Genomic DNA, 48,112 nt, shown 5'->3' with positions numbered 1-48,112 from the left:
CGACACTGCGCCTCCCGCCCCGCCACACACGCCTCCTTGATTTCCAACCCCGCCACGCCCACGTCCAGTGCCAACCCCACATACGCGCCCTTGCCCAACCATTTCGACGTTTGCGCAATATCCCGCATCCGCTGCGCATACCCGGCGATCTCGCCCTTTTGCAGATAGCTTTTGGTAGAAATCCCCAACACCTTCTTCAGAGCCTGATTGCCCTGCAATCCGGTGCCAAATCGCGCCGCACCTTGCAGCTGGGTGTCCAGCAGCCCGAACAACGCCTTACGCTGGCGAAGAAACGCCTCACGGTCCAAACCAGTGTTTTTCAGGCGCTGATGCAGCTGTTCAATCGCCTCCAGGGTCTGCGCCACTTCATCCAGATGCCGGGCCCACGCTGACGTCGCGCTGCCCACGCCCAACGAGCCGTACCCCAAAAAACTCTGTAGCAGGTCATAGTTATTGACCACTTGGGGTCCGGCGCCAGCGTCCAACTCACGACGAATTGCCTCGGCCCGGCGTACCAGCCAGGCCTCTTCCATCGAACAGGTCACGCTGTAGGGATCGGGAACGATCACCAACTGCCCAGGCATCACCAGCCCAGGCCGCAGGTGCCTGTTTAGCACATCGAAATGGTCGGAACGCTGCCGACTCGGGGCACTGCCCATCAACCGGGATTTCAAGCCGCTGTAGTCCGTGGTGCGGTCGTTGATATAGCCCTGCGCCATGCCTCACATCCCTGGATGCAATGAAGTTGGCGTCGGAATATAAGCAAGCGGATACGCCCCGCACACAAGCCTGGGTAGGCTGAGTGATATTTCAGAAGCTGCCTACGTCGCAGGGGAAAAGCACCTACAAAAAGCCATTCACCACCACCGTTGATGGGCGGGTTAGTGGCATTCAGTCATGGTTTTTGAAGGGCCAGCAGGGCGTGTCTCTTTAAATTGCAGGACGTTTCCTAGACAATTCCTACCGCCTTGTGCCTGCCCGAATCGATGGCTAGTCTGCGGTCCGTCACTGCTTATCAGTGATCGGGTTTAGTCGCTCGGATTTAGGAGTAGGCGCATCGTCCCATAAAGTTTAATGGTGGCTGTGCGCAGGGCGCCCTCGGGCGCGCCGGATGCTCCTGACCGGTCGACTAACCTGCGTACAGCCGCCACCCTACGTTTAGTCGCGAAATGTGTCGGCTCCTTGATCACCCAGGAGCTGCAAAATGAAAAAAGTCGTCCCCGATCCACCCCATAACGCCACTAAAGACCGCGCCGCCTTCAACCGCGCCATCGACCATTACCAGCCTACCCAAGGTATTCAAATCGAAGACCTGAGCTTCGAAGACGCCCTGCTCTACACTTCCAGCTTGCTCGACAGCGCTTCGGCCACAACACTCAATTGCAGTGAGCGACTGCCCAGCCCCGAGCGGGCGAAAATTCTGGCGGTGTGGCATTTGCTGGAAATGGCCAAGACCACCGTAGACCGCTCCATCGAGTGCCTGAACCCCACAAAGTCGCCTGCCTGAATACAGTAAAACCGGTGGGCGCTGGCTTGCCAGCTCCCACGTGAGTCCAGCTTAAACTTCACTCGGGTATTGGCCGCCCACACACCCGCTAGGATTTAAACCTATCAGGCAAATATTCCTGCCTCTGCATCGCCTTCAGCACATCCGTCCCCCCTGAAAGAAAACAAGAAAGCTCTTCCTTCGATTCGCACACCGTCATGTCGGCAATCTGGGAATCGGTGCAGTGCTCCATCACAATTCTCATGCAATCGGCAAACACCATCAGCTCGCTCTCTGAGACCTTCAAATCAAACAGCGTGACGCTCGCAATACATTCTTTACGCAAAATATCCATAACACCCTTTCGCATGAATCAGCGGGCCAACCACCCCTCGGTCGGCCAGGCGCTGATTAAAGGCATGGCCATGTACCTGCCGCTACGGTGCGCTCGCTTTTTTGCGGGTGGATATTGCCCAACAGAATTATAAGTCCATAATGGACAAATCAGTTTATCCGCGGAGATAGCCATGCCCAGCACGCCTCACGTGATCAACCAGGCCCAGGCCCACGAATTACTTGCGCAAATCGATGTGCCTCACATCCTGCGCAAGTTGTTCCGCGACCTGGCCGCAGGGCTTGCGGTACAGCCGGCGCAACAGTGGGTGGAGTTCCCTCAGGGTGCCGGCGACTTTATCAACTACCTGGGCGTGCTGGCCGAAGACGGGGTGTACGGGGTCAAGACCTCGCCCTACATCGTGCGCGAGCGAGGGCCGCTGGTGAGCGCATGGACGCTGTTGATGTCGATGCGCACCGGCCAGCCTCTGTTGCTTTGCGATGCCGCCGAACTGACCACCGCGCGCACCGCGGCTACCACCGCGCTGGCGGTGGACGCGCTGGCACCGGCAACCGCGCGGCGCCTGGCGATTATCGGCAGCGGCAAGGTTGCGCAGGCGCACGTGCGCTATGTGCAGAACCTGCGCGACTGGCAGCACATCAGCCTGTATTCGCCGCGCCTTGGCCGCGCGAATGCCGAGACCCTCGCCCACCTCAAGGGCCTGGACCCGCGCCTGACCCTCGCCACGAGCTGTGACGCCGCCCTGGAAGACGCCGACGTCATCCTGCTCTGCACCTCCTCGGCAACACCTGTGATCGACCCGACACGCTTGCGCAAACCCGCGCTGATCACCTCCATCAGCACCAACGCGCCGCGCGCCCATGAAGTGCCGGCCGAATGCCTCGAGCACATGCACGTGTTCTGCGACTATCGCCAGACCACCCCAGGCGCGGCCGGCGAAATGCTGATCGCCGGCGAACGGCACGGTTGGGACAAGCGCACCATCGTCGGCGACTTGCCTGAGTTGCTCAGCGACATGGCGCAGCGCCCGGACTACGACCGCCCTGTGTTTTTCCGCTCCATCGGCCTGGGCCTGGAAGACATTGCACTGGCCAATGCCCTGTATCAGATACAGCGCTAACCGCCTTTTGAGGAGACGTTCATGAACTCTGCAGACTTCATCATTATCGGCGGCGGCATTGCTGGCGCCTCTACCGGTTTCTGGCTGTCGCAGCACGGCAAAGTGCTGGTACTGGAGCGCGAAAACCACCCGGCCTATCACTCCACCGGGCGCTCGGCAGCCCTCTACACCGCCGCCTATGGCACCCCGCAAGTGCGCGCGCTGACCCTGGCGAGCCGTGAATTTTTCGACAACCCGCCGCCTGGCTTTTGCGAACATCCACTGCTGACGCCCCGCGGAGAAATGACCGTGGATTTCAATGGCGACCCGGTGGAACTCAACAGCCAATACCTGAGCGCCAAGGCCACCGTGCCGCAAGTCGAGCAGCTGAGTGCCGACGAGGCTTGCGCACGCTTGCCAATCCTGCGGCGGGAAAAAGTCCACGGCGCAATCTTTGACCCTACCGCCAGCGACATCGACACCGACGCCCTGCACCAAGGCTATTTGCGCGGCATCCGTCGCCACCATGGCGACGTGCGCACCGACAGCCACGTACTGGGCTTGAGCCGTGACGCCGACGGCCTGTGGCATGTGCGCACCCAGGACGCGACCTACACCGCCCCAGTCATCATCAACGCCGCCGGCGCCTGGGCTGATCATATCGGCGGGCTGGCCGGCGCGGCGTCCATCGGCCTGCAACCCAAGCGCCGCTCGGCGTTTATCTTCGCCGGGCCCGAGGGTGTGGACACCCACCACTGGCCGATGCTGGTGGCGCTGGACGAAGCCTTCTACATGAAACCCGACGCCGGGATGTTCCTGGGTTCACCGGCCAACGCCGACCCGGTCGAGCCACAGGATGTGCAGCCTGAGGAGCTGGACATCGCCATGGGCATTTACCAGATCGAAGAAGCCACCACCCTGACCATCCGCCGCCCGACCCGCACCTGGGCCGGGCTGCGCAGCTTTGTCCACGACGGTGATTTGCTCTCGGGGTTCGATCCGCAGGTTCCGGGGTTGTTCTGGGTGGCGGCGCAAGGCGGCTATGGTATCCAGACCTCACCGGCCATGGGCCAGGCGAGCGCGGCCCTGGTGCGCGGTAACCCGTTGCCGGAGGCACTGACGCGGTTCGGCCTGGACGCTGGTATGCTCTCGCCCGTCCGCCTGGAGCCGCATTGATGAACACCGCCGAGCAAGAAAAGGTCATGCAGAATTTTCGCGCGATCGCCGATGCGATCGCCACGCTGTTCTTCCCTCATGCCGAAGTGGTGCTGCATGACTTGCGCACGCAAAAGGTCGATTACATCGCCAACAACCTGTCCAAACGCGCTGTCGGTGACGACTCGTCGCTGGAGGACATGCTCAGCGATGACGTCAGCGAAGTGAACATCGGTCCGTACGAAAAGCTCAACTGGGACGGTCAGAAAATCCGCAGCCTGAGCACCGTGCTGCACGACCACACCGGGCGCCGGCTTGCCGTGCTGTGCATCAACCTGAATATCTCGCTGTTCGAAAACGCGAAGGCGGCGCTGGACCTGTTTCTGTCGCCGAGCAAGCTGATCCCGCAGCCGGACTCGCTGTTTCGCGATGACTGGCAGGAACGGATCAACACCTTCCTGCATGCGTGGATGCGCGAACGCCAGTTGAGCCTGAATCTGCTGACGCGCGACCACAAGCGCGAGCTGGTGTTGGCGCTGCATGCCGAAGGCGCGTTCAAGGGCAAGAGCGCGTCGAACTATGTGGCGAATGTGCTGGGGATGGGACGGGCGACGGTTTACAAACACCTCAAGGAATTGAAGGGCTGAGCCGGCGCAGGAGCCGGTGTGCCGGCCCCTGCGAGGAGTCGGTACGCCGGCTTGAGGCGTCAGTCGCCGTAGATGTCGGACTTGAAATACTGCTGTGAAATCTTCTGGTACTCGCCATTGGCGCGGATTCCGTCGATGGCCGCGTTCAACTCGCCGACCAGCTCGGTATTGCCTTTGCGTACCGCAATCCCGGCGCCCTCGCCCACGTATTTCGGGTCCTTGAGTTCAGGGCCGACAAAGGCATAGCCCTTGCCACGTGGCATCGACAGAAAGTCGCTCAGCGGGATGGTGTCGGCAAAGATCGCATCGAGGCGCCCCGACGCCAGGTCCATGTAGATTTCTTCGTTGTTGCTGTAACGCTTGACGTTGATGCCCTTGGGCTCGAAGACCTCGGTGGCATAACGGTCGGTGGTCGTGGCGCGCTGCACCCCGACGGTCTTGCCCTTGAGGCTGGCGTACTGGTCATCCACGGTTGCGCCGTCCTTCATCACCAGGCGTGAGGAGGTGAAATAGTACTTGTGGGTGAAGTCCACCGACTTCTTGCGGTCTTCATTGATGGTCATGGACGACAGGGCCATGTCGATTTTCTTCACTTTGAGGGAAGGAATCAGGCCGTCGAATTCACCCTCGACCCACACGCATTTGACGTTCATCTGCGCGCACAGGGCGTTGCCGATGTCGTAGTCGAACCCGACGATCTTGCCATCCTGGGTCTTGGAAGCGAACGGTGGGTAGGCCGCCTCAATGCCAATGCGCAAGGTTTTTTCGGCCGCCAGCACATGGCTGGAAGCGAGCAGGCTGAAGGCCAGGGCGGTGATAAGCGTGTGTTTCTTCATGATTGGGTCTCGCAAGTTATTGTTGGTTTGGCAAGCGTGAAGAAATAAAGCCAGCGTTTACGCACGTTTTTGTACTTATAATTCCATACTGGACTTTTAAGTATAATTCGTCAATCCGCCTTCCCTTCAGGCAATAAAACGCCCGCCTCCAACGTTCCTAAACAAAACCTCCCATGAAAAATGCACCTGGGTCGCGCACAATAACGCGGCGCGCTGCCACTGCATCTGGACCTCAAGCCCGACCTGTAATTGCTGGATGTGCTGATGCGACACGTGGGTGGCTGGCAGGTACTGGCTGGTAAACGCATCGCTGATCAGTGGGCTGATCGTGGCGCAAATCATCATCGACCAGAGGCCTAAGACCCTGCTGTTGCGTGTGGATCACACGCACGAACTGCTCCGCGAGGCACGGCAGAGCTGTCTGCAACCAGACGGTGACACAGGGCAAGAACCCAGCGTCTCAGGCCCGTCCCGCTCACACCACAAGCAGCGCCTCATGCAATTGAATGCACGGTGTAGCGCCCTCGCAGCGCCGGCTGTCCAACCAGCCGCGCGTTTTGGCGATATCGAAGATCTGGCCGTTGTCCATCAATGCCAGGATCAGTTCGTCTGCCACCCGGTAACGTCCGCAGTCCGGGCAGTCGCGTTCTTCCCAGGGGCCGTCGCAGGCAACCCGTACCGCCGCCCTCACACAAATGAGGCAATTCATCGCGATCACCGTTTTTGTCGTTGTAAGCGGTGCAGTCCAGGCTGCTCGCGACAGCCCGGACCCTCCCAGGCTCTACTGGCTTTCCTGTGACTTGCCTTCCTGCATCTGCACCGAGGATTTGCTACCGCTGGTGTTGTCCTTGGTGGTGTTATTGGCGCTGTCAAAACAGCCGTGAAGCATCAACACACTGCACAGCCCCAAGCATCTGTATAACGTCTTCATCATCGTCTACCTGTTAGTGAGGTGGGTGAAAGCGCAAGGCCTTGGCAGGCGTCAGACCGGCGTACCTGGCTTGATGTCATAGGCTTTCTGCACCAGCTGCGCGCGCTTGCCCAGGCCTTCGTTGCTTTTGCGCGTCCAGGCCGATTCCATCTGCTTGCGCTGCTGGTCAATGATTGCCTTGGGCTCAACGTTTCGATAGGTGTCGATAGCCCCGGTAATCACCCCGATAGTGGTCTCGAAGACCGGCTCCGGGTCGTATTGCTCGTGGGGAAAGGCCAGTTTGCTGTAGTCGAAAAGGCGCTCGGAAGGTTCGTCTTGCCAGGTCTTCCAGGTTTCGAACATGCGGTCATTGAAGCCTGTGAGAAACGGCCCCGGGTTGACGGTGGCCACCTCGATGCCAAACTCCTTGAGCTCAAGGCTCATCGACTCGGCGATGGCCTCCACGGCGTGCTTGGACGACGCGTAGGCGCCGGCGAAAGGGTCGGCGGTCAGGCCGGCAACGGATGACATGAAGACGACCTTGCCCTTTTTCTTCAAGACCATTTTTTTCACAATCAGCTGAGTCAGCATCAATGGGCCAATCACGTTGACCTCATATTGACGGCGCAAATGCTCAGCAGGAATGTCCACGGTCGCGCCGCCTTCAGAAATACCGGCGTTGTTGAGCAGCACGTCGACGTCCCACTCAGCAGCCCTCAACCGGTCGCCCTCGTGCGTGACATCGAGCTTCTCGATACGCAGGTTGACACCCCGGCGGCGGGCTTCCTGTTCCAGCGCATGCACCTGGGCCACGATCTCGACGCCGGCAATCACGTCGAGGCCTTTTTTGGCCAGCCTGAGGGCTACCTCATAGCCGAAACCCGTACCTGCGCCGGTCACTAGAATTGTCATGATTTGCTCCTGGGAATGATGGGGTAGCGGTGGCCGGACGAAGCCTGCTATTCGTCCACACATGATTTATCTGGCCGGAGCGCAGCCGCGCTCGTTCAACTATTAGGCTCAATAGCTGACGAGTGGTTAGGACGTTACGCGAGTTAAAAAAAACTGAATCATTCATCTCAACCGCCCTCTTCCTAGTTAAAGGTCTGGCAATTAAGGAAGCGGATTTGAGTGATCTGGATTGGGTGCAGTGGCCAGCAATGCTGGTCACGGTTCTGGCGGCGTGGCTGATCGGCTCTCAGCGCCCCTCGCGCAGAATGGCGGGGTTCGTGTGCTTTTGTTTAAGCAATGTTCTGTGGGTTGTCTGGGGCGCTTACGCTGACGCCTATGCGCTGATCGTGCTGCAGATCTGCCTGGGCTTGATGAACCTGCGCGGGTTTAAAAAGAACTTTCAGAATCAGTAAAGTGGGTCATTCAGAAGCCCGGTGGGTGCGCAGATTTTTCCGGAAACCGCGCGCGTTCATGCCCAGCAGCGTGCATTCGAGCACGATCAGCGCGTAGGCATTCGCGTGCCATCCCCAAGCCACCCATAAGGCGTTGCTGAGGATGAAGCCCCAGAACGCGAACATGCGCCGGCGAGGCCGTTGAGACCCGATGAACCAGGCCGAGATCACCGTCACGACCATCGCAGGCCATTGCACCCAGTCGATAAACACCCGAGGTCACCCGGCCCCGAGCGTGACGTTTGCACTCGCACTGGGCTCGCTGACCACGTGGCCCGTGCCAGGCATGAGCGAAGCCAGGTATTCGCCGAACCCGCCCCGACATTTGTAATCACGGCGCGCACTGGTGATCACCGGGTTGGTGGCCGTCCACGCAATCCGCGCACCGGTCCTTTCCAGGTCAGCCACCAGGCGCACGTCCTCGTGAGCAACCAAATGCTGAAACCCACCGGCGTTGCGATAGGCGTCTGCACTCAGGCCCAGGTTGGCGCCATGGATATGCCGATGGTTTTCGACAAACTGGTAGAGGGCAAGATATCGAGAACGTGCGACCTCGTCGTACTCGCTCCAGCTGTCCACTTCGACGGTGCCACACACCGCGTCGGCGCCGAACGCGAGCTGACGCACCAGCCAATCCTGCGGCACGAGGGTATCGGCATCGGTGAAGGCCAGCCATTGGGCACCGGCCTCCAGTAGCTGCTCTGCGCCGACAGCCCTGGCCTGGCCGACGTTTCTATAGCAGACATCAAGCGTTGCCACGCCCAGTGCGGTTGCCCGCTCACCCGTTTGGTCCAAGCAGTCGTCCAGCACTACGAGGACCTCGACGCGCTGGTTTTGCAACGCCGGGTGCGCTATGGCAAGCAGCACGGAAGCCAGGCAATCACTGATGTGCCTTTGCTCGTTATGGGCAGGTATCACAATCCCTATCATTGACGTTCCCTCTACCTGGCGAAGTGTCTCCAGCTATCGACACCTCGCTTATCACGAAGGTTTAAAGTTTCTGGAACGCCCCTTGGGCCTGGCCGCTCAGATTGTTTATCGGCGCGCCACACTGGCGCTCTGGGGGCTTTGCATCGTTATTAAGCGCAGGAGAACACGGCATGAAGAACGCGCATCCATCGGCAGGTACGTTCAAGACCTTGCTGCTCGACCGCAACGGCTGGGTGCCGAACAACCCGCGCTTGCCGGTGATCATTTACCCGAACGCCATCCGCGTAACCGGAAGTGATCCGGCTGCGCTGTTTGAGCAGACGTTTTTGGCACACGGCTGGCCGCCCCAATGGCGGGACGGGGTCTACGACTACCACCACTACCATTGCGAAGGGCATGAGGTGTTGGGCATCGCCTGTGGTGATGCACGCTTGATGCTCGGCGGGCCCAATGGCCACGTGGTGTCGGTGACGCAAGGCGATGTGTTGTTGCTTCCCGCCGGTACCGGTCACTGCAATCTCGGTTGCAGTAAAGACTTTCTGGTGGTTGGCGCCTACCCGCCCGGTCAGCACGCAGATATAGGCCGCGAGGCACCGAGCGACGCGCAACTGCAGCGCATTGCTGGCCTGGCGTTTCCACAGCAAGACCCGGTTCAGGGTGACGCAGGCGCGGTCTGCACACATTGGTCTGCCCAGCGCGCAACTATCGAATGAACAGCAGGGTCAAAAATCGACACTGTTGAATTCGCAGTCACTACAGAAGGTAGCCCGTTATGTCCTACGATTATCAAGGTATTGCCAGCGTCATTACTGCATCACGTCACCTGGGCACACGCTCAGACGAACACCTGAATGAGTCGGTGAACATCCAATTGACCAGCAGCGGCAAGCCGACGATTGCGCGCCTGAGCTTTGACAAGCCCCTGCAATGGCCCGGTCACCCCAACTTTGTCGCGGTCAACCTGCCGGATGGCGCCTCGATTGGCGGCGTCATTATGGAAATCGAAAGGGCGAATGACGGCCCAGGTTGGGTGACGTTTACCGTGGACGACTGACTCGCGCGAGGGTCGCCGGCACGGCCATCGAATTGTCGGACAATTTTTTGAATCTTTTTTGACGCCAAATATCTGTACTTCATGAGCAACAGGAGGCCTCATGAAAGCGAGCGATCTATTTACCATCGAGTATCAGCTGCACGGCGTGCCGAAGTCTTTCATCGTTCGCGCGCCGCAGATGGACAACGCCCAGGCCTGGCACTGGGCCAGCTGCGACGCCGGCGTCGCAGTGATACCCAAATTTGGCCAGAACACGCTCAAGCGCGTTTCCAGGCCGATGGCCGAGCAATATGGAATTACTCACGTGCGCTGGAACAGCGCCGCAGAGATTCAATGGATGGAGGAACTTACGCAATGACTAGTCAAACCCTTCAATATTCCACGAGACAGGCGTGGGATGACCAAATCGCGCACACCACCGAGATGTTTTTCGAGGCCGATCGACTCGAAGCGGCGGCCTACAACATCATCGAGTCCTACAGCGGTGACACGGCGACCTGGGCACGCTTCAGCCAGGCCAAGCAGATCGCCGACAGACAACGCGCCGCCGCGCATCAAGAATGGATGCGAATACAGCAGGCGATGCGCAACTAGTCAGCCGCCAGCCCTGTCACGGCAGGGCTGGCTTGCTGGCCTCATGCACCCGACTCGGGATCCTTCGACGGTCCGCCGGGGGCAACCGCGCCCTGATTGACATCAGGCTTCCAGGGCCGGACGACATTCGGATCTTCTGACGTGTCACTTCGTTTCGCCGTCTCGGGGCGTACTTTCTGCCCGGCAGGTGCGCTTTCAGGTGGCTTCAAATGATCGCTCATGCAGCCGCCTCAATCGCTCACGTGCAGGACAACCTTGCCGTGCACATGCCCGTTGGCCAAAAAGTCCAATGCCTCTACTGCCGCCGCCAGCTCGAACTGCCTGGCGATATAGACCTGCACATTGCCAGCCTCGATCAACCCGGCAATCTCGGTCAACTCTTCGCCACGTGGCGCAGCCGTAAACCGCGTACCGGTCTTGCCCGTGGCCTGCGGATGATGGGCATCGGGCTGGGTCAGGGTCGACACCAGCCGCCCGCCCTCGCCCAGCACCTGCCATGAGCGCGCTTGCGTATCGCCGCCAATCAAGTCGATGACCAGGTCAAAGTTCTTGCAGATGTCTTCGAAACGCTCGGTCTTGTAGTCAATCGCACGGTCCACGCCCAGCTCACGCAAAAACGCCAGGCTGTCGGTGGAGGCCGTGGCGTAGACCTGGGCGCCCTTAACCTTGGCAAATTGAACGGCGAAGTGCCCCACACCGCCGGTGCCACCGTGGATCAAGACCTTTTGCCCCTGCTCGATGTGACCATGCTCCACCAACGCCTGCCAGGCGGTATGGCCTGCCAGCGGCACACCGGCGGCGACCGGCCAATCGAGCGCGGCCGGAATGCGCGCCAGATGCGCGGCAGGCACGCGGGCGTATTCGGCGTAGCCGCCATCGGCGCCGATCATTGCAAAGACCCGGTCGCCCGGTTTGAAATCACTGACACCCTGCCCGACCTTCTCGACCACACCGGCCACTTCACGGCCCAGGGTCAACGGCAGTTTGTCCTGCTTGACCTCGGGGTATTGACCCTGGCGAATCTTGTAGTCCACCGGGTTGATACCCACAAAAAAGTTCTTTACGAGCACTTCGCCCGTTTTCGGTTCCGGCACGTCGACATCGCGTAGCTGCATGACCTCGGGGCCGCCGAACTGCTCAATCCTGATTGCTTTCATGCCAAACACCTCATTGTCTTTTCAGAACATACAGGGGTGTGGAGGACTGTCGGCAACCTGGGGTTCAGTGGGTGTTGGGTTATGCAGACCAACGGTTCGGGCTGCCCTGCGAAAGCGCCTACGCGTTTTGCTCTGCATAGGCGCTTCGTGTGGGGGTTATTTACAACCGATACGGCCCGGCAACTGGCCTTGCTTCGCCTTCAGCGCAGCTTGCACCGGCTGCGGCAAATTGCTCCAGAAGGTCAGCCCTGAACGCTCTTCGATCTGGTTTACGGTCACCTGGTAGTCACAGAAGTTGGCGCCTTTGGGCGTCTCCTGGTTCATCACAAACGATGCGTACATACCGTTTTCGGGCGAGCTGCCGACAAAGATGATTTTCCAGTAACCACTGGGAATGGTGTGCACCTTGTTTGTGCCCGGCAGCGTGCCGACAAAATGCTCATACAGCGGCCCGGTGCTGACATACACCTGGTCGACGCCCGCCTGTTTGCTGAGGTTGCGCTCCTGATCTTCAAGATGCGCCCAGGGCCCCTGGTTAAGGTCGGACTTCTGCGGGGTGATGTTGGACAAATAATTGAGCGTCTGCCAGTCAGGCACGCCCGCCATGGAGGCGAGGTTGGCCTGATGGCCACGGTCGACTTTAAGCGCGATGTTCGCGCCGTTGTAATCCACCGGGTCGAGCGTTTCCCCGGCCGGAATGTCCGGATCCGTCTTCCAGTCGCGCGGGCGTCCGCTCGCCGGGGTGTCCTTGGTGATTTTGTACGAGACCCAGTTGGCAAACTTGGTCGAGCCGTTGTTGTTCAGCGTGTAGGCCTGACGGTTCAAAGTCAGAGGGCTTCCGCCGGCCGGACAGCCCACCGCGCAGTTGTCGAACGGCAATGCCTGCTGTGGTTGCGGCTGGGCAATGGCTGCCGATTCGCGGGTTCTATCCGGTGTGGTACAGGCGGCAACGAGCGGGATCAACAGAAACGCGAGGTGCTTGAACTTCATACTTCCTTGCATGGTGTAGCTCCTTGGGTGAATCAATGACAGAGGTCAATGGAAAGCCGACCGTTGCGATTCCATCGCGGGTCGACATAAACATTAAACCACTTTAAACATTTCAATATGAGGAAGGCTTTCAGGTTTCCAGCAAAAACGGATTCGACATTGCGCCGTACCAGGCGTTGACGTCATTCAACGCTGCCAAGCAAAAAAACAAGGAGGTCATCAAAGCAATGGGCTCAGCGGTGAATAGAGCTGCAGGCGGGAATTGTCGGCTCGTCGTCACGTTACCGACTGCCGTGGATAGGTTGATGGCGGTCATGGAAACCGACGCTGCAACCGCAGGCCGTTTATTTGCAGGGAGCCCTGCGTGATGGGATGGCAACTCGGTGTTGGCGAGCGGCTTTTTGAGCCGCCGCCGTGCAGCCTCGCGGCCCAAAGCGCTAGCGCCCAAGCCTTTATCGAAGACAAACCCGTGTGAAGAAGCTAGGGCATAAAGCCCTAGCAGGTCTCACTTCTTCTTTTTCGACGACTTCTCTGACTTCTCAGATTTTTCTGACGTCTTCGCTTTTTCTGGCTTGCTGTCCGCTTTTTTCACAGATTTCTTTGGTTCGGCTTTTACAGACTTCTTTGGTTCGGCCTCTTTTTTCTTGTCTTTCTTCTCGGAAGACTTTGAAAGAGCCGATGCTGCTGCGGATTTCTTTGCGGGTGAGGACTTTTTGTCTTTCAATTCCTTGCTGGCTTTCGAAGCGTCACCTTTGCTTTTCTTCTCGTCTTTAGCCACGTTGCCCACCTCTCGGAGTATGCCGATATTGGCAAATCGCCTGTGCAATTCGTCACAAGCTAATCGTTAGGTAAGCGTGTTCAACGGCGGTTCAAATTTTTGCTGCGTCGAAATCGACTGAGCGATTTTGGTTTCGTCTTTCTCATCCAGGTTTTCAGCAGCCTCGTATCGGGACCGCACAGTACAACGGCGAGCAATCCCTGCTGGTTGACAGCAGGTGTGGTGTGAACACACCCCGCTGTGGACGAAATAATGAACGCGTGGCGGCCTCACGTTTCAGAACGGTATGCGCCAAGATTTGACTGAAGGGAGACAGCCAATGAGCACCGCGTTACACCGGGCCCGGCTGATAATGAAATACCCGTCACGAACATTACAGTTATCAACCTGGAGACTCTCCATGCGACCTCAAACATCATTTATATTCGACCTCGACGGCACGCTCACCGACAGCGTTTACCAAAACGTAGCGGCGTGGAAAGAGGCACTTGATTCCGAGGGCATTCCGCTGGCTATGTGGCGCATTCACCGCAAGATCGGTATGAGCGGAGGGCTCATGTTAAAGACCCTGTCGCGTGAAACCGGTGTAACCATTACTGAAGCGCAAGGCGCGGCATTAAGTAAGAAACATGCTGCTGCGTATGAGGCGCTCAAAGGCCAGATAACGGCACTTCCAGGGTCAGTCGAGTTATTAAAAACCCTGACTGAAGACAATATAAAGTGGTGTATTGCTACCAGCGGCGGCTTGTCTACTGCCAGGATCAACTTAGAAGCGCTTGGCTTGGATATTAACGCGATCAATATAATCACCCGCGACGATGTTAAATACGGCAAGCCGGATCCAGATCTTTTCCTTGCCGCCGCGCGCAAGCTCGATGTACCGATCGAGGATTGTGTCGTAGTGGGCGATGCCATATGGGACATGCTTGCGGCAAGGCGTTGCAAAGCGACAGGCGTCGGCTTGCTTTCAGGCGGCTACGACATCAGCGAGCTTGAAAGAGCGGGAGCGCTGAGGGTGTACGAGGACCCGCAAGATCTTTTGCAGCATTTAGAGGAAGTCGCATCCAGGCCTTGATTTCCCACAATCCATCCAGGTTTTTAACAGCGGTCTGACGCTCTTTCGCCCTTGAGCGCTGATGCGTCGCTGATGCGCCGTCACCGGCCACCGCCTACGTCGGTATCGGCTGCGCAAATAGAATTTTCGCTGCTCGGTGGATATCCAAATCGCTGTAATCGAATGGTGTGCCGAACAGCTGTTCAAGCCGCACGGCAGGCACTTAATCAAATCGACTGAAGGGACTCTCCAATGAGCGCAATCTGCAAACCCTATAGGATCAAAACGCTGTGCGCGGCGGTGTTGGCGCCATTGCTCGCCGCCTGTGCGAGCAATAACTCGCCCTCTAACGTCGTCGCGCCGGGGGATACCCAATCGCCCACTACCCAGTCCCTGGACGCCGGCGCGGCACTGCTTCAATCACGCCCGCCGATAGACGCATTGAACGCGTACCTGGATGGCTTTCATTTTTATAACGGCCACATGAATGCACAGATGGAGGCCCACCATTACTGCGCCATCCTTAACGAGGAAGTCATCCAGTGTGTGATCTACGATGGCAATCGCAAGGACGCCAAGCTGATGGGTGTCGAGTACATCATCAGCGAACACTTATTTGCCGGCCTGCCCAAAGCCGAGCAAGCGCTTTGGCACAGTCATGTTCACGAAGTGAAATCAGGTCAGCTGATAGCGCCCGGTATTCCTGAAGTAGCTGAGCACGCATTGATGGAAAAGCTCGTCCATACCTACGGCAAGACGTGGCATACCTGGCATACCGACCTCAATAAAGACCTGCCTCTGGGCGTGCCTCAGCTCATGATGGGTTTCACCGCAGATGGGCAGGCAGATCCTCAGATGGTTGCAGATCGGGATCGTCGATTCGGCGTCGATAGCGCGCAAAAGCACAAAGCGCGAGCGGACATACCGGCCCCCGCCGTTGCGCCAGGCGCGGATGCGTGGCGTCAGGGTAAGGTGTTCCAGATAGCGGATCCGACAAACACGCCGCATCAGCACTGACGTCATCGCCCATTAAATGCTGATAAGAAAAAGGCGCTCCGAAGAGCGCCTTAAATCGAATTATTGCAGGCTTACTTGACGCTGTTCTGGCTTGCTGGCCGTACCGATCTGGATGCGTTTTGGCTTGGCTTCTTCGGGAATCACTCGAAGCAGCTCGATTGCCAGCAGACCATGGGTGAGCGATGCACCTTGCACTTCGATATGGTCAGCCAGCCGGAAGGACAAGCGGAAGGCCCGTTGCGCGATGCCCTGGTGAAGGTAAGTCACCTTCTCGTCGCTTTCACGTTTTCCACCGGAAACGTTCAGTACGCCGTTTTCAACCTGAATGTCTATGTCCTCCTCAGTAAGACCCGCCACTGCAATCACGATGCGGTATTGATCATCACCGTGTTTCTCGACGTTATGAGGTGGATAGGTATTACCAGCCTCGCTACGAAGCGCCGATTCAAACAGGTCGTTGAAGCGATCAAAACCCACAGACTGACGAAACAGAGGGGCCAAAGAAAGAGTAGTAGCCATAGTAAAATCTCCTGAGTTTTCTCCAAGTGATTTAAGACGCGACCCGTTTGCGGCATCGCGTAAAACCGAAATAGGTACGCCCAAAACATTTTCAAGGGCATCCCGAAAAAAATTTTTCCATTTCAAATTCTCGGGTTAAGCCTTGCGCGCACCGCTCCAGGCAGGCGCAGGTCTGAACCGATTTTCTCTCGGCAGAACGCGCCTGCAGCGAGCGAATTCGTCAGCGGTTCAGGGACAGTAGCTTGCTACTCAGACAGGTCGCGGTGCCGCAAAAGCCAGCAAAGCAGGCCCAGTACCAATGTCGCGAAACCTAGTGCCGCAATGGTCGAAGCCGGAGTGACGGCCGAATCCAGGATGACAAATTTTCGGCTCAGGGCCAGCAATGCAATCATCAGTACCGTTCTCACCTGCACGACGCTGTTTCGCCTGAGGGCGGGCCGTACTATCGAATGCTTGAACTCCAAGGCAATCAGTACCGTGAAAATGGAGCCGAATAGTGCTTGGAATGCGTTGTGATCCAGCGGATCAATGGCTCCCCCTATCAGAAGGGGTACTACATTCCTGCAAAGCTGCAACACGGCGATAACGATCACCAGCGCTATGATCAGACTCAGCGCGAGCACCACCAGTTGCTCGAAGCGTTCATAGGCGCTCATCAAAGCCCACTGGATTTTAAAGTTTTTGAATGTCGAATTATTCTCACGATTTTCTGGATGAAGCTTAGACACGACCTCTCTCCTCTTGTCTTGGAGGACTTATGTAAGACGCTCGAAGTCAGTTTGTGAAAAGATAGCGATTGCCTTGAGTTTCAGGCCTGTTGATCTGCACTTGATATGCCTCTGGGTGCAATGAGCCGAATCCAATTTACCTGCTGGGTAGACAAACAACGGCGGGTTAAGATGCCCACCGTTGCACGGTTTGACCAAGTAGGGGCACACGAACTTAATATCAAGGACGCCTGTTGAAAAAGTCAGAGCTTCCCGTCAAAACCTGCGCTACCTGTGGGCTTCCTTTCACATGGCGAAAGAAATGGGCCCGTTGCTGGGACGAAGTTCGCTATTGCTCGGAGCGCTGCAGACGCAGCAAATCACCAAAAACTGAATAAAAAAAAGGGCTCTTTAAGCCCTTTTTGTGTTCACGCGGGGTTTACTTGGTCAGCCAAGACTCAACTGTGTCAGCGCCGTGCTTGCTCTTCCACTCTTTCAAGCCTTTGTGATTACCACCTTTGGTTTCAATGGTTTCTCCAGTGTGCGGGTTTTTATAAACCTTCACCTGGCGAGCTTTGCGAGTGCCCGTTTTTGGCGCCGGTGCAGTAGCGCGGCCCTTGGATTGTGGATCAAGCAGGTTGATCACGTCTTTGAGGCTATAGCCATACTTTGCGAGCAAATCGCGAAGTTTGGTTTCGAATTCAATTTCTTTCTTGAGGCCGGCGTCGCCTTTCAGCGCTTCGAGCGCCTGGAGTTGCTCAGCAAGGTGTTTTTCGAGTTGACGAAATTCTGCGAGTTTAGACATTGGAAACCTCTTCTAGATGTGTTGTTACGTTACACCAAAAAAGACACCAGCATGAATGGGTAAACCTGTCGACACACGTCCGGGGTCATGAACTCAATCCCATAGAAAGAGTGAGTTCAGTTACTGAGAGAATAGACTCCCGTGCCTAAAGCGTACTTACCGACAGTAAACAGTCCAAAGCTGATCGACACGGGTCGTGAAGCTTTGGCTCATCATCTCTCTTCGCATGCCCCAATCTGGGTCGATAGGCACGCCGGCCAAGCGCATCGTCCCCCTGCCCCACCGGCCGTTGATCGCATCCAGAACGCCCATGACCTTCTGCGTAGCCTCAGGTTGGGAGATGGAAAAAAGATCGTCGGTGTATTCGCCTTTCTGGCAGAGGTTAACCAGAAGCACCTCGGCTTTGCTGTACTTGAAGCCCGGTCTGAACACTTGCTCCACGGCGTCAATTGCAGTCTTGGTCATCAGGCGAACATCGTCGGTCGGGTATGGGAGCTCGACCAGCACCCCGTTGGCATACTTCGCTTCATCAGGGTTGAACATGCCCGTGCGAATGCTCACTCGAATGCGTTTGCAGAGTGATTTCTGAGCGCGAAGCTTCTCAGTGGCCCTCATCATGTAGGTAGCAATGGCCTCCTTTATCGGCGCGATCTCAGTCAGCCGGTTGCCAAACATTCTTGAGCAACAAATTTCCTGCTTGGGCGGATCAGGCTCATCAAGCGTCAGGCATGAGGTGCCAGCAAGCTCGCGAGCTGTCTTTTCGACGACGATACTGAACCTGTTACGCAGCGCAGTGGGGTCCGCTCGCGAAAGATCCCACGCCGTATTGATACCCATGGCTTGAAGGTGCGGAGTCATCTTGCGGCCTACCCCCCACACGTCAGACACGGGGCACTTCTTCAGCACCCATTCACGCTTGGTCTGATCGCGAAGATCGACCACCCCACCACTCTGCGCTTGCCATTTTTTGGCCGCATGATTGGCCAGTTTGCTCAGGGTTTTTGTACCTGCGATACCCACCCCGACCGGAATACCGGTGCTGCGGTAAACCTGGGTGCGTATGCGACGCCCAAGGCCTTCCAGATCACCTTGCACGCCAGTCAGTTCAGCGAAGGCCTCATCGATGCTGTAGACCTCCACCGCCGGTACCAGCGCCTCGATGACGGTCATTACGCGCTGGCTCATGTCGCCGTAGAGCGCATAATTCGACGAGAACGCGACGATGCCGTGCTGCTTCAGTTTTTGCTTAATCTGGAAGTACGGCTCACCCATTCTTACGAAGGGTTTGGCACAGGCACTTCTCGCGATTACGCATCCGTCGTTATTGCTAAGCACCACGATAGGCGTATTTCGAAGGTCAGGCCTGAATACACGCTCGCAGCTGGCGTAAAAGGAATTGCAGTCGATCAGGGCAAAGACCGGCTCAGGCTTTTTCATGGCTGCGTACGCTGTACAAGACAACGCCCCACACCAATAGCTCTTCACCTTCCATCATGTACCGCGAAGGATATTTGGGGTTCTCTGACTTAAGAACGATCTGGCCACTCTCCTTGATGAGGCGCTTGCACACGGGCTCACAATCGACCGCTGCAATCACGATGTGGCCCGACTCAACCTCCAGAGACCTGTCGACGATTGCCAGGTCCCCGGGGAAAATACCGGCGCCAACCATGCTGTCCCCTTCGATCCGTACCAGGTACATGTGCGGCGCACGCAGGTCCAGAAGCTCATCGAGCGAGACGTTTTGTTCAAGATGATCTGCGGCCGGCGAAGGAAAACCTGCCGGCACCCGGTACGAGTAGAAAGGAAGCTGAACGCCGTTACTGGAAAGTGGCCCAAAAAGGGTGACCATGATGCAAACGCCAAATACTGTATGTGCGTACAGTTAACCGTTGAGTCGGGTTGGCGGTCAAATAGTGCGTGGCCCCAGCCGACAGGAGGTCTTTAATCGGCCGGGATTTAGCTGTGCACCACGCTCATTCCACGTAACGCAACCAAAGGTGCGTCCGACCGCAAACCGACTGTGCGACTGCGCTTACGCGTGCAGGCAGGTCTTCAATGCCCGTGTTGTAGAGCGCACAGAAGTCTTTGGCAACGGCGTCAGCGCGCGACATATCAAGCGGCGCCGCACGAATGAAGCCCAGATAGGAGGCCCCCACGCCCATCAACTCATAGCCATGCGCTTCAGAGAAATGGCGCGCAACTGCACAGTTTTTCGCAGGGTCCAGATCGCAAGTGAAATAGCCATTCGGAAAAGCCGCGAGTGCCTGGCAAGACTGCTCAACGGGCACCAGCAGCGCTGATAGGGGTTGTTCTAGAAGAGCAACCGGGTTGTTCTGGTAACCGATCCACGCCTGCAGGGCCTGCTCATCCAGCGTCAAACCATGAGCGCACGCATCTTCGAAAGACGTGCCCGCAACCAGGCGTGTGAAATTGCGCAGGCAGATTGCGAACTCCGCTTTCGTCGTCGGATAGCCTATGTATAGACCTTGCTCGAAGCACTCAGGAGGCAGGCCAGCGATGTCCTGCTCCGTTGCATCATCCATCCCCAGGTTATTGCGCACATGGCCCGAGGTGTAGCGGGCTTGGTGCAGATCATCGAGCGAGAACAGAGGTTTAAAGCCTGGGTGTAGCTCAGCAATCCTGCGACGCGCTTCGGTCAGGTCCTCAACGCTGGTCAGCCCACTCACACCATACTCATCGCACGTACCTACAGACGGGTTCTCACGCATGCCATTACCGCGAAATTCGATATCCATAGTCCTTGGCCTGCTCCAGGGTGTTACGCGATTGAGTGAGCAACCCTGAGCCTTTCAGGATTGTCAGAGGAAGATCCATTTCCACGCCACGACAGGATCTGGTTTGACTCACGATTAATCGTTATCGATGCAAAGTTGACGTTCGCAGATGCATGATTTCGGCGTAAGGGTTAATTACCCTGATACTGCGCCCTGGCGCTCGTGTACTGCTCGTGCCACCGGATGACAAGTTCAGCATGTTGCTCATGGGTGAAGTGACTGCTTTCGCAATTTTCGCAGCCGTCAGCGGCCAATTAACGGACATCGCCAAGCCTATCCAGCCATGGGTGCTCATCTAACGTACTGAGGCCCATCATGACGGGCCGACACTTCTGGGCTTCAAACTGACTACTGGTGAGTGTCCGCCTCTTCAGCCGGATAAAACTCGCCCTCCTTCCCCATCTTTTTCAGCCGTTCGCGCACAATTGACTCAACGCTGGCCACTGCAGCCTGATCGTCAGGATTGACCAACTGCACGCACAGGCGTCGGACATTCTGGTCGTGCGTGCCCTCGCTCATCATTTCGTGAGAGAAGACTTGTTCGCCGCGCCATAGGCACAGCTGGGTATGCGTCTCGCCCAGCCATATCTCGTTGATTGATCCAAGATCGGCGGTCGCCAGTTGATCCACGGTGATTGTGTTGTCCATTGCGCTGTACCTTACCGATGAGTAGATACAGATAGACTTGCAGGCGCCGTGGGTCGTTCCCGGCATCAGCAGTTCAACCGCACCCAGGGTGGCAGACCACGCGCCAAACGAAAAAAGACGCCGAAGCGTCTATTGCGTAAATCCCAGGCAAAAAAAAGCCACTCTATTGAGTGGCTTTTTCTTTGTGTTTGGAGCGGGAAACGAGACTCGAACTCGCGACCCCGACCTTGGCAAGGTCGTGCTCTACCAACTGAGCTATTCCCGCGTCTTGGTGGTGTGCATTCTATAGAATCCAGAACCCCCGTCAACCCCTTGATTCAAAAAAGTTTTATTTCTTTTCAACGGTGGTGCGCAGATGTGGCCAGGCGGCACGCAAATACTGAAGCATGGACCACAACGTCAGGCCCGCGGCGATCAGCAGCAAGGCGTAGCCCGTGAGCACCCAGAAGGAGAAGTCCGATGGATTGGCCAGCAGGATCACCAATGCGAGCATTTGCGCAGCGGTTTTCCATTTGCCCATGTTGGAGACCGCCACGTGGGCGCGCGCGCCGATTTCGGCCATCCATTCGCGCAGGGCCGAGACGACGATCTCGCGGCCGATGATCACCGCGGCCGGCAGCGTCAGCCACAGGTTGCCGTGCTCCTGCACCAACAGGACCAGGGCGACAGCCACCATCAGCTTGTCGGCCACCGGATCAAGGAACGCGCCAAAGGGCGTGCTCTGTTCCAGGCGACGTGCCAGGTAGCCGTCAAGCCAGTCGGTTGCGGCTGCAAAGGCAAACACTGAACTGGAGGCGGCATAGCTCCATTCGTACGGCAAATAGAACAACAAAATGAAAATCGGAATGAGCAGGACGCGTAGAACGGTAATCAGATTAGGGATATTCATCGGCACAACTGGCTACGAGGTGAGAAGGCATTCTATTCGCTGTGCAGGTTTGCATAAATCAACTCAGCGAGCTTTTTACTGATACCGGGTGCTTTGGCTATTTCGTCAATGCTGGCACGGGACAGCTCCTGCAAGCCACCAAAATGTTTTAGCAGGTCGCGGCGGCGTGTCGGGCCAACGCCCGCTACCCCTTCCAGGGTTGAGGTTCGACGGGTTTTGCCGCGACGGGCACGGTGGCCAGTAATGGCAAAACGGTGGGCCTCGTCACGGATCTGTTGAATCAGGTGCAGCGCGGGTGAGTCGCCCTTCAAGGTGAACTCATGGGCGGCATCATTCAAGTACAACGTCTCGAAACCGGCCTTGCGCGTTGCGCCCTTGGCCACGCCGAGCAGGATCAGGTCGGGCACGGCCAGTTCGTTGAGCACGTCACGGGCCATGGACAGCTGGCCCTTGCCGCCGTCCACCAGGAGGATATCCGGCAGTTTGCCCTCTCCGTCCTTCAACTTGCTGAACCGTCGCGTCAGGGCCTGGTGCATCGCGGCGTAGTCATCGCCGGCGGTAACGCCTTCGATGTTGTAGCGCCGGTAATCGGATTTGATCGGCCCTTCCGGCCCGAACACCACACAGGACGCCACGGTGGCTTCGCCGCTGGAGTGGCTGATGTCGTAGCACTCCAGCCGTTGCGGCGGCTCGTCCAGGTTAAGGACCTCAGCCAAGGCGTCAAAGCGTGCGGCCACATGCTGCCGATTGGCCAGACGCGCACTCAGGGCCTGCTCGGCGTTTGTGACCGCCAGTTGCTGCCAACGGGCACGGGTACCGCGCACGCGGTGACTGATGTCCAGCTCACGGCCGCGCAACTCATGGATGGCCTCGATCAGTGTGGGGAAGTCTTCATGCACCACGTTGACGATCAACTCCGAGGGCAGATCGCGCTCGGGGCTGCTGACGTAGTACTGACCGAGGAAGGCGGCCATGACTTCAGCCACTTCCTCGTCGATCCCGGTTTGCGGGAAGAAGTTCTTGCTGCCCAGCACTCGCCCGCCACGCACGCTGATCAAATGCACACAGGCGCCGCCCGGGTTGACGAAGGCGGCGATGACATCGACGTCGCCGTTGCCGCCCTCCATGCTTTGCTGGTCCTGGACACGGCGCAACAGAGAGATCTGGTCGCGCAACTCGGCGGCACGCTCGAAATCCAGCGTGCTGGCAGCTTGCTCCATGGCGCCGGAGAGCTCATCGGTGAGCGCATTGCTGCGCCCTTCAAGGAACATCACCGAATGGCGCACATCCTCGGCGTACTCCGCCGGATCAACCAGGCCGACACAAGGCGCCTTGCATCGCTTGATCTGGTACTGCAGGCAAGGCCGCGTGCGGTTCTTGTAGAAACTGTCTTCGCACTGGCGCACAAAAAAGGTCTTTTGCAGCAGGCTCAGGCTTTCGCGGATTGCACCCGCGCTGGGGTACGGCCCGAAATACTTGCCCTTCTGCTTCTTCGCGCCGCGGTGAATGCTCAGTCGCGGGAAATTGCCGTCGGATAAAAACACGTAGGGGTAGGATTTATCGTCACGCAGCAGAATGTTGTAGGGCGGCCGCCATTCCTTGATCAGCGTCTGCTCAAGCAACAGCGCTTCGGTTTCATTGACGGTGATGGTGGTTTCAACCTGGGCGATACGCGCCACCAAGGCAGCGGTTTTCGTCGCCAGGCCGGTCTTGCGAAAGTAGCTCGCCAGACGGTTTTTCAGGTTCTTGGCTTTGCCCACGTAAAGCAGGCGTGCCTCGCTGTCGAACATGCGGTAAACGCCGGGGCGGCCACTGCAGGTTGAGAGAAAGGCACTTGGATCAAACGGTGTGGTCATGTCAGGCGCTGGCGTCCACCATGCCGTGGCGCACCGCGAGCAGGGTCAATTCAACATCACTGCTGATGGCGAGCTTCTCGAAAATGCGATAGCGGTAGGTGTTAACGGTTTTGGGCGACAGGCAAAGCTTGTCGGAAATCGTCTGCACTTTCTGGCAGCCGACGATCATCAAGGCAATCTGGATTTCCCGCTCCGACAGCGCATCAAACGGCGAGTCGCTGGTGGGCTGGAAAGATTTGATAGCCAACTGTTGGGCAATCTGCGGGCTGATATAACGCTGGCCGGCAAATACCAGGCGAATGGCTTGCACCATCTCCGCCAGGCCCGCACCTTTGGTCAGGTAACCGGCCGCGCCTGCCTGCAGCAGACGTGTAGGAAAAGGGTCTTCCTCACACACGGTCACCACCACGACTTTAATGTCCGGATGGCTGCGCAACAATTTGGTAGTGGCACCAAGACCGCCGATCCCAGGCATCTTGACGTCCATCAAAACCACATCGGGTTTCAACTCCCGGGCCTTGATCAGGGACTCCTCCCCTGACTCGGCCTGACCGACTACTTGCAGGCCATCGATGTCAGCCAGCATTCGTGTAATGCCTGTACGAACGAGATCATGGTCATCGACTACTAGCACCCTAATCAAGCAGACACCTCGCGATATGGTCTTATAGGTTGCTGAACACCTTAGCAAAAAACCAGGGCGCAGACCTAGCTGCAAGCGTCATATATATAGAGTTTACGCACGCCATCGGTGCCCGACTTGCGCCAGACAGCCGATTTTACTGAGCAAAAGGTCAGCTTTGCGTGAGAGCCGACTTGTGTTTTCCGTTCTGCGACACGGAGTGTTCCGCCAGTGTGGAGGTTAGTCGGCGGATAGCGTCCTGATCTTCCTTGAGCATCACCCGGTAGTTTTCCAGGATTTTTTCTTCCAGCTGACTGAGGTTTTCCAGCTGGATAGGCGTCGGACTTCCCGTCAGCACATATAAAACATCTACACCACGCTGAGCCACGCGTGACAGGTAGTCCGCCTTGGGTGCGCGGCCACCGCTCTCGTATTTGCCCTGGGCATTTGCTTCAACGCCGCCGATTTCACCAAAAACTTTCTGTGACAGGCCAAGACGTTCTCTTTCCTGTCTTAAACGCGAACCAATTCCACTCATTTGGATGTATGATCCTGTCTGGCACACCCCAAGAGGTGACACACTCATCTCGTTTTAAACAAACTTGAACGGTTTTGAACTATGCCCGGTATTCGCACTGCTGCACAAGCCAAGGCCTGGCTGGAACATCAAGGAAAGTCAGTTCAAGCGTTTGCCCGTGAGCACGGCGTTGATCCGGCCACGACCTATCAAGTGCTCGCTGGGCGTAAAAAAGGACGGCGTGGGGAAGCCCACAAGGTGGCGGTCCTGTTGGGCATGAAAGAAGGGATTATCGTGGATGAGCCCGTGGCCCTGAACCGCGACCCGGAAATCGTTTCCTGATCGCAGTATGCGCCTATTGGCAAGACGTGCCTGTTTTAGTCCGATGGACCTGCCTGACACTCGCGCTCCATGCGCCAGAAGCAACCCTCTTCCCCTACGATGCTCAACCCCAGGCGCTGATACAACCTGCGCGCCGGATTGGTTTTGAACACCGTCAAGCGTAAAAGACCCAGCCCTTGTTCACGCGCCTTGAGCGCCATCTGCTCGAGTACCCAGCTGCCTGCGCCCTGCTTGCGGTGGTTTTCGGACAAGTGCAATTCGCGAATGTACAGAGCATTGTTGTCACGGCTCAGGCTGATAAACCCCAACACTGCGTCGTCCTTGCAGATCATCCAGTTCTCGCGGCTTCCCCAGCCCACATCAAAGCCATAGTCAGACCACACAAGACCGTATTGCAGGTAGTAGCCGCCCATGGCTTGGCAGGTCAGCCTCCGTGCGAATGGCAAGTCATCGCCAGTCGCGGCGCGCAGGTGAAACGTCATTTACAGGGCAACCACGTGGCCAGACCAGTGGCCGCCATCGCGGCGGGCAAGCACCAACGCGTCGCCAGTGCCCGGTGCGGCGGCCAGCACGCTGCCGTCCGCGGCCCAGATGGCGCTGCGCCCTGCGCAGGCCCAGCCGCCTGAAGGCCCGCCATGGTTGGCCATCAATACCAGCATGCGATGCTCGGCGGCATACCCCTGGAGCAGCGCGCTGTCTGCGGCGTAGCCACCCTCGCTGATCAACACGCCGGCGGCGTACACATTGGCGCCGGCCTGCGCGGCCTCACGTGGGTGGCTGGCGTGGGAAAAGTCTGCGCAAACCGCCAGCGCAATACGATCATCCGCCCATTCGAGGGCGGCACCGCCCTGCCCTGCGACGAACGCCACGTCTTCACCCGCATGCAAATGCTGCTTGGTGTAGACCGCCAGCGACCCGTCCGCCGCCAACACCAGCGCGCCGATCAACACGCCCGCCCCGTTCGCCAAACGGACCGGCATCCCCACCACCGCCGTCAATTGCAGCGCCTGCGCCTTCTCACGCAGTGGCGCAAGCCGTGCATCCTCTGGCGCCATCGCCAGTTCAGCGGCCAGCGCCGGCTCGTAGCCAGTCAACGACAGCTCTGGAAACACCAGTAACTGCGCACCGTGCTCCGCCGCCACCTGCATAAACGCCAAGTGCCGCTGGATATTGGCCGGCACATCGCCTGCGATTGAAGTGGTCTGAGCAGCAGCAAGGGTCAAGGCAGTCATGGTCGCGTCCAAGCCATCAATATCTAAGTGTCAGCAGCATATCGACACTCACCCCGTAGCCGTAAGTACCTCAGGCGATAGAAATTACTGATTGAATCCACCCGCGTGCCTCTAGTAGGCTCCACCCATCATTTGGAGACACACCATGTTGCAACTCACCCACACTCAGGTTTGCCCTGCTGCCAGCGCCCCGCGCTCGGTATCGGCTACCCGCGTGAACGGTTCGAGCGCACTGGTCAGCTTTTATTTTGGGTATTGGTTTAGCCACTGGCGCGCCTGATACCTGAAATCGGCGCCCACTACTCAAGGGGTCGCCTACCAGAGAAATCTAACCCCCGGTCGGCTCCCCGACCGGGGGTTTTGTTTTTTCAGCCCCTACTTATTTTGCTTCACACCGAACACTAAAAGGACTCACGACATGAACTACGCCACCTATTACCGCTACGACACCTGCACTGCATGGCGATTTAGCAAGCTCCGTTCGGGACAGCCTGCCGCCTCCGATCGGTCACCTATTGGTGGCAAGCCAACACACGTAGCCAATACGGCCAATTGTCGAACACCCCAGTAGGGCAGAGCGCGCGGGAATCGCCCGCCGCTTGCCCAGGAAGCCTTGAATATGAACTCTGCCACCGCCGCCTTGCCTGTTGCCAACCTGTCCAGCGCCAATGAAGCCCTGACCCAGCGCCTGCCCAGCTCGCTTGAACTCAAGCACCAGTTGCCCCTGAGCCCCTTCCTCAACGAACAGATCCACGCCCATCGCCAAGCCGTGCGCGCCATCCTCAACGGTGAAGACGCCCGTTTGCTGGTGATTGTCGGCCCGTGCTCGATCCACGACCCCGAATCGGCCATGGAATACGCGCGCAATCTGAAGAAACTGGCGCTTGAAGTCAGCGACCAGATGCTGCTGGTGATCCGCGCCTACGTGGAAAAACCGCGCACCACCATCGGCTGGAAAGGCCTGGCCTACGACCCGCACCTGGACGGCAGCGATGACATGGCCGCAGGCCTGACCCTGTCGCGCGAACTGATGCGTGAAATGCTGCGCCTGGGCCTGCCGGTCGCCACCGAGCTGCTGCAACCCATGGCCGCCGGCTACTTCGATGACCTGCTCAGTTGGGTCGCCATTGGCGCACGCACCACCGAGTCGCAGATCCACCGCGAAATGGCCAGCGGCCTGGGCATGCCGGTCGGCTTCAAGAACGGCACCGACGGCGGCGTCGCGATTGCCTGTGACGCGATGCGCTCGGCGTCACACCCGCACCGCCACTTCGGCGTCGACAGCCAGGGCCATCCGGCAATCATCCAGACCCCAGGCAACCCCGACACGCACCTGGTGCTGCGCGGCGGGCACCGTGGGCCAAACTACGATGCGCAAAGCGTGGCGCAGGTAAAACACGATTTGGCCAAGTCCAAGGTCGCGGCGCGGATCATGGTCGATTGCAGCCACGCCAACAGCGGCAAAGACCCGCTGCGTCAGCCGGCCGTGTTCAACGACGTGCTGGAACAACGCCTGCAAGGCGACACCTCGCTGATCGGCATGATGCTCGAAAGCCATCTGTTCGAAGGTTGCCAGCCGTTGAGCGCATCGATGAAATACGGCGTGTCGGTGACCGATGGTTGCCTGGGCTGGGACTGCACCGAACAGTTGTTGCGCAGTGCGGCAGAGCGGTTGCGGGAGCAACACAAAGCCAACTGACAGAAGCGGATCATAAATGTGGGAGCTGGCTTGCCTGCGATAGCGGTGTATCAGGCTACAGATCTTTAGCTGATGTACCGTAATCGCCGGCAAGCCAGCTCCCACACTTGAACAGCGCTGGACTCAGGAAAGTGGGTATAGCGCCTCATCGAATTGTTCCAATTTCGGGAATATCAAAGGCTGCTCTTGCGCCAGACCTTGCAACCGCCGCGCATACCCCAACAGAAACTCCCGCCGCGCCTCGTCGCTGATATACGGCACATGCCAGGCCACAAAGGGCGCCAGCACTTCATACCCGACATACGCCAGCGTGCCGCGCAGAATCGGCTTCAACATCTCCTCCAGCGGCCCGTGAATAGCGCCTTCGCCAAACATATGCTCACGCCCGCCCAGGGTCACCGTGACCAGCGCCCGCTTGCCCGCCAGCCCGCCCTGATCGTAAAAACGCTTGCCGCCGTAACACACGCCCGACACCAGCACCCGGTCGATCCAGCCCTTGAGCATCGCCGGCGCCGAGAACCAGAAGATCGGAAAGTTAAGAATCAGCAAATCGGCCCACAACAACTTGTCCAACTCAGCCTGGATATCCGCCGCGATCGACTGCTTCTTCACCCCCAGCCGTTGCTCCAGGGCGTACACCAAATAGTCAGGATTCTCCCGTGTCGAAAAATCCGCCGCCGACGCTACGGGGTTCCACTGCATGGCATACAAGTCGCTGACCTGCACCGCATGCCCCTGCTCTTGCAGCGTGCTGACCGCCTGGTCGCGCAAGGCGGCGGTAAAGGACTGCGGTTCAGGATGGGCGTGAACAATCAAAACCTTCATGTGAATTCCTCAAACGGTGGGCGCCGCCCGTTGGGCCAGCAAATGATCGAGCCAGTCCGGGTCCATTTCCGGTTCCGATGAAAACAACAGGCCGGTGTAGTCCTGGTAAGGCGGGGTAAAAATCGCGCTGCGGCTGCCCTGGTCAACCACCCTGCCCCGCTGCATCACCACCACCTCATCGGCAATCGCGCGCACCGTGGCGACGTCGTGGGTGATAAACAGGTAAGCCACACCCAGTTGCTGCTGGAGGCGGTTGAGCAACTTCAGCACGCCTTCGGCCACCAGTTGATCGAGGGCTGAGGTGACTTCGTCGCAGATGATCAATTGCGGGTCGGCCGCCAGTGCACGGGCGATGCAGATGCGCTGCTTCTGCCCGCCGGACAGCTCGCGCGGTTGGCGCTCCATGAACACCGCCGGGTCCAGTTCGATCATCTCCAGCAGCTCGGCCACCCGCGCGCGCATCGCCCTGCCCTTGAGGCCCAGGTAAAACGTCAGTGGCCGGCCGATGATGTCGACGATGCGCTGGCGCGGGTTCAGCGCCGTGTCGGGGATCTGGTAGATCATCTGGATACGCCGCAACTGCTCCTTGCTGCGCCGCCGAAAATCCACCGGCAGCGCCTCGCCGTCGTACAACACCTGTCCCGCCGTGGCGGGCAGCAGGCCGGTGATCAGCCGCGCGGTAGAGCTTTTGCCACTGCCGGATTCGCCGATCACCGCCAGGGTCTGGCCGCGATGCAGCTGCAGCGACACCTCATGCAGCACCGGTTGATGCCCGTAGCTGGCACACACCTGGCGCACCTCCAGCAGCGGCACGTCCTGGGCCGGGCGCGCCTTGGGCTCGGTGCGAAAGCTACGCACCGCCCACAGCGATTGGGTGTACGCCTGCTGCGGCTGGCTGAGCATGCTGCGAGTGTCGGCTTCCTCGACCCGCTTGCCGTGGCGCAGCACCATGATGCGATCGGCCATCTGCGCCACCACCGCCAAATCGTGGCTGATATACAGCGCGGCGCTGCCGAAGGTTTTCACCGCGTCGCGAATGGCTGCCAGCACTTCGATCTGGGTGGTGACGTCGAGGGCGGTGGTGGGTTCGTCGAAGATGATCAAGTCCGGGTGGCAGGCCATCGCCATCGCCGTCATCACCCGCTGCAATTGCCCACCTGACACTTGATGCGGATAGCGTTGGCCAATGGTTTCGGGGTTGGGCAAGCGCAGCACGCGGTACAACTCCACCGCTTCGCGCTCGGCCTGGGCGCGGCTGATACCGCCGTTGATCACCGCGGTTTCCACGTGCTGATCGATCAGGCGGTGCGCCGGGTTGAAGGACGCCGCCGCGCTTTGCGCCACATACGCGATGCGCAAACCACGCAGCTTGCGCAAGGCCTCAGGCTTGGCCTGCAGCAACGCGATGCCGTCAAAACACACCGAGCCGCCGACAATGCGGCAACCGTCGCGCGCATACCCCATCGCCGCCAGGCCAAGGGTGGATTTACCCGCTCCCGACTCGCCGATCAGCCCCAGCACTTCGCCGCGTTGCAAGGTCAGGTCGATGCCCTGGATCAGCGGGTGCCAGGCGTCTTCGTAATGCCCTTCAACCTGCAGGTTGCGGATTTCCAGCAATGGCCTGTCCATCCTCAACACTCCTTCAGGCCGCTGGATGTATGCAGCATCCAGTCGACGACAAAATTCACGCTGACCGTAATCAAGGCCACCGCCAGCGCCGGCAGCAACGGGCTGATGTCGCCGAAGGTGATCAACACCGCGTTATCGCGCACCATACTGCCCCAGTCGGCGGTGGGCGGTTGAATGCCCAGGCCCAGGAACGACAACGCGCTGATAAACAGGAACACAAAGCAAAAGCGCAGGCCGAATTCGGCAATCAACGGCGCGGCAGCGTTGGGCAGCACTTCGCGGCTGACCAGCCACCACAAGCCTTCGCCACGCAGGCGTGCGGCTTCGACAAAATCCTGCACCACCACGGTCATCGCCACCGCGCGAGACAAGCGGAACACCCGCGTCGAATCCAGCAGCGCAATCACCACCACCAGCGACGTCGCGTTGGTGCCCACCACGCTGAGGATCAGCAAGGCAAAAATCAGCTGCGGGATTGCCATCAGAATATCCACCACCCGCGACAGCCCCTGGTCAATCCAGCCGCCCTTGATGGCCGCGACCAAGCCGCTCAAGCCGCCCAGCAGGAACGCCAGCGTGGTAGTCAGGAAGGCGATGCCCAGGGTATTGCGCGCGCCGTAGACGAGGCGGCTGAACATATCGCGCCCGAGGTTATCGGTGCCCAGCAAAAACTGACCGCTCCAGGGCGCGAACCCCTCGCCCACCACCTGGGTTTCGCCATACGGCGCCAGCAGCGGCGCAAACAGCGCCACCGCGATGTACAACACAATAATCAGCAGGCCGAACTTGGCGCTCAACGGCGCCCTGGCCACGTGGCTCAACAGGCTCATGGTCTACCCCTTTGGGTGCATCAGGCGTGGGTTGCTGGCGATGGACAGCACATCCGCCGAGGTATTGAGCAGGATGTAGGTGGCGGCAAAGATCAGGCTGCACGCCTGCACCACCGGGATGTCGCGCTTGGACACCGAGTCCACCAGCAATTGCCCCAGCCCCGGATAGACAAACACCACTTCGACCACCACCACGCCCACTACCAGGTACGCCAGGTTCAGCGCCACCACGTTGACGATGGGTGCCAGTGCATTGGGCAACGCGTGGCGCCAGATAATCCGCGACGGGCGAATGCCCTTGAGCCGGGCCATTTCGATGTAGGGGCTGGCCAGCAGGTTGATCAAAGAGGCACGGGTCATGCGCATCATCTGCGCGATCACCACCAGGCTCAGTGTGGCAACCGGCAACACCGAGCGCTCAAGGATCGTGGCGAACGACGCATCCGGTGCCAGGTTGGACAGGCTGGGAAACCAGCCGAGCTTCACCGAAAACACCAGGATCAGCAGGTAGGCGACAAAGAACTCCGGGAACGACACGGCACTCAAGGCCGTGGTGTTGAGCAGGCGATCAAACCAGCTGTTGCGGTACAGCGCCGCCAACATGCCCAGCACCAGCGCGGTGGGCACCGAGACCAACGCCGCCAGGGCGGCCAGGCTCAGCGTGTTGCCCAACCGCGCGCCGATCAGCTCGGCGATAGGCCGCTGGTTGGCCAGTGAAGCGCCCAGATCGCCGTGCAGCAGGCGCAACAGCCATTGCGCAAAGCGCGTGAACGGCGGCAAATCCAGGCCCAACTGCGCGCGAAACGCCGCCACGGTTTCCGGCGTGGCCGACTGGCCGAGCATGGCCTGGGTAATATCGCCCGGCAGCATGCCCACGGCGAGAAAGATGATCACCGAGACCGCGAACAACGACAGCACGCCGAGGGCGAGACGTTGGAGGATGAGCTTCAACAAACTATTCATGGGTGCATTGCTCCTGAAACACCACAAACCCTATGTGGGAGCGGGCTTGCTCGCGAAAGCGGTGTGCCAGCCACTACATGTGTCAACTGACAGAGCGCTTTCGCGAGCAAGCCCGCTCCCACAATTTGATCTTCATTGTTAGTAGGGGCTCTAGGCTTGCCACCAGCGCTCAATCAGCCGCAGCCCATCCAACTCACCATAAGGCGCGGTCAGCGGCCCATGGCTGACGCGGTTCGAACGCGCCGCCACAGAGCTGGCGAACAGCGGCACAATCGCACCGCCATCGTCCCGGCACAGGGCCTGCATTTCGTTGTACATCTCCTGGCGCAGTGGCGCGTTCATCTCGCCACGCGCGGCCGTGAGCAGTTGGTTGAAGCGCGCGTTGTCCCAGTGGGTTTCGTTCCACGCCGCGCCTTTGGCGTAGCCGATGCTGAACATGCGGTCGGCGGTCAGGCTGCTGTACCAGAACGAGGTGGTGAACGGCTGCTTCATCCACACATTGGAGAAGTAGCCGTCGGCCGGCTCGCGCACCACGTCAATGTCGATACCGGCCTGGCGCGCCTGCTCCTTGAACAGCACCGAGGCGTCCACCGCGCCGGTGTAAGCCGCGTCGGAAGCTTGCAGGCGCACCTTGAGCGACTCCACCCCGGCCTTGCGCAAGTAGAAGCGCGACTTGTCCGGGTCGTAGGCGCGCTGCTCCAGCGCGGCGTTGATAAAGCGGCTGCCCGGCTGGATCGGATGGTCGTTGCCCACCAGGCCATAACCATGCAGCACCGACGCCAGCAGGGTTTCGCGGTTGATCGCGTGCTTCATGGCCATGCGAATGTCGTTGTTCTTGAACTCGTTGCTGTCGCACAGCATCGGGAAGGTGTAGTGCTGGGCGCCCTTGGTTTCTTCAATCACCAAGCCTGGGTTGCGCTTGAGCAATGCCACGGTTTTCAGGTCGACTTTGTTGATCACATCGACTTGCCCGGTGACCAGCGCATTGACCCGCGCGGCGCCGTCGGCGATGGCGAGCAACTCGGCACTGGCGAAGTGGGCGCGACCGGGTTTCCAGTAATCGGGGTTGCGCTCCAGGTCCATGCGCACGCCAGGTTCAAAGCTTTTCAGGCGATAGCCACTGGTGCCCACACCGGCCTGCCAATCGGCGGCGCCATCCTTGGCGGGCATGATCACCAAATGGTAATCGGCCACCACATAGGCAAAATCCGCGTTGCCCGAATGCAGCTCGAACACCACCGCGTCGTTGCCGTTGGCGCTGACGCTGGCGACATCACCGAGCACCGTCTTGGCCGCCGACGTGGAGTCCTTGCTCAAGTGATGATTGATCGACACCACCACGTCTTCGGCGGTCAGGGTTTTGCCATTGTGGAAGGTCACGCCCTGGCGCAAGTGAAAGGTCCACACGCGCGCGTTCGCGGTGGACTCAAAGCGCTCGGCCAGTTCGGGGATTGCACTGCCGTCCACGGCGATTTCAGTCAGGGTGTTGTACACCGCCGAGAAGCCGACGAAGGTAAACGTGTCGACCCAGGAGCCGGGGTCGCGCGAATCGGTGGTGCTGCCGCCGGCCAGGCCCAGGCGCAGCACGCCGCCCGGCTTGGGCGCTGCGTCTTCGCCGAAGGCGTGCAAGGGCAGGCCCATGGAAAACGCCGCCGCCACCGCGCCGGCCACGGCGCTGTGTTTGAGGAAGTCCCGTCGGTGCATCGCTTGAGTCATTTTGTTGTTGTTTTCGCTCATGGTCTTGCTCCTCTAAAGGTCAACAGGCATAGGCATGTTTCAACTCGATCAAGGTCACGCCATTGCGTTTGAAGCCGTTGCGCAAGTCCGTTTGCAATTCATCCAGGTTCTTTGGCTGGTTCACGGTGCACCCGAACGCCTGGGCGAACAGCGCGAAATCCGGGTTGCGCGGCAGTACGCCGATGGGCTCGATGTCGAGGCTGAGCATGTCATCGCGAATTTGCCCGAGGGCATCGTTGTTCCACAGCAGCACCACCAGTGGGCTGTCCAGCTCTTCAACGGCAGTGGCCAATTCCTGGGCGGTGTAGAGGAAGCCGCCGTCGCCCACCAGCACCAACCCTGGCCGCAGAGGCGCGCCGAACGTGGCGCCGATGCCCGCCGGCAAGCCATAGCCCAAGGTGCCGTAGCCGGTGGGGTGCAGCCAGCTGCGCGGGGCGCGGCTGCGGTAGGCATAGTTGCCGGTGTAGGCGAGTTGGGTCATGTCAGTGCTGATAAAAGCATTGGCGGGCAGTTCGGCCTCGACGCGGTCGAGGATGGCTTGGTGGATCGACTGCAAGGGCCCGTGTCCCAGCTCAACGGCCTGGAGCAATGTGGCGACTTTTTTGATTGCCGCTTCAGCGTCTCGCGGCGCCGTCGGCAAGCGCTCCAGCAACGCCAGCACAGTGCTGTTGGCATCGCCGTGCAGCGCCAGCGTGCACGGGTAAAAATCATTGAATTTGCGTGGGTCGATGTCCACGCGCAACAGCTCACCGGTGATGGGCAAGCGCTCACGCCAGTAATCGGTGTCGGCCATTTCCGTGCCGACCGCCAGCACCACATCGGCCTCGCTGATCAGTTGCCAGCCGGGTTCGACGCACAGGGTTGAACCGGCATTCAGCGGGTCATTGACCGGCACCAAACCCTTGCCCGCGACACTGGTAAAAAACGGCGCCGCCAGTTGCGTGCTCAAGCGCTGCAAAGCCTCCCCCGCCGCCAGCGCGCCGCCACCGGCAATGATCATTGGCCGTTTGGCCGAAGCGAGCTTGGCCACCGCCTGATCCAGCACCTCGGCCATTGGCACGCCACGCCCTGAACCGCGTACTACCTCATTGCTCCAGTCCCTTTGAATCGGCGCCGCCAACACATCCAGCGGCACCGAGATATGCACCGGCCGTGGCCGCTCGCTGTCGAACACCGCGTAGGCACGGGCGACCAGCTCGGGCAAATCCTCGGCGCACAACGCCACCGCCGAAAACGCCGTGATTGGCGCGGTGATTGCGCGCTGGTCCTGGGTTTCATGCAGGCTGCCCCACCCCTTGCCGAGGCTGGCGGTGTGGTTGACGCTGGAAATCACCAGCATCGGGATCGAGTCGGCGTAAGCCTGGCCGATTGCGGTTGCCGCATTGGTAACACCAGGGCCGGTGATCACAAAGCACACGCCCGGCTTGCCGCTGACCCGCGCATAGCCGTCGGCCATGAAACCTGCGCCTTGTTCATGGCGCGTGAGCACATGCCGAATGCCGCTGCCGGGCAAGCCGCGATACAGCTCCAGCGTGTGCACGCCGGGAATGCCGAATACCGTATCGACGCCATAGTTGGCGAGCAACCGCACCAGCGCTTGGCCGCCGGTGATTGTTTTAGCGTGCATGACCATCTCCTAGGCGAATCAATGCATCGACCGCCGTGGCGCCGCGGGCACTGACCAGCAATGGGTTCACATCCAGTTCCAGTAACTGCCCGGCATTCGCGCAGGCGTAGTCGGCCACCGCGCGGATGGCCGCGACCAGCGCGTCCATATCCGCCACCTCACGGCCACGAAAGCCTTGCAGCAATGCCGCGCTGCGCAGGCTGAGCAACGCGTTGCGAATCGCGCTGTCGGTGGTCGGCAACAACAGGCTGCGGCTGTCCTTGAGCAACTCCACGAGGATGCCGCCAGCACCAATCACCAAGGCCAGGCCGAAGTCGTTTTCACGCTTGATGCCCACGATCAGCTCCGCCAACGGCTGGGTTGCCATCGACTCCAGCAGTAATTGATCGAAGGCGACACCCGGTGCGTACGCGGCGATTTGCCCGCGCATGCGCTCGAGTGCGGTCGCCAGCGCCACGTCGTCTTCGAGGTTCAGCGCCACGGCACCCGCTTCGGTTTTATGCGGCAAATCAGCGCTGACGGCCTTGAGCACCAACGGGTAGCCCAACAGCTTGGCGTCCACGATCGCCCGCCCCGGCGTGCTCAATACAGCAGCCGGCGTATTCAGGCCGAAGGCGCGCAAGGCTTGTTTGGACGCCCACTCATCCAGCGCCAAACCCTGGCTCTGAAGGGGTTGCGGGCACAGCGGCGCAAGGATCGATTCGCCGCGCTCGAGCAACACGCGACGATTATTTTGGTAGTCGGCGATGCGGCCCCACGCGGCGAACGCGTCCTCCACGCCTTGCAGCGCGGCGATGCCTTGGGCATGCAGACGCTCGCGTGCATGGGCCGGCAGCAATTCGGGAAAGGCCGAGGTGACGAAGCCGGTCTTGCCATGCCGCGCGAGTGCGTCGCAGAACAGCGCCAACAGCACGTCACATTCCTTGCGCTCGCCGGTGAATTCAGCCGGGTAATCCAGCACCAGCATGGCTGCATCCGCGTCGGTACGCAGGGCCGTGTCGAGCATGCTGCCGAGTGCGTCGCGGTCGCCCCAGATGGCGGTGGTGAAATCCAGCGGGTTGACCAGGTTGGCGTAGCTGGGCAACACCTGCGCCAGCTCGCCGCGCTGGCCTTCGTCCAGTTCTGGCAGGGCCAGATGGTTGCGCTCGGCATAGTCGGCAATCAGCCCTGCATCGCCGCCCGAACAAGCCAGCGCGATGAGGCGATTGCCCGCCGGCAGATGGCCGCACGCGGCGGCTTTCAGGGTTTCGACAAAACTCACCGGGCCGCTGACGCGAATCACGCCCAGCCGTGCAAACAGGCTGTCGTACAGCGCGTCCGAACCGGATAGCGAGCTGGTATGACTCAACGCCAGCTCGGCGCCAATCTGCGACACGCCGGTTTTCAGCGCGATGATCGGGATGCCTTTTTCCAGGGCCTTGTGCGCCGCGCGAGCAAACGCCGGCACATTCTTCAAGCCTTCCAGGTGCAGGCCGATGGCGGTGACGCGCGGCTCATCGAGCAACACGTCCATCAGTTCGGCCACCCCCAGTTGCGCCTGGTTGCCCACCGACGCCATGTAGGCCACCGGCAGCGAGCGGTCGCTCATCGACAGGTTGTAGGCGAAGTTGCCGCTCTGGGTCAGCACTGCCACGCCCTTGTGCACCGCTTTGCCGCCATGAGCCACCGGCCACAGGGCCGAGCTGTGCAGGTAATCGAGCAGGCCGTAGCAGTTGGGGCCGAGCAATGCCATGTCACCCGCGGCCCTCAGCAACTGCTGTTGCAGGGCTAGGCCGGTGGCCCCGGTTTCGGCAAAACCCGAGGCGTAGCAAATCGCGCCGCCGGTACCGATGGCGGCCAGTTCCGCCACGCAGGTCAGCGTCAGTTCACGGTTGGTGGCGATAAACACCGCATCCGGGCCGCAGGGTAAATCGGCGATGCGGCGCACACACGGGATACCGTCGAGGCTGTCGTGCTGCGGGTTGACCAGCCACATGGGCCCGGTAAAACCGCCGTCGGCGCAGCGCTTGAGCGCGCGCGCCATGCTGCGCCCACCGACGAAGGCCAGGTGCCGGGGCGCCAGCAGGCGCTTGAGGTTGTCGCGAATAGCCTGGGACATAAGCGTTCTCCGCGCCGATCAGCGCAACAGCGGCCGCAGCAGTTCACGGGCGATGATATGGCGCTGGATTTCCGAGGTACCTTCCCAGATCCGTTCGATGCGTGCGTTGCGCCAGATGCGCTCCACCGGCCCTTCGTCCATCAAACCCATGCCACCGAAAATCTGCACGGCTTCATCAGCGACGTTGCCCAGGGTTTCGCTGGCAAACAGCTTGGCCATGCCGGCCTCGCCGTCGGTCATGCTGCCCTGGTCCATCTTCCAGGCGGTGTGCAGGGTCAGCAGCTCGGCGGCGCGAATCTGCGTGGCCATGTCAGCGAGTTTGAAACTCACGCCCTGGTAGGTGCCGATGGGTTGGCCGAACTGCTTGCGGTCGGCGGCCCATTGCAGCGACACGTCCAGCGCGCGCTGAGCCTGGCCGACGCAGTTGGCGGCGACCATCACGCGCCCGGCGGTGAGCCAGGCATTGGCCACGTCCCAACCCTTGCCGACTTCGCCAAGCACCTTGGACGCGGGCACACGGCAGTCGTCGAAGAACATTTCATAGGTGTGATAACCACGGTTGCTCACGCACTTGGGGCCACGGCGGATGGTCATGCCGGGCGTGCCGCGATCGACCAGAAACGAGGTCACCGCATTGCGCTGACGGCCGTTGTGTTCATAGGTGTCGGTCACCGCAAAGACGATGGCGAAATCGGCGTGGCCGGCGTGGCTGATGAAGTGCTTGCTGCCGTTGATGACGAAGTCATCGCCGCTGCGCACGGCGCGGGTCTTGATGGCGTTGGCGTCAGAACCGGCACCCGGCTCGGTCAGCGCGAAGCAGTCGATTTTCTTGCCCTGCACGCACGGCAACAGGTAGTCCTCAATCTGCGCGCCGGTGCACGCCATGAGAATTTTCGAAGGCCGCGCAACGAACACGTGCAGTGCCCACGAGACCTTGGACAGCTCCCGCTCGATCAGTGCCTGGGACAGGTAGTCCAGGCCGCCACCGCCCACCTCTTCGGGCATGTTGAAGGCATAGAAACCGGCGGCAATCGCCTTGTCACGGATCTGCGCGGCAAGCTCGGGCGACACCTCATCGGCACGGTCCACCGCCTCTTCGTGCGGCAGCAACTCCTTGGCGACAAAGCTGCGTACGGCGTCCACCAACATGTCTTGTTCTTGGCTGAGTTGGAAATTCATGGCGCTACCTGCTCGGGGTGTTGTCGTTATTGGCCGCAGAAATTCGGTGAACGCTTTTGCATGGACGCGCGCAGGGCTTCGGCGCCATCGACACTGCGCCCACACAACAGGCCAGCCGCCAGTTCGGCGTGCAATTGCTCGGGCAGGCTGCGGGCGGCGCCTTCGCGAATCAGCGTCTTGGTTTGGGCGAACGCGAAGGTCGGGCCATTGGCCAGGCGGGAGGCCAGCGCCATGGCGTGGGCGTGCAGGTGCTCGTCGGCGACCACCTCACCGACCAGGCCGGCGGCCAGTGCGCGGTCGGCACTCCACAGCTCATCGAGAAACAGCAGGCGCTTGGCTTGCTCGCTGCCGATCAAGCGCGGCAGGTGCCAGCTGGCACCGGCATCCGGCGAGTAAGCCATGCTGGTGTAGCCGGCCTTGAAGCGCGCCGATTGGGCGGCGATGCGCAAGTCGCAGCACAAGGTCAGATCCATGCCGGCGCCGACCGCCGTGCCGTTGATCGCAGCAATCGTGGGTTTGTCGAGGGTGTGCAGGCGGGTCATCAGGGCGTGGGCGGTTTCGGTCCAGCCGTAGGTTTCCAGGGCGCCACGCGATTCGGCTTCGGCCCACTCCGCCAGGTCGGCGCCGGCGCAGAAGCTGCGGCCGCTGCCGGTCAACACCACCACGCGCACGGCGGGGTCGCGGTTGAAGGTGTCGAGCAAGGCATGCAGGTGCTTGAGGGTTGGGATATCCAGAGCATTGCGCTGGGGACCACGGTTAAGGGTGATCCAGGCGACGCCTGCTTGCACATCGGTGAGCACGGGCGAATCGGTAGTCATGGCTTCCTCGAATTATTTTAATTGGCGTGAGGGGTGCGACATGGCGAGATACTAAACGAGTGTTCAGCAAGGAGGCAATCGGCAAACTGCAAATATTTTCGGACGGGAAATAGCCGCCTGAACCTTGCGTCCAGACGGCGAGAGAGGCTCAGGGTTTGAGCAGGTAACGCTGGCGACCGCCGCTTTGCAGGCCATCGACCCACGCCTCGCAAATCTGGATGCCCTGCTCCGGTGTGAAGGTGCCGGGGTTGAGCCCCGACTCCAGCCACAAACCGTCGAGCAAGGCGCTGAGGGCGATGGCGGCAAGGTCGGCGTCGAACTGCTGCCAGCCCTCTTCCCGGGCCATGTCGGTCAGGGCGCAGCGCATGATGGTGCGGTACTCGCCGTAGGAGTGTTCGTGGGCCTGGTTGATCGCGGGCGCCGTTTTCACCGCGCCCCAGAACACCAGCCACGCATCGAGCAGTTGCGGGTCGAGCAATTCAGGCGAAAACGACCCCCGGAACAACGCCGACAGGCGCTCGCGAGGCTCGGGCGGCGCCTTGGCCATGGTCTCGCGCAGCAGGCTCATGACTTGGCCGGTGATCGTGCGGTAAGCCTCGGCCACCAGCTCATCCTTGCCCGAATAGTGGTGGCTGATCAGCCCGACCGACACCCCGGCCTCGGCGCTGATCTTACGGATCGATGCCCCCTGGAAACCGTCGCGCTTGAGGCACGTCAGCGTTGCCTGGACCAGATTGGCCTTGCGCAATTGCGGTTCCATCCTGGAAAAACGGGATTCCTGGGTCATGGGGCGATGTCCTTCGGTTGAGTCGGCTGCACGACTCTACATCAGTCCCTGTAACCGGGCGACACGCGATCGAGCATCCGCAGCAACGCCGCCCATGCCAACTGCGTGGCGTCCGGATCGGTCAATTCGCCTTCCTGCAGCGCGCGACCGGGGTTGTTGAACTGCTGCTCGGTGTGGGCGCAGATCTCGGCGGGCGGCAGGACTAATGCGCCGCAAGCCTGGGCGGCAATCTGGATATCGCAGGCCTTTTCCAGGTAGTACATGCGCAGGAACGCTTGGCTGACCGTCTCGCCCACCGTCAGCAAACCATGGTTGCGCAGCATCAGCACCGGCTTGTCGCCCAGGTCGTGCACCAGCCGGCGCTGCTCGGCCATGTCCAGGGCGACGCCTTCATAATCGTGGTAGGCGACCTTGCCGTAGAACTCCATCGAGATCTGGTTGACCGGCAACAACCCGCACGCCAGCGCCGCCACGGCGCAGCCCGCACGGGTGTGGGTGTGCAGCACGCACTGGGCGTCTTCGCGCGCACCGTGGATGGCGCTGTGGATGACAAAACCAGCCGGGTTCACCGCATAAGCCGACGGCTCCACCGCGCGGCCATCCAGGCCGATCTTGACCAGACTGGAGGCGGTGATTTCATCGAACATCAGCCCGTAAGGGTTGATCAGGAAGTGATGCTCAGGCCCGGGAATGCGCACCGAGATGTGGGTGAAGATCAAGTCGCTCATGCGGTAGTGCGCGATCAGGCGATAGCAGGCGGCGAGTTCTTCGCGCAGTTGCTTCTCGGCGGAGTCAGTCATTTTTATTCTCCAGGCACGCGGTTGGTGAAGGCGACGCTAAGCCAGGCGCCAGTAAAAAAACAAGTTGATTTTTTACTGGCGCTCGCCTCCTATAGAAAAATAACAATAACAGCGCCTGGAGTATCCGCACCATGTCGCACCCCGCCTTTGCTCACCTGTTCGCGCCGTTGCAGCTGCGCGGAAAACGCCTGAAAAACCGCATCATGTCCAGCGGGCATGACACCTCGATGCCCACCGACAACCGAGTCAACGCGCAGTTGATCGCCTATCACCGTGCGCGAGCCGAAGGCGGCGTGGGGCTGATTGTGCTGCAGGTGGCCGGGGTGCATGACAGCGCGCGGTACACCTCGCATGTGCTGATGGCCACCGACGACGCCTGCATCGAGGGCTACCGCGAATTGGCCCAGACCTGCCATGCCCACGGCACTGTGGTGCTGTCGCAGATCTTTCATCCGGGCCGCGAAATCATGGAGTCGGCAGACGGTTTGCTGGCAGTGGCGTACTCCGCGTCGGGGGTGCCCAACGAGCGGTTTCGGGTGATGCCTCGGGCGCTGGATCACGCGATGATCGATGAGATCGTCACCGGCTACGCAGCAGCGGCCAGGCGCTTGCATCAGGCGGGAATTGACGGGGTGGAAGTGGTTGCCAGCCATGGCTACCTGCCGGCGCAGTTTCTCAACCCACGGGTTAACCGGCGTACCGATCAATACAACGGCGCGCTTGAGCAACGTCTGAGGTTTTTGAGGGAAGTGCTTGCGGCGGTACGAGCAGCGACCGATGAGCATTTCATCATCGGCCTGCGTATTTGCGCTGACGAGCGCGATGCCGAAGGGCTCACCGAAAGCGAATCCCTGGAAGCCGTGCTATGCCTGCAAACTCAACTGGACTATGTGCACATCGTCGCCGGCACGTCGGCGTCAACGGGCGGTGCGATCCATATCGTGCCGCCCATGGCCATTGCTGCCGCGTACCTCGCGGACGAAGCCGCCAGGTTCAAGGCCAGCCTGTCGATTGCGTTGTTTGTCACCGGGCGGATCAATCAGCCTCAGGAGGCCGAGTTGATCCTGGCGCGCGGCCAGGCCGATGTGTGCGGCATGACCCGCGCCTTGATTTGCGACCCGCTGATGCCCGCCAAAACCCTCGAAGGCCGCGTCGAAGATGTGCGCGCATGCATCGCCTGCAACCAGGCGTGCATCGGGCACTTTCACAAGGGTTTGCCGATTTCCTGTATCCAGCATCCTGAAACCGGGCGCGAGCTGAGCTTCAGTCGCCTGCTGCCGGCGTTGAGGCCCAAACGCATCATGGTGGTCGGCGGTGGCCCGGCCGGCATGAAAGCGGCGGCCGTGGCCGCGCAACGCGGCCATGACGTAACGTTGTATGAGGCCAGTGCGCAATTGGGCGGGCAGGTGCTGTTGGCGCAGTTGCTGCCACGGCGCAGTGAATTCGGTGGCGCCAGCACCAACCTGCAACGCGAGATGGCGCTGGCGGGTGTTCGCGTGGTGCGCAATACCCGCGTCGACCGTGCGCTGGTGGAACAGGCGCAGCCCGATCACGTCATCGTCGCCACCGGCGCCGAGCCCTATTGGCCGGCCTTCGAGCAAGGTGGAGCGTTGCAGGTGGTGGACGCCTGGCAGGTGTTGCGCGATCACGTCACGCTGGGGCGTTCGGTGGTGGTGGTCGACTGGCGTTGCGACTGGATCGGGCCCGGTATTGCCGAACGCCTGGTACGCGCCGGCCATCACGTGCAATTGGCGGTGAACGGCACCCACTGCGGGGAAAACCTGCCGCTGTACGTCCGCGATCAACTCGCGGGAGAGCTGCATCGACTGGGCATCCCGATCATCCCCTATGCGCGTCTGTACGGCTGCGACGACAACACCGTCTACCTGCAACACACCGCCAGTGGCGAGCCGATGCTGCTGGAAAATATCGACAGCCTGGTGTTGTGCCAGGGGCATCAGCCAGTGGACACTCTGGGCGCAGAACTGGCGGGGCGGGTGCCCTTTGAGCGCATCGGCGACTGCCTCGCACCGCGCACCGCCGAAGAGGCGATTTACGAAGGACTCAAGGTCGCATGGAACCTTTGAACGACGAACCGCAGCAACTGTTTCTCGGCACGCGCATCCGTGGTTTGCGCAAGGCGCGTGGCATGACACTGACCGAACTGGCTCGCAGCAGCGCGTTGACCGCCGGCTATCTCAGCCAGTTGGAGCGAAATCTTGCGTATCCGTCGATCCCGGCGCTGTTCAACATCGCCCGCAGCCTCGGGGTGACGATCCAATGGTTTTTCGCCAGTCAGAGCATGCCCGCCGAGGCGGATGAAGGCTATGTGGTGCGCCAGAACAATCGCCAGAGCATTCGCTATGAAGATGGCATCGTCGACCAATTGCTGACACCGTTGCCCAACCATCAACTGGAAATGCTGCAATCGAGCTTTCCGCCCGGCGCCTACAGCCAGCAGAGCTACAGCCATGAAGGCGAGGAAGCGGGCTATGTGTTGAGCGGGCAGTTTGAGCTGTGGGTGGGCGATCGGCATTTTGTGCTGGATGCCGGTGACAGCTTCAGCTTTGCCAGCAGCGAACCGCATCGCTATGGCAACCCGGGCAAGGTAGAGACGCGAGTCATCTGGGTGATTACGCCGCCAACGTTTTGAGCCGCTTGCGTTGATAAACGGCGCGGTGTGAAGCTACTGGCCCAGAAAGCGGTAATCCGCGCTGTAGGGCTCGACGTGCAATTGGCCGGCCTGCGCGCAGCTGCCGCTGAACACACCGCCCAAGGTGTGCAAGCGCTCCACCGCCACCACGTGCGCGAGTCCGCCCTCCCCCAGGTGCGTCACCACATCAAGACGCAACAAGGGGATATCGGTTGCACGGGCGCCAGGCGCCTGAGCGATGACTTTGCCGACCACCGCACTGCGATCATCCAGTTGCCACGTTGGCCCCACGAAGTGTCGGCCAACGGTCTTGCCGTTGATCATCAGCGTGGCCAGCGGCTCGCGGAACTGCCAGGTCAATTGGCCGCTGCTGTCCTTGGTGCAGGTGTAGATCTGCACGCCGCTGGCCTGCACGGTCATCAGCACGTTTTTCGCCGCGCCAGCCGCTGGCTCCGGCAAGTCCTGGGCCTGGGCCCGTTGCGCATCGATCGCGCAAATCACCAGCACAATCAGGCCGATGACCTGCAGCACCATCAGTAACAGGCGATTGCGGCGCGCCGCGATAGCGGAGTCGGTGCTGCTCATTTTGCGCCTGCCGAGAGAGGAGTCGAAAAGGGTCGGGTTCGTCATCAAAAAATCCGTCAGTGGTCGAACGTGGCTGGTTATCAGCCTCTGCAGGATGAACATCCGACCCCAAGTGTTTATTCCCGACTATTTTTCAAACCGGGTAAAAACGCCTCGCCTACCAAACCTCGACCTTCAACTCCGCGCGCTGGCTGGTGGGCATGGCAAGCGCCTTACCGCTGTGCACCACGCCATGGCGCGGTGACTCGCGCTTGAGGTTGGGCACCGGTATCCGCCCGCCGCCACGCACGGTCTGCGCGCCATTCATCTGGAACTTGCCATAGGCGAAATTGAGCCCCACACCGTTTTGACGCTGGAAGTAAATCCACCAGCGCCCTTCTTCGAACTTCATGAAAGCGAACCCGCGCGGATAAGCATCCTCGCCATAATCGTCAAACGTCATGGCCGTCGCCAAGCCCAGCCCGTGCCCGTCAAAACGGTTCAGGTATTCCTTGTTCAGGTAATCGCTGCCGCCCTGCACGTGGAACACGCGGTAGGTGGTGTCATCGATATGATCGATCAGGATCGAGCACCCGCTGAAGTCCGGCGTGAACACATACCCGGTCGCACCGGGGTTGGCGGGGATGTCGCAAAAACTGCCCTGGGGCACCCAATGCGCCATAAGCGGACGCTCGACCTTGCCGTACTCGCCCGGCTTATCCAGGGTCGCCAGCCGATAACCGCCGGCCTTGTGGTCGTTGACGTCAAATACCGTGAGGCCGGCCACTATCCCCGAGGGAATGCGCTTGGCCGTCATGAAGTTCTGTTGCAGGAAAGTCTTGGTGGACGTAAACGCGTTCATGCATTGGGTAGTCATAAGGGCTCCGGGCAGAGGGAGTTGCGGGCGTGTTGCCGGTCCTGCGCAAACGCCGTTCGAATCAGGGGAAACCATGAGAAGAACACCCGCCTCGCAGGCTTTATTCCATGATTTCGCTTAATCGAAATCAGCCTTTTCCATGCAGATAATTGTCTTCTTCATACGCCTCTTCAGCCGGTAGCCTTCGGCCCTGCGACGCCTTGCGCACGCACGAACACCGGCTGCACACAACAGCATCGGTGCCAGCCCCCAGCAGCTCGACAGATGGCGCCCACGTGAAAAAACTTTCGATAGCCCTTTTGCTCGCCAGCCTGGCCCAGCTACCGCTGGCGCAGGCCGCGCCAGCCAACATCGGCGTGATCGCCTACGCGGAAAAACCGCTGACGCTGATTCGCGCCACCAGCCTCTACACCGTGGGCCCCGGTACGCGCCTGCAAGGTGGCGATATTGTGCAAACCGGCGCCGCCGGCATACAGATCGAAGGTCTCGCGGCGGCTGACCTGGCACTGGGGCCAAACACGCGCATTCTCATCGCCACCAACAGCAAAGCGGCGCAAATCAACGTGCTCGATGGCTGGCTGAAACTGCAACCGGTCGCGGGTAACAATCACGCGAACCTGGCGGTGACCACCGGCGGGTTGGCGTTCACCCTGACCCACAGCGCCAGCGTGATTCATGTCGGTAAGCGCCAGACCGAGATCTTTGTTGAAGACGGCAGCCAAGTGGTCAGCGAACTCGATAGCCACAGCAAGGCCGGTCGCGATGTCACCCTCGGCCATGAAGATTTCGCCCAAAGGGTCGGTGACGCACCGCTCAGGATCGTGCCCCGCCCCGAGCAAGCTTTTATCGACGCCCTGCCCCCGCAGTTCCTCGACCCGCTGGTGCCCCTGGGCAAGAAAACACCCAAGGCGCCCGAGCTGAAAAAACAGCGTGAGGTGACCTACGAAGACATCGCCCCCTGGGTGGTCAGCCCGCTGAACCTTAGCCAGCAGATGCTCGCCAGCCGCTTTGCCCCGCGCCTCAACGACCCGGCATTTTTGCAGGCGGTGAAAACCAACCGAGGCGGCGTACTGGCGTGGGAGCTGGAACTGTTGCGCCTGGAACGCCGCAGGAATGCGCACTGATCCTCACCACGCCGTTACCCGAAGGTCCTTATGAAATTGTCGCTCGCGGTTAAATTCAACGTGGTGTTCCTGGCGGTGTTTATCTTAGGTTTTATCGCCACCAGCCTCTCCACTCACTACATGCTCCAGCAAAGCGCACGCCGCGAAACCCTGGAAACCGCGCGCATGCTGATGCGCTCGGCCTCCGCGGCCAGCACCTACACCGCCGAGCAGATCGTGCCGCTGTTGGAGAACCGCCTGAAATTTCAGTTCGTGGCGCAATCGGTGCCGGATTTCGCGGCCATTTCGCACCTGCAGGAGCTGCTCAAGTCCTACCCGGACTACGCCTATAAGGAAGCCACTCTCAACCCGACCAACCCTCGCGACCTGGCAAATGACTGGGAAAAAACCCTGATCAACTCGCTGCGCGATCAGCCGCAAACTGCCGAAATGGTCGGTGAACGCAACGACGACAAAGGCGCCTCGCTGTACATCGCGCGGCCGATTCAGATCAAGGACGGTGCCTGCCTGGCATGTCACAGCACCCCGGACGCCGCGCCGAAAACCATGGTCGATATCTACGGCGCGGTTAACGGTTTTGGCTGGAAGCTCAACGACACCATTGGTGCGCAATTGGTCACGGTGCCACTCGACTTGCCGCTGCAACGCGCCAGGAGCCTGCTGCACAGCTACATGGTGTCGATGCTGGGGATTTTTGCGGTGTTGTTTGTGGCGTTGAACGTGGCGGTGCACCTGTTTGTCACCCGGCGCCTGCGGCAGATGTCGGCGCTGGCCGACCGGGTCAGCCTGGGCGACACCGATGTGCCGCAGATGGACGTTAGCGGCAACGACGAGCTGGCGCGCCTGGGCCAGTCGTTCGGCCGTATGCGCACCAGCCTGGTCAGCGCCATGAAGATGCTAGAGGAATAGGTCCGCGATCATGCTTGAACAACTGGGCAAATACCGCATCGACAGCGTGCTCGGCAAAGGCGCGATGGGCACGGTATACAAGGCGTACGACCCGAACATCGCCCGCACCGTGGCGCTCAAGACGATCCGCAAGGAACTGTTCGGTGACAGCCAGCACGCCGAGTTGGTCAGCCGCTTCAAGAACGAAGCCCAGGCGGCCGGCCGGCTGATGCACCCCAACATCGTCGGCGTGTACGACTACGGCGAGGACGAAGGCTCGGCGTACATCGCCATGGAGTTCGTTGAAGGCACACCCCTCAATACGTTGCTGGCGGCGCCAACGCCGCGCGACCTGAGCCACAGCCTCGGCTGGATGCGCCAGTTGCTGTCGGCATTGGAATACGCCCACTCCAAAGGCGTGGTGCACCGCGACATCAAGCCCGCCAACCTGCTGATCACGGCCGAAGGCAAGGTCAAGGTCACCGACTTCGGCGTGGCTCGTCTGGATTCCTCCACGCTGACCCAGACCGGCTCGATGATCGGCACGCCCAGCTACATGTCACCTGAGCAGTTCTGCGGCGACGTGATTGACGGGCGTTCCGATGTGTTTTCCG

58 protein-coding genes and 1 tRNA gene (1 of these 59 running past the window's edge) are annotated in these 48,112 nt (G+C 60.1%); 19 read left to right on the top strand and 40 right to left on the bottom strand.

What is annotated here, in order from left to right:
• On the bottom strand, positions 1-719 hold a 719-nt coding region (locus AACU78_RS04475; protein WP_106580013.1), incomplete at its 3' end, for a hypothetical protein.
• Positions 720-1,204: 485 nt separating this feature from the next.
• On the opposite strand from AACU78_RS04475, the gene AACU78_RS04470 reads away from it, so the two are divergent.
• Positions 1,205-1,507: a DUF6124 family protein gene (locus AACU78_RS04470; protein ID WP_106580012.1), complete on the top strand. Its 303-nt coding sequence runs from the start codon at positions 1,205-1,207 to the stop codon at positions 1,505-1,507.
• An 88-nt stretch (positions 1,508-1,595) separates the two neighbouring features.
• Here AACU78_RS04470 and AACU78_RS04465 read toward each other — a convergent pair whose 3' ends face one another.
• Positions 1,596-1,841, bottom strand: coding sequence for a hypothetical protein (locus AACU78_RS04465; RefSeq protein ID WP_106580011.1), 246 nt, complete (start codon positions 1,839-1,841; stop codon positions 1,596-1,598).
• A 172-nt stretch (positions 1,842-2,013) separates the two neighbouring features.
• Between AACU78_RS04465 and AACU78_RS04460 the strand changes: the two genes are divergently transcribed.
• From AACU78_RS04460 to AACU78_RS04450, 3 genes are read left to right on the top strand one after another with little or no spacing between them, the layout of a single operon-like run.
• Positions 2,014-2,961 (top strand): ornithine cyclodeaminase family protein, encoded by a 948-nt coding sequence (locus AACU78_RS04460; protein ID WP_106580010.1) that lies wholly within the window; start codon positions 2,014-2,016, stop codon positions 2,959-2,961.
• Positions 2,962-2,982: 21 nt separating this feature from the next.
• On the top strand, positions 2,983-4,116 hold the full coding sequence (locus AACU78_RS04455; RefSeq protein WP_106580009.1) for an NAD(P)/FAD-dependent oxidoreductase: 1,134 nt from the start codon (positions 2,983-2,985) through the stop codon (positions 4,114-4,116).
• Positions 4,116-4,742, top strand: a complete 627-nt coding sequence (locus AACU78_RS04450; protein WP_106580008.1) for a helix-turn-helix transcriptional regulator — start codon at positions 4,116-4,118, stop codon at positions 4,740-4,742. Before AACU78_RS04455 ends, AACU78_RS04450 begins: the two co-directional genes overlap by 1 nt.
• A gap of 59 nt (positions 4,743-4,801) precedes the next feature.
• Here the strand turns inward: AACU78_RS04450 and AACU78_RS04445 are convergent, their stop codons facing one another.
• The 5 genes from AACU78_RS04445 to AACU78_RS04425 form a co-directional block, all read right to left on the bottom strand.
• A complete protein-coding gene (locus tag AACU78_RS04445; RefSeq protein ID WP_106580007.1) occupies positions 4,802-5,578 on the bottom strand; it encodes an ABC transporter substrate-binding protein in 777 nt (258 codons plus the stop codon).
• A 126-nt stretch (positions 5,579-5,704) separates the two neighbouring features.
• The gene (locus AACU78_RS04440) at positions 5,705-5,923 is read right to left on the bottom strand and encodes a hypothetical protein (RefSeq protein ID WP_106580006.1); all 219 of its coding nucleotides are present in this window, start codon (positions 5,921-5,923) and stop codon (positions 5,705-5,707) included.
• Between the two features lie 130 nt (positions 5,924-6,053).
• Positions 6,054-6,287 carry a hypothetical protein gene (locus AACU78_RS04435; RefSeq protein ID WP_106580005.1) on the bottom strand — a complete coding sequence of 78 codons (234 nt, stop codon included), beginning with the start codon at positions 6,285-6,287 and terminating at the stop codon, positions 6,054-6,056.
• Positions 6,288-6,359: 72 nt separating this feature from the next.
• Positions 6,360-6,509 (bottom strand): hypothetical protein, encoded by a 150-nt coding sequence (locus AACU78_RS04430; protein ID WP_177410134.1) that lies wholly within the window; start codon positions 6,507-6,509, stop codon positions 6,360-6,362.
• Between the two features lie 51 nt (positions 6,510-6,560).
• A complete protein-coding gene (locus AACU78_RS04425; protein ID WP_106580004.1) occupies positions 6,561-7,400 on the bottom strand; it encodes an SDR family oxidoreductase in 840 nt (279 codons plus the stop codon).
• A 215-nt stretch (positions 7,401-7,615) separates the two neighbouring features.
• Between AACU78_RS04425 and AACU78_RS04420 the strand changes: the two genes are divergently transcribed.
• A complete protein-coding gene (locus AACU78_RS04420) occupies positions 7,616-7,852 on the top strand; it encodes a hypothetical protein (protein ID WP_106580003.1) in 237 nt (78 codons plus the stop codon).
• 6 nt (positions 7,853-7,858) lie between these two features.
• Here the strand turns inward: AACU78_RS04420 and AACU78_RS04415 are convergent, their stop codons facing one another.
• Entirely contained in the window at positions 7,859-8,074 is a 216-nt protein-coding gene (locus AACU78_RS04415) for a hypothetical protein (RefSeq protein WP_106580020.1), read from the bottom strand.
• A 36-nt stretch (positions 8,075-8,110) separates the two neighbouring features.
• Positions 8,111-8,821, bottom strand: a complete 711-nt coding sequence (locus tag AACU78_RS04410) for a glycosyltransferase (protein ID WP_106580002.1) — start codon at positions 8,819-8,821, stop codon at positions 8,111-8,113.
• Between the two features lie 170 nt (positions 8,822-8,991).
• Between AACU78_RS04410 and AACU78_RS04405 the strand changes: the two genes are divergently transcribed.
• The 4 genes from AACU78_RS04405 to AACU78_RS04390 all read left to right on the top strand — a co-directional run bounded on the left by AACU78_RS04405 (position 8,992) and on the right by AACU78_RS04390 (position 10,469).
• Complete coding sequence (locus AACU78_RS04405; RefSeq protein WP_177410133.1) at positions 8,992-9,534, top strand: cupin; 543 nt, start codon at positions 8,992-8,994, stop codon at positions 9,532-9,534.
• A 59-nt stretch (positions 9,535-9,593) separates the two neighbouring features.
• Positions 9,594-9,875 carry a hypothetical protein gene (locus tag AACU78_RS04400; protein ID WP_106580001.1) on the top strand — a complete coding sequence of 94 codons (282 nt, stop codon included), beginning with the start codon at positions 9,594-9,596 and terminating at the stop codon, positions 9,873-9,875.
• A 100-nt stretch (positions 9,876-9,975) separates the two neighbouring features.
• Positions 9,976-10,233, top strand: coding sequence for a DUF6555 family protein (locus tag AACU78_RS04395; protein ID WP_106580000.1), 258 nt, complete (start codon positions 9,976-9,978; stop codon positions 10,231-10,233).
• On the top strand, positions 10,230-10,469 hold the full coding sequence (locus AACU78_RS04390) for a hypothetical protein (RefSeq protein WP_106579999.1): 240 nt from the start codon (positions 10,230-10,232) through the stop codon (positions 10,467-10,469). Before AACU78_RS04395 ends, AACU78_RS04390 begins: the two co-directional genes overlap by 4 nt.
• A gap of 230 nt (positions 10,470-10,699) precedes the next feature.
• On the opposite strand, the gene AACU78_RS04385 is transcribed toward AACU78_RS04390, so the two are convergent.
• From AACU78_RS04385 to AACU78_RS04370, 4 genes are all read right to left on the bottom strand, one after another.
• Positions 10,700-11,626, bottom strand: coding sequence for an NADP-dependent oxidoreductase (locus AACU78_RS04385; protein ID WP_106579998.1), 927 nt, complete (start codon positions 11,624-11,626; stop codon positions 10,700-10,702).
• Between the two features lie 156 nt (positions 11,627-11,782).
• Positions 11,783-12,628 carry a DNA/RNA non-specific endonuclease gene (locus tag AACU78_RS04380; protein WP_106579997.1) on the bottom strand — a complete coding sequence of 282 codons (846 nt, stop codon included), beginning with the start codon at positions 12,626-12,628 and terminating at the stop codon, positions 11,783-11,785.
• Positions 12,629-12,746: 118 nt separating this feature from the next.
• Positions 12,747-12,932: a hypothetical protein gene (locus tag AACU78_RS04375; RefSeq protein WP_146151467.1), complete on the bottom strand. Its 186-nt coding sequence runs from the start codon at positions 12,930-12,932 to the stop codon at positions 12,747-12,749.
• A gap of 189 nt (positions 12,933-13,121) precedes the next feature.
• On the bottom strand, positions 13,122-13,403 hold the full coding sequence (locus tag AACU78_RS04370; protein WP_169368629.1) for a hypothetical protein: 282 nt from the start codon (positions 13,401-13,403) through the stop codon (positions 13,122-13,124).
• Positions 13,404-13,794: 391 nt separating this feature from the next.
• Between AACU78_RS04370 and AACU78_RS04365 the strand changes: the two genes are divergently transcribed.
• Positions 13,795-14,469, top strand: coding sequence for an HAD family hydrolase (locus AACU78_RS04365; RefSeq protein ID WP_106579996.1), 675 nt, complete (start codon positions 13,795-13,797; stop codon positions 14,467-14,469).
• A 231-nt stretch (positions 14,470-14,700) separates the two neighbouring features.
• On the top strand, positions 14,701-15,465 hold the full coding sequence (locus AACU78_RS04360) for an OBAP family protein (protein ID WP_106579995.1): 765 nt from the start codon (positions 14,701-14,703) through the stop codon (positions 15,463-15,465).
• Positions 15,466-15,525: 60 nt separating this feature from the next.
• Here the strand turns inward: AACU78_RS04360 and AACU78_RS04355 are convergent, their stop codons facing one another.
• Together AACU78_RS04355 and AACU78_RS04350 are read right to left on the bottom strand one after the other, a co-directional pair.
• On the bottom strand, positions 15,526-15,984 hold the full coding sequence (locus AACU78_RS04355; protein ID WP_106579994.1) for an Hsp20 family protein: 459 nt from the start codon (positions 15,982-15,984) through the stop codon (positions 15,526-15,528).
• Between the two features lie 245 nt (positions 15,985-16,229).
• Positions 16,230-16,640, bottom strand: coding sequence for a phosphate-starvation-inducible PsiE family protein (locus tag AACU78_RS04350; protein WP_106580017.1), 411 nt, complete (start codon positions 16,638-16,640; stop codon positions 16,230-16,232).
• Between the two features lie 305 nt (positions 16,641-16,945).
• Between AACU78_RS04350 and AACU78_RS04345 the strand changes: the two genes are divergently transcribed.
• Positions 16,946-17,089 carry a DUF2256 domain-containing protein gene (locus AACU78_RS04345; RefSeq protein ID WP_106579993.1) on the top strand — a complete coding sequence of 48 codons (144 nt, stop codon included), beginning with the start codon at positions 16,946-16,948 and terminating at the stop codon, positions 17,087-17,089.
• A 41-nt stretch (positions 17,090-17,130) separates the two neighbouring features.
• Here the strand turns inward: AACU78_RS04345 and AACU78_RS04340 are convergent, their stop codons facing one another.
• From AACU78_RS04340 to AACU78_RS04295, 10 genes are all read right to left on the bottom strand, one after another.
• Positions 17,131-17,496 (bottom strand): histone-like nucleoid-structuring protein, MvaT/MvaU family, encoded by a 366-nt coding sequence (locus AACU78_RS04340; protein ID WP_106579992.1) that lies wholly within the window; start codon positions 17,494-17,496, stop codon positions 17,131-17,133.
• 156 nt (positions 17,497-17,652) lie between these two features.
• A complete protein-coding gene (gene umuC, locus AACU78_RS04335) occupies positions 17,653-18,933 on the bottom strand; it encodes a translesion error-prone DNA polymerase V subunit UmuC (protein ID WP_106579991.1) in 1,281 nt (426 codons plus the stop codon).
• The gene (locus tag AACU78_RS04330; RefSeq protein WP_106579990.1) at positions 18,920-19,348 is read right to left on the bottom strand and encodes a LexA family protein; all 429 of its coding nucleotides are present in this window, start codon (positions 19,346-19,348) and stop codon (positions 18,920-18,922) included. Before AACU78_RS04330 ends, umuC begins: the two co-directional genes overlap by 14 nt.
• 124 nt (positions 19,349-19,472) lie before the next feature.
• On the bottom strand, positions 19,473-20,255 hold the full coding sequence (locus AACU78_RS04325; RefSeq protein ID WP_256587050.1) for a DUF4253 domain-containing protein: 783 nt from the start codon (positions 20,253-20,255) through the stop codon (positions 19,473-19,475).
• Between the two features lie 387 nt (positions 20,256-20,642).
• Positions 20,643-20,942, bottom strand: a complete 300-nt coding sequence (locus tag AACU78_RS04320; protein ID WP_106579989.1) for a hypothetical protein — start codon at positions 20,940-20,942, stop codon at positions 20,643-20,645.
• A 189-nt stretch (positions 20,943-21,131) separates the two neighbouring features.
• Positions 21,132-21,207, bottom strand: a tRNA-Gly gene (locus AACU78_RS04315).
• Positions 21,208-21,270: 63 nt separating this feature from the next.
• The gene (pgsA, locus tag AACU78_RS04310; RefSeq protein WP_003232771.1) at positions 21,271-21,831 is read right to left on the bottom strand and encodes a CDP-diacylglycerol--glycerol-3-phosphate 3-phosphatidyltransferase; all 561 of its coding nucleotides are present in this window, start codon (positions 21,829-21,831) and stop codon (positions 21,271-21,273) included.
• Positions 21,832-21,863: 32 nt separating this feature from the next.
• Positions 21,864-23,687, bottom strand: a complete 1,824-nt coding sequence (gene uvrC / locus AACU78_RS04305; RefSeq protein WP_106579988.1) for an excinuclease ABC subunit UvrC — start codon at positions 23,685-23,687, stop codon at positions 21,864-21,866.
• Position 23,688: 1 nt separating this feature from the next.
• A complete protein-coding gene (gacA, locus tag AACU78_RS04300; protein ID WP_003190387.1) occupies positions 23,689-24,330 on the bottom strand; it encodes a response regulator transcription factor GacA in 642 nt (213 codons plus the stop codon).
• 151 nt (positions 24,331-24,481) lie between these two features.
• Positions 24,482-24,847: a helix-turn-helix domain-containing protein gene (locus AACU78_RS04295; protein ID WP_106579987.1), complete on the bottom strand. Its 366-nt coding sequence runs from the start codon at positions 24,845-24,847 to the stop codon at positions 24,482-24,484.
• Between the two features lie 81 nt (positions 24,848-24,928).
• Between AACU78_RS04295 and AACU78_RS04290 the strand changes: the two genes are divergently transcribed.
• A complete protein-coding gene (locus tag AACU78_RS04290; protein ID WP_106579986.1) occupies positions 24,929-25,168 on the top strand; it encodes a DNA-binding protein in 240 nt (79 codons plus the stop codon).
• 35 nt (positions 25,169-25,203) lie between these two features.
• On the opposite strand, the gene AACU78_RS04285 is transcribed toward AACU78_RS04290, so the two are convergent.
• Both AACU78_RS04285 and AACU78_RS04280 read right to left on the bottom strand, forming a co-directional pair.
• The gene (locus AACU78_RS04285) at positions 25,204-25,650 is read right to left on the bottom strand and encodes a GNAT family N-acetyltransferase (protein WP_106579985.1); all 447 of its coding nucleotides are present in this window, start codon (positions 25,648-25,650) and stop codon (positions 25,204-25,206) included.
• Positions 25,651-26,400 (bottom strand): carbon-nitrogen hydrolase family protein, encoded by a 750-nt coding sequence (locus AACU78_RS04280; protein ID WP_106579984.1) that lies wholly within the window; start codon positions 26,398-26,400, stop codon positions 25,651-25,653. It lies immediately after the preceding gene.
• 619 nt (positions 26,401-27,019) lie between these two features.
• Between AACU78_RS04280 and AACU78_RS04275 the strand changes: the two genes are divergently transcribed.
• A complete protein-coding gene (locus AACU78_RS04275; protein ID WP_106579983.1) occupies positions 27,020-28,099 on the top strand; it encodes a 3-deoxy-7-phosphoheptulonate synthase in 1,080 nt (359 codons plus the stop codon).
• 123 nt (positions 28,100-28,222) lie between these two features.
• Here AACU78_RS04275 and AACU78_RS04270 read toward each other — a convergent pair whose 3' ends face one another.
• The 11 genes from AACU78_RS04270 to AACU78_RS04220 form a co-directional block, all read right to left on the bottom strand.
• Positions 28,223-28,924 (bottom strand): NAD(P)H-dependent oxidoreductase, encoded by a 702-nt coding sequence (locus tag AACU78_RS04270; RefSeq protein ID WP_106579982.1) that lies wholly within the window; start codon positions 28,922-28,924, stop codon positions 28,223-28,225.
• A gap of 9 nt (positions 28,925-28,933) precedes the next feature.
• On the bottom strand, positions 28,934-30,553 hold the full coding sequence (locus AACU78_RS04265; protein ID WP_106579981.1) for an ABC transporter ATP-binding protein: 1,620 nt from the start codon (positions 30,551-30,553) through the stop codon (positions 28,934-28,936).
• A gap of 2 nt (positions 30,554-30,555) precedes the next feature.
• A complete protein-coding gene (locus AACU78_RS04260; RefSeq protein WP_106579980.1) occupies positions 30,556-31,383 on the bottom strand; it encodes an ABC transporter permease in 828 nt (275 codons plus the stop codon).
• A 3-nt stretch (positions 31,384-31,386) separates the two neighbouring features.
• Positions 31,387-32,346, bottom strand: coding sequence for an ABC transporter permease (locus tag AACU78_RS04255; protein ID WP_106579979.1), 960 nt, complete (start codon positions 32,344-32,346; stop codon positions 31,387-31,389).
• A 150-nt stretch (positions 32,347-32,496) separates the two neighbouring features.
• On the bottom strand, positions 32,497-34,083 hold the full coding sequence (locus AACU78_RS04250) for an ABC transporter substrate-binding protein (protein WP_106579977.1): 1,587 nt from the start codon (positions 34,081-34,083) through the stop codon (positions 32,497-32,499).
• Positions 34,084-34,102: 19 nt separating this feature from the next.
• A complete protein-coding gene (locus tag AACU78_RS04245; RefSeq protein ID WP_106579976.1) occupies positions 34,103-35,710 on the bottom strand; it encodes a 5-guanidino-2-oxopentanoate decarboxylase in 1,608 nt (535 codons plus the stop codon).
• Complete coding sequence (locus AACU78_RS04240) at positions 35,700-37,808, bottom strand: acetate--CoA ligase family protein (RefSeq protein ID WP_106579975.1); 2,109 nt, start codon at positions 37,806-37,808, stop codon at positions 35,700-35,702. Before AACU78_RS04240 ends, AACU78_RS04245 begins: the two co-directional genes overlap by 11 nt.
• A gap of 18 nt (positions 37,809-37,826) precedes the next feature.
• On the bottom strand, positions 37,827-38,987 hold the full coding sequence (locus AACU78_RS04235; RefSeq protein ID WP_106579974.1) for an acyl-CoA dehydrogenase family protein: 1,161 nt from the start codon (positions 38,985-38,987) through the stop codon (positions 37,827-37,829).
• A gap of 26 nt (positions 38,988-39,013) precedes the next feature.
• Complete coding sequence (locus tag AACU78_RS04230; RefSeq protein ID WP_106579973.1) at positions 39,014-39,805, bottom strand: enoyl-CoA hydratase/isomerase family protein; 792 nt, start codon at positions 39,803-39,805, stop codon at positions 39,014-39,016.
• A gap of 148 nt (positions 39,806-39,953) precedes the next feature.
• Positions 39,954-40,592, bottom strand: a complete 639-nt coding sequence (locus AACU78_RS04225) for a TetR family transcriptional regulator C-terminal domain-containing protein (protein WP_106579972.1) — start codon at positions 40,590-40,592, stop codon at positions 39,954-39,956.
• Positions 40,593-40,633: 41 nt separating this feature from the next.
• Positions 40,634-41,392: a class II aldolase/adducin family protein gene (locus AACU78_RS04220; RefSeq protein ID WP_106579971.1), complete on the bottom strand. Its 759-nt coding sequence runs from the start codon at positions 41,390-41,392 to the stop codon at positions 40,634-40,636.
• Between the two features lie 131 nt (positions 41,393-41,523).
• On the opposite strand from AACU78_RS04220, the gene AACU78_RS04215 reads away from it, so the two are divergent.
• Both AACU78_RS04215 and AACU78_RS04210 read left to right on the top strand, forming a co-directional pair.
• A complete protein-coding gene (locus tag AACU78_RS04215; protein WP_106579970.1) occupies positions 41,524-43,479 on the top strand; it encodes an oxidoreductase in 1,956 nt (651 codons plus the stop codon).
• Positions 43,467-44,045, top strand: a complete 579-nt coding sequence (locus AACU78_RS04210) for a cupin domain-containing protein (RefSeq protein WP_106579969.1) — start codon at positions 43,467-43,469, stop codon at positions 44,043-44,045. Before AACU78_RS04215 ends, AACU78_RS04210 begins: the two co-directional genes overlap by 13 nt.
• A 33-nt stretch (positions 44,046-44,078) precedes the next feature.
• Here AACU78_RS04210 and AACU78_RS04205 read toward each other — a convergent pair whose 3' ends face one another.
• Entirely contained in the window at positions 44,079-44,630 is a 552-nt protein-coding gene (locus tag AACU78_RS04205; protein ID WP_106579968.1) for a DUF3455 domain-containing protein, read from the bottom strand.
• Between the two features lie 157 nt (positions 44,631-44,787).
• On the bottom strand, positions 44,788-45,486 hold the full coding sequence (locus AACU78_RS04200) for a hypothetical protein (RefSeq protein WP_106579967.1): 699 nt from the start codon (positions 45,484-45,486) through the stop codon (positions 44,788-44,790).
• Positions 45,487-45,761: 275 nt separating this feature from the next.
• Between AACU78_RS04200 and AACU78_RS04195 the strand changes: the two genes are divergently transcribed.
• The 3 genes in view from AACU78_RS04195 to AACU78_RS04185 are tightly spaced (at most 30 nt apart) and all read left to right on the top strand, a layout consistent with a single transcriptional unit that may run on beyond the window.
• Positions 45,762-46,610, top strand: coding sequence for a hypothetical protein (locus AACU78_RS04195; RefSeq protein ID WP_106579966.1), 849 nt, complete (start codon positions 45,762-45,764; stop codon positions 46,608-46,610).
• Between the two features lie 30 nt (positions 46,611-46,640).
• Positions 46,641-47,519 (top strand): c-type heme family protein, encoded by an 879-nt coding sequence (locus AACU78_RS04190; protein ID WP_106579965.1) that lies wholly within the window; start codon positions 46,641-46,643, stop codon positions 47,517-47,519.
• Between the two features lie 10 nt (positions 47,520-47,529).
• Positions 47,530-48,112, top strand: partial view of a serine/threonine-protein kinase gene (locus tag AACU78_RS04185; RefSeq protein WP_106579964.1) — the 5' portion only. The gene runs 854 nt beyond the window's last position; 583 of the gene's 1,437 nt are visible here — the first part of the coding sequence; its start codon is at positions 47,530-47,532; its stop codon lies beyond the right edge, outside the window.

Origin of the sequence: Pseudomonas sp. R9.37 (assembly GCF_963878885.1) — a bacterium.
Lineage (GTDB): Bacteria > Pseudomonadota > Gammaproteobacteria > Pseudomonadales > Pseudomonadaceae > Aquipseudomonas.
Note: the sequence above shows the minus strand (reverse complement) of the source record. Positions and strands in the feature narration are given on the sequence as shown.

Excerpts from the sequence above, each read along its gene's own strand:
- AACU78_RS04435 (WP_106580005.1), bottom strand. The coding sequence starts at position 6,287 with ATGAATTGCCTCATTTGTGTGAGGGCGGCGGTACGGGTTGCCTGCGAC.
- AACU78_RS04365 (WP_106579996.1), top strand. The coding sequence starts at position 13,795 with ATGCGACCTCAAACATCATTTATATTCGACCTCGACGGCACGCTCACC.
- AACU78_RS04380 (WP_106579997.1), bottom strand. The coding sequence starts at position 12,628 with ATGCAAGGAAGTATGAAGTTCAAGCACCTCGCGTTTCTGTTGATCCCG.
- AACU78_RS04405 (WP_177410133.1), top strand. The coding sequence starts at position 8,992 with ATGAAGAACGCGCATCCATCGGCAGGTACGTTCAAGACCTTGCTGCTC.
- AACU78_RS04270 (WP_106579982.1), bottom strand. The coding sequence starts at position 28,924 with ATGAAGGTTTTGATTGTTCACGCCCATCCTGAACCGCAGTCCTTTACC.
- AACU78_RS04445 (WP_106580007.1), bottom strand. The coding sequence starts at position 5,578 with ATGAAGAAACACACGCTTATCACCGCCCTGGCCTTCAGCCTGCTCGCT.
- AACU78_RS04375 (WP_146151467.1), bottom strand. The coding sequence starts at position 12,932 with ATGACCGCCATCAACCTATCCACGGCAGTCGGTAACGTGACGACGAGC.
- AACU78_RS04330 (WP_106579990.1), bottom strand. The coding sequence starts at position 19,348 with ATGGTCACCCTTTTTGGGCCACTTTCCAGTAACGGCGTTCAGCTTCCT.
- AACU78_RS04230 (WP_106579973.1), bottom strand. The coding sequence starts at position 39,805 with ATGACTACCGATTCGCCCGTGCTCACCGATGTGCAAGCAGGCGTCGCC.
- AACU78_RS04460 (WP_106580010.1), top strand. The coding sequence starts at position 2,014 with ATGCCCAGCACGCCTCACGTGATCAACCAGGCCCAGGCCCACGAATTA.
- AACU78_RS04235 (WP_106579974.1), bottom strand. The coding sequence starts at position 38,987 with ATGAATTTCCAACTCAGCCAAGAACAAGACATGTTGGTGGACGCCGTA.
- AACU78_RS04200 (WP_106579967.1), bottom strand. The coding sequence starts at position 45,486 with ATGACTACCCAATGCATGAACGCGTTTACGTCCACCAAGACTTTCCTG.
- AACU78_RS04440 (WP_106580006.1), bottom strand. The coding sequence starts at position 5,923 with ATGATGATTTGCGCCACGATCAGCCCACTGATCAGCGATGCGTTTACC.
- AACU78_RS04280 (WP_106579984.1), bottom strand. The coding sequence starts at position 26,400 with ATGACTGCCTTGACCCTTGCTGCTGCTCAGACCACTTCAATCGCAGGC.
- AACU78_RS04320 (WP_106579989.1), bottom strand. The coding sequence starts at position 20,942 with ATGGACAACACAATCACCGTGGATCAACTGGCGACCGCCGATCTTGGA.
- AACU78_RS04390 (WP_106579999.1), top strand. The coding sequence starts at position 10,230 with ATGACTAGTCAAACCCTTCAATATTCCACGAGACAGGCGTGGGATGAC.
- AACU78_RS04290 (WP_106579986.1), top strand. The coding sequence starts at position 24,929 with ATGCCCGGTATTCGCACTGCTGCACAAGCCAAGGCCTGGCTGGAACAT.
- AACU78_RS04250 (WP_106579977.1), bottom strand. The coding sequence starts at position 34,083 with ATGAGCGAAAACAACAACAAAATGACTCAAGCGATGCACCGACGGGAC.
- AACU78_RS04340 (WP_106579992.1), bottom strand. The coding sequence starts at position 17,496 with ATGTCTAAACTCGCAGAATTTCGTCAACTCGAAAAACACCTTGCTGAG.
- AACU78_RS04190 (WP_106579965.1), top strand. The coding sequence starts at position 46,641 with ATGAAATTGTCGCTCGCGGTTAAATTCAACGTGGTGTTCCTGGCGGTG.
- AACU78_RS04225 (WP_106579972.1), bottom strand. The coding sequence starts at position 40,592 with ATGACCCAGGAATCCCGTTTTTCCAGGATGGAACCGCAATTGCGCAAG.
- AACU78_RS04430 (WP_177410134.1), bottom strand. The coding sequence starts at position 6,509 with ATGAAGACGTTATACAGATGCTTGGGGCTGTGCAGTGTGTTGATGCTT.
- AACU78_RS04255 (WP_106579979.1), bottom strand. The coding sequence starts at position 32,346 with ATGAATAGTTTGTTGAAGCTCATCCTCCAACGTCTCGCCCTCGGCGTG.
- AACU78_RS04425 (WP_106580004.1), bottom strand. The coding sequence starts at position 7,400 with ATGACAATTCTAGTGACCGGCGCAGGTACGGGTTTCGGCTATGAGGTA.
- uvrC (WP_106579988.1), bottom strand. The coding sequence starts at position 23,687 with ATGACCACACCGTTTGATCCAAGTGCCTTTCTCTCAACCTGCAGTGGC.
- AACU78_RS04260 (WP_106579980.1), bottom strand. The coding sequence starts at position 31,383 with ATGAGCCTGTTGAGCCACGTGGCCAGGGCGCCGTTGAGCGCCAAGTTC.
- umuC (WP_106579991.1), bottom strand. The coding sequence starts at position 18,933 with ATGAAAAAGCCTGAGCCGGTCTTTGCCCTGATCGACTGCAATTCCTTT.
- AACU78_RS04215 (WP_106579970.1), top strand. The coding sequence starts at position 41,524 with ATGTCGCACCCCGCCTTTGCTCACCTGTTCGCGCCGTTGCAGCTGCGC.
- AACU78_RS04360 (WP_106579995.1), top strand. The coding sequence starts at position 14,701 with ATGAGCGCAATCTGCAAACCCTATAGGATCAAAACGCTGTGCGCGGCG.
- AACU78_RS04285 (WP_106579985.1), bottom strand. The coding sequence starts at position 25,650 with ATGACGTTTCACCTGCGCGCCGCGACTGGCGATGACTTGCCATTCGCA.
- AACU78_RS04470 (WP_106580012.1), top strand. The coding sequence starts at position 1,205 with ATGAAAAAAGTCGTCCCCGATCCACCCCATAACGCCACTAAAGACCGC.
- AACU78_RS04450 (WP_106580008.1), top strand. The coding sequence starts at position 4,116 with ATGAACACCGCCGAGCAAGAAAAGGTCATGCAGAATTTTCGCGCGATC.
- AACU78_RS04385 (WP_106579998.1), bottom strand. The coding sequence starts at position 11,626 with ATGAAAGCAATCAGGATTGAGCAGTTCGGCGGCCCCGAGGTCATGCAG.
- AACU78_RS04295 (WP_106579987.1), bottom strand. The coding sequence starts at position 24,847 with ATGAGTGGAATTGGTTCGCGTTTAAGACAGGAAAGAGAACGTCTTGGC.
- AACU78_RS04210 (WP_106579969.1), top strand. The coding sequence starts at position 43,467 with ATGGAACCTTTGAACGACGAACCGCAGCAACTGTTTCTCGGCACGCGC.
- AACU78_RS04275 (WP_106579983.1), top strand. The coding sequence starts at position 27,020 with ATGAACTCTGCCACCGCCGCCTTGCCTGTTGCCAACCTGTCCAGCGCC.
- AACU78_RS04465 (WP_106580011.1), bottom strand. The coding sequence starts at position 1,841 with ATGGATATTTTGCGTAAAGAATGTATTGCGAGCGTCACGCTGTTTGAT.
- AACU78_RS04325 (WP_256587050.1), bottom strand. The coding sequence starts at position 20,255 with ATGGATATCGAATTTCGCGGTAATGGCATGCGTGAGAACCCGTCTGTA.
- AACU78_RS04410 (WP_106580002.1), bottom strand. The coding sequence starts at position 8,821 with ATGATAGGGATTGTGATACCTGCCCATAACGAGCAAAGGCACATCAGT.
- AACU78_RS04265 (WP_106579981.1), bottom strand. The coding sequence starts at position 30,553 with ATGGACAGGCCATTGCTGGAAATCCGCAACCTGCAGGTTGAAGGGCAT.
- AACU78_RS04245 (WP_106579976.1), bottom strand. The coding sequence starts at position 35,710 with ATGCACGCTAAAACAATCACCGGCGGCCAAGCGCTGGTGCGGTTGCTC.
- AACU78_RS04415 (WP_106580020.1), bottom strand. The coding sequence starts at position 8,074 with ATGGTCGTGACGGTGATCTCGGCCTGGTTCATCGGGTCTCAACGGCCT.
- pgsA (WP_003232771.1), bottom strand. The coding sequence starts at position 21,831 with ATGAATATCCCTAATCTGATTACCGTTCTACGCGTCCTGCTCATTCCG.
- AACU78_RS04220 (WP_106579971.1), bottom strand. The coding sequence starts at position 41,392 with ATGACTGACTCCGCCGAGAAGCAACTGCGCGAAGAACTCGCCGCCTGC.
- AACU78_RS04240 (WP_106579975.1), bottom strand. The coding sequence starts at position 37,808 with ATGTCCCAGGCTATTCGCGACAACCTCAAGCGCCTGCTGGCGCCCCGG.
- AACU78_RS04455 (WP_106580009.1), top strand. The coding sequence starts at position 2,983 with ATGAACTCTGCAGACTTCATCATTATCGGCGGCGGCATTGCTGGCGCC.
- AACU78_RS04395 (WP_106580000.1), top strand. The coding sequence starts at position 9,976 with ATGAAAGCGAGCGATCTATTTACCATCGAGTATCAGCTGCACGGCGTG.
- AACU78_RS04400 (WP_106580001.1), top strand. The coding sequence starts at position 9,594 with ATGTCCTACGATTATCAAGGTATTGCCAGCGTCATTACTGCATCACGT.
- AACU78_RS04350 (WP_106580017.1), bottom strand. The coding sequence starts at position 16,640 with ATGAGCGCCTATGAACGCTTCGAGCAACTGGTGGTGCTCGCGCTGAGT.
- AACU78_RS04355 (WP_106579994.1), bottom strand. The coding sequence starts at position 15,984 with ATGGCTACTACTCTTTCTTTGGCCCCTCTGTTTCGTCAGTCTGTGGGT.
- AACU78_RS04205 (WP_106579968.1), bottom strand. The coding sequence starts at position 44,630 with ATGAGCAGCACCGACTCCGCTATCGCGGCGCGCCGCAATCGCCTGTTA.